The sequence below is a fragment of the Motilimonas eburnea genome (genome assembly GCF_021295345.1).
Taxonomy (GTDB): domain Bacteria; phylum Pseudomonadota; class Gammaproteobacteria; order Enterobacterales; family CBDFNC01; genus Motilimonas; species Motilimonas eburnea.
In genome coordinates, this window is sequence record NZ_JAIMJB010000027.1 from 1 (window position 1) to 49,888 (window position 49,888).

At 47.1% G+C, this 49,888-nt stretch carries 35 protein-coding genes, 2 tRNA genes, 2 pseudogenes and 1 riboswitch; of the genes and pseudogenes, 18 read left to right on the top strand and 21 right to left on the bottom strand.

The features are described from left to right. Window positions 1-461: 461 nt before the first annotated feature. The 6 genes from thiH to thiC all read right to left on the bottom strand — a co-directional run bounded on the left by thiH (window position 462) and on the right by thiC (window position 6,882). Window positions 462-1,577 carry a 2-iminoacetate synthase ThiH gene (gene thiH / locus K6Y21_RS19195; RefSeq protein ID WP_233073516.1) on the bottom strand — a complete coding sequence of 372 codons (1,116 nt, stop codon included), beginning with the start codon at window positions 1,575-1,577 and terminating at the stop codon, window positions 462-464. Continuing rightward, complete coding sequence (locus K6Y21_RS19200) at window positions 1,574-2,341, bottom strand: thiazole synthase (RefSeq protein ID WP_233073517.1); 768 nt, start codon at window positions 2,339-2,341, stop codon at window positions 1,574-1,576. The genes thiH and K6Y21_RS19200 overlap by 4 nt, the downstream gene beginning before the upstream one ends. Before the next feature lie 2 nt (window positions 2,342-2,343). Then, on the bottom strand, window positions 2,344-2,553 hold the full coding sequence (thiS, locus tag K6Y21_RS19205; protein WP_233073518.1) for a sulfur carrier protein ThiS: 210 nt from the start codon (window positions 2,551-2,553) through the stop codon (window positions 2,344-2,346). 24 nt (window positions 2,554-2,577) lie between these two features. Further along, window positions 2,578-3,333, bottom strand: a complete 756-nt coding sequence (locus K6Y21_RS19210; RefSeq protein ID WP_233073554.1) for a HesA/MoeB/ThiF family protein — start codon at window positions 3,331-3,333, stop codon at window positions 2,578-2,580. 3 nt (window positions 3,334-3,336) lie between these two features. Then, a complete protein-coding gene (thiE, locus tag K6Y21_RS19215; RefSeq protein ID WP_233073519.1) occupies window positions 3,337-4,854 on the bottom strand; it encodes a thiamine phosphate synthase in 1,518 nt (505 codons plus the stop codon). Window positions 4,855-4,953: 99 nt separating this feature from the next. Continuing rightward, entirely contained in the window at window positions 4,954-6,882 is a 1,929-nt protein-coding gene (gene thiC, locus K6Y21_RS19220; RefSeq protein WP_233073520.1) for a phosphomethylpyrimidine synthase ThiC, read from the bottom strand. An 85-nt stretch (window positions 6,883-6,967) separates the two neighbouring features. Beyond that, window positions 6,968-7,081: riboswitch (TPP riboswitch) on the bottom strand. Between the two features lie 156 nt (window positions 7,082-7,237). On the opposite strand from thiC, the gene K6Y21_RS19225 reads away from it, so the two are divergent. Next, window positions 7,238-7,450: a DUF1289 domain-containing protein gene (locus K6Y21_RS19225; RefSeq protein WP_233073521.1), complete on the top strand. Its 213-nt coding sequence runs from the start codon at window positions 7,238-7,240 to the stop codon at window positions 7,448-7,450. Here K6Y21_RS19225 and K6Y21_RS19230 read toward each other — a convergent pair. Together K6Y21_RS19230 and K6Y21_RS19235 are read right to left on the bottom strand one after the other, a co-directional pair. Then, window positions 7,400-9,082 carry an ATP-binding protein gene (locus tag K6Y21_RS19230; protein WP_233073522.1) on the bottom strand — a complete coding sequence of 561 codons (1,683 nt, stop codon included), beginning with the start codon at window positions 9,080-9,082 and terminating at the stop codon, window positions 7,400-7,402. The two genes, K6Y21_RS19225 and K6Y21_RS19230, sit on opposite strands and share 51 nt — an antisense overlap. Window positions 9,083-9,185: 103 nt before the next feature. Next, window positions 9,186-10,097, bottom strand: a complete 912-nt coding sequence (locus tag K6Y21_RS19235; RefSeq protein ID WP_233073523.1) for a 1,4-dihydroxy-2-naphthoate polyprenyltransferase — start codon at window positions 10,095-10,097, stop codon at window positions 9,186-9,188. A gap of 179 nt (window positions 10,098-10,276) precedes the next feature. On the opposite strand from K6Y21_RS19235, the gene K6Y21_RS19240 reads away from it, so the two are divergent. The 9 genes from K6Y21_RS19240 (at window position 10,277) to K6Y21_RS19280 (ending at window position 21,171) form a co-directional block, all read left to right on the top strand. Next, on the top strand, window positions 10,277-11,563 hold the full coding sequence (locus K6Y21_RS19240; protein WP_233073524.1) for an isochorismate synthase: 1,287 nt from the start codon (window positions 10,277-10,279) through the stop codon (window positions 11,561-11,563). Between the two features lie 45 nt (window positions 11,564-11,608). Next, complete coding sequence (gene menD, locus K6Y21_RS19245) at window positions 11,609-13,339, top strand: 2-succinyl-5-enolpyruvyl-6-hydroxy-3-cyclohexene-1-carboxylic-acid synthase (RefSeq protein WP_233073525.1); 1,731 nt, start codon at window positions 11,609-11,611, stop codon at window positions 13,337-13,339. After that, complete coding sequence (gene menH, locus K6Y21_RS19250) at window positions 13,329-14,150, top strand: 2-succinyl-6-hydroxy-2,4-cyclohexadiene-1-carboxylate synthase (protein WP_233073526.1); 822 nt, start codon at window positions 13,329-13,331, stop codon at window positions 14,148-14,150. The genes menD and menH overlap by 11 nt, the downstream gene beginning before the upstream one ends. A 130-nt stretch (window positions 14,151-14,280) precedes the next feature. Then, window positions 14,281-15,123, top strand: a complete 843-nt coding sequence (gene menB, locus K6Y21_RS19255; protein WP_233073527.1) for a 1,4-dihydroxy-2-naphthoyl-CoA synthase — start codon at window positions 14,281-14,283, stop codon at window positions 15,121-15,123. A 14-nt stretch (window positions 15,124-15,137) separates the two neighbouring features. Further along, on the top strand, window positions 15,138-16,079 hold the full coding sequence (gene menC / locus K6Y21_RS19260; protein WP_233073528.1) for an o-succinylbenzoate synthase: 942 nt from the start codon (window positions 15,138-15,140) through the stop codon (window positions 16,077-16,079). Next, window positions 16,076-17,515, top strand: a complete 1,440-nt coding sequence (locus K6Y21_RS19265; protein WP_233073529.1) for an AMP-binding protein — start codon at window positions 16,076-16,078, stop codon at window positions 17,513-17,515. The genes menC and K6Y21_RS19265 overlap by 4 nt, the downstream gene beginning before the upstream one ends. A 363-nt stretch (window positions 17,516-17,878) precedes the next feature. Beyond that, entirely contained in the window at window positions 17,879-18,235 is a 357-nt protein-coding gene (locus K6Y21_RS19270; RefSeq protein WP_233073530.1) for a hypothetical protein, read from the top strand. A 220-nt stretch (window positions 18,236-18,455) separates the two neighbouring features. Beyond that, complete coding sequence (locus tag K6Y21_RS19275) at window positions 18,456-20,588, top strand: LruC domain-containing protein (protein ID WP_233073531.1); 2,133 nt, start codon at window positions 18,456-18,458, stop codon at window positions 20,586-20,588. A 37-nt stretch (window positions 20,589-20,625) separates the two neighbouring features. Further along, a complete protein-coding gene (locus tag K6Y21_RS19280; protein ID WP_233073532.1) occupies window positions 20,626-21,171 on the top strand; it encodes a hypothetical protein in 546 nt (181 codons plus the stop codon). A 1,763-nt stretch (window positions 21,172-22,934) separates the two neighbouring features. Here K6Y21_RS19280 and K6Y21_RS19285 read toward each other — a convergent pair. Both K6Y21_RS19285 and K6Y21_RS19290 read right to left on the bottom strand, forming a co-directional pair. Continuing rightward, window positions 22,935-23,849, bottom strand: coding sequence for a metallophosphoesterase (locus K6Y21_RS19285; RefSeq protein ID WP_233073533.1), 915 nt, complete (start codon window positions 23,847-23,849; stop codon window positions 22,935-22,937). A gap of 90 nt (window positions 23,850-23,939) precedes the next feature. Then, window positions 23,940-24,248: a DUF2076 domain-containing protein gene (locus tag K6Y21_RS19290; protein WP_233073534.1), complete on the bottom strand. Its 309-nt coding sequence runs from the start codon at window positions 24,246-24,248 to the stop codon at window positions 23,940-23,942. Between the two features lie 375 nt (window positions 24,249-24,623). Here K6Y21_RS19290 and K6Y21_RS19295 point away from each other — a divergent pair, with 375 nt between their 5' ends. The 3 genes and pseudogenes from K6Y21_RS19295 (at window position 24,624) to K6Y21_RS19300 (ending at window position 26,641) form a co-directional block, all read left to right on the top strand. Further along, the gene (locus K6Y21_RS19295) at window positions 24,624-25,451 is read left to right on the top strand and encodes an HDOD domain-containing protein (RefSeq protein ID WP_233073535.1); all 828 of its coding nucleotides are present in this window, start codon (window positions 24,624-24,626) and stop codon (window positions 25,449-25,451) included. Window positions 25,452-25,525: 74 nt separating this feature from the next. Further along, window positions 25,526-25,693: pseudogene (locus K6Y21_RS21505) on the top strand (hypothetical protein); the annotation flags it as partial. A gap of 120 nt (window positions 25,694-25,813) precedes the next feature. Continuing rightward, window positions 25,814-26,641: an HDOD domain-containing protein gene (locus K6Y21_RS19300; RefSeq protein WP_233073536.1), complete on the top strand. Its 828-nt coding sequence runs from the start codon at window positions 25,814-25,816 to the stop codon at window positions 26,639-26,641. A 66-nt stretch (window positions 26,642-26,707) separates the two neighbouring features. Here K6Y21_RS19300 and K6Y21_RS19305 read toward each other — a convergent pair whose 3' ends face one another. Then, on the bottom strand, window positions 26,708-29,095 hold the full coding sequence (locus K6Y21_RS19305) for a sensor domain-containing protein (RefSeq protein ID WP_233073537.1): 2,388 nt from the start codon (window positions 29,093-29,095) through the stop codon (window positions 26,708-26,710). 342 nt (window positions 29,096-29,437) lie between these two features. On the opposite strand from K6Y21_RS19305, the gene K6Y21_RS19310 reads away from it, so the two are divergent. Both K6Y21_RS19310 and K6Y21_RS19315 read left to right on the top strand, forming a co-directional pair. Beyond that, window positions 29,438-31,654 (top strand): bifunctional diguanylate cyclase/phosphodiesterase, encoded by a 2,217-nt coding sequence (locus K6Y21_RS19310; RefSeq protein WP_233073538.1) that lies wholly within the window; start codon window positions 29,438-29,440, stop codon window positions 31,652-31,654. 80 nt (window positions 31,655-31,734) lie between these two features. Then, window positions 31,735-33,264, top strand: a complete 1,530-nt coding sequence (locus tag K6Y21_RS19315) for a sensor histidine kinase (RefSeq protein ID WP_233073539.1) — start codon at window positions 31,735-31,737, stop codon at window positions 33,262-33,264. Between the two features lie 337 nt (window positions 33,265-33,601). Here K6Y21_RS19315 and K6Y21_RS19320 read toward each other — a convergent pair whose 3' ends face one another. The 7 genes from K6Y21_RS19320 to K6Y21_RS19350 all read right to left on the bottom strand — a co-directional run bounded on the left by K6Y21_RS19320 (window position 33,602) and on the right by K6Y21_RS19350 (window position 43,340). Next, on the bottom strand, window positions 33,602-36,712 hold the full coding sequence (locus tag K6Y21_RS19320; protein WP_233073541.1) for an efflux RND transporter permease subunit: 3,111 nt from the start codon (window positions 36,710-36,712) through the stop codon (window positions 33,602-33,604). Beyond that, window positions 36,712-37,920 (bottom strand): efflux RND transporter periplasmic adaptor subunit, encoded by a 1,209-nt coding sequence (locus K6Y21_RS19325; RefSeq protein WP_233073542.1) that lies wholly within the window; start codon window positions 37,918-37,920, stop codon window positions 36,712-36,714. Before K6Y21_RS19325 ends, K6Y21_RS19320 begins: the two co-directional genes overlap by 1 nt. After that, on the bottom strand, window positions 37,917-39,368 hold the full coding sequence (locus K6Y21_RS19330; protein ID WP_233073544.1) for an efflux transporter outer membrane subunit: 1,452 nt from the start codon (window positions 39,366-39,368) through the stop codon (window positions 37,917-37,919). Before K6Y21_RS19330 ends, K6Y21_RS19325 begins: the two co-directional genes overlap by 4 nt. Before the next feature lie 164 nt (window positions 39,369-39,532). Continuing rightward, window positions 39,533-39,608 (bottom strand) — tRNA-His (locus K6Y21_RS19335). Window positions 39,609-39,636: 28 nt separating this feature from the next. Beyond that, window positions 39,637-39,713: transfer RNA gene (locus K6Y21_RS19340), tRNA-Arg, on the bottom strand. Window positions 39,714-39,897: 184 nt separating this feature from the next. Continuing rightward, window positions 39,898-41,043: a hypothetical protein gene (locus K6Y21_RS19345; protein WP_233073545.1), complete on the bottom strand. Its 1,146-nt coding sequence runs from the start codon at window positions 41,041-41,043 to the stop codon at window positions 39,898-39,900. 194 nt (window positions 41,044-41,237) lie between these two features. Next, a complete protein-coding gene (locus K6Y21_RS19350) occupies window positions 41,238-43,340 on the bottom strand; it encodes a YjbH domain-containing protein (RefSeq protein WP_233073547.1) in 2,103 nt (700 codons plus the stop codon). A gap of 788 nt (window positions 43,341-44,128) precedes the next feature. On the opposite strand from K6Y21_RS19350, the gene mntA reads away from it, so the two are divergent. Next, on the top strand, window positions 44,129-44,536 hold the full coding sequence (gene mntA / locus K6Y21_RS19355) for a type VII toxin-antitoxin system MntA family adenylyltransferase antitoxin (protein WP_233073549.1): 408 nt from the start codon (window positions 44,129-44,131) through the stop codon (window positions 44,534-44,536). After that, window positions 44,502-44,960, top strand: a complete 459-nt coding sequence (gene hepT / locus K6Y21_RS19360) for a type VII toxin-antitoxin system HepT family RNase toxin (protein ID WP_233073550.1) — start codon at window positions 44,502-44,504, stop codon at window positions 44,958-44,960. The genes mntA and hepT overlap by 35 nt, the downstream gene beginning before the upstream one ends. Window positions 44,961-45,532: 572 nt before the next feature. Here hepT and K6Y21_RS19365 read toward each other — a convergent pair. From K6Y21_RS19365 to wecA (K6Y21_RS19375), 3 genes are all read right to left on the bottom strand, one after another. After that, a complete protein-coding gene (locus tag K6Y21_RS19365) occupies window positions 45,533-46,699 on the bottom strand; it encodes a nucleotide sugar dehydrogenase (RefSeq protein ID WP_233073551.1) in 1,167 nt (388 codons plus the stop codon). Window positions 46,700-46,896: 197 nt separating this feature from the next. Then, on the bottom strand, window positions 46,897-47,979 hold the full coding sequence (gene wecA / locus K6Y21_RS19370) for a UDP-N-acetylglucosamine--undecaprenyl-phosphate N-acetylglucosaminephosphotransferase (protein WP_233073552.1): 1,083 nt from the start codon (window positions 47,977-47,979) through the stop codon (window positions 46,897-46,899). A 172-nt stretch (window positions 47,980-48,151) separates the two neighbouring features. Further along, on the bottom strand, window positions 48,152-49,222 hold the full coding sequence (gene wecA / locus K6Y21_RS19375; RefSeq protein ID WP_233073553.1) for a UDP-N-acetylglucosamine--undecaprenyl-phosphate N-acetylglucosaminephosphotransferase: 1,071 nt from the start codon (window positions 49,220-49,222) through the stop codon (window positions 48,152-48,154). 322 nt (window positions 49,223-49,544) lie between these two features. Between wecA (K6Y21_RS19375) and K6Y21_RS19380 the strand changes: the two are divergent. After that, window positions 49,545-49,888 (top strand): annotated as a pseudogene (locus tag K6Y21_RS19380) (IS4 family transposase); the annotation flags it as partial.

Consider the following 49,888-nt stretch of genomic DNA (forward strand, 5'->3'; position numbering starts at 1 on the left):
GGCGATTCGTTACCATTGCGTTGTTAGCCGTGGCTTTCAACATGAGTATTCACACAGATTGCATGATTAGATTGTTAAAGAACGTTGACTCAGTGGCTTTCGCTTCACCTCGTCAGGGCTGCGCATTTTACGCTAGCCGCTTTGAAAGTCAATCGTTAATTTTAACAAATTTTCGATTTTTCTTTCTGGCGTTCAAACTGAGGTTTGAGGCCAACTGATGTGGCTTCAAGCCTTGCTCCGTAAGAGCCGCTGCGCCGTGTCAGTGGATGCGCATTATAGGGAGATTCGATTTCGGCGCAAGGCTTTTTTGTAAGAAATCTGCAATTAAATTTACAGCACAAGTTACCATCAAGTTATCCACAAAATTCCCCCAGAGTTATTGATAAAAGCCACCTTGTTTACAATAAGAAAGGCCTTATCTAAATGCTTAGATAAGGCCTTTATGACTCACATGAAACTAATTATTGGCTTAAGCTTGGATCCCAATCTTTCCAAACCACTTCATAACCACGGGATTTCACCATCTGCGCAACCACATCTGGTGCTCTGTCATCTGATATTTCAAATTGCTCTAATGCTTTTTCTGACGTATCGGCATAACCGCCGGGTTGCGTACTTGAGCCTGCGCTCATAGTGGTGATGCCCAACGGAATAACATGGTTGCGAAAATGTTCCGACTCACGCGTTGATAATGACAACTCAACCTCAGGGCTAAATAAACGATAAGCACAGATCAATTGCACCAACTGTTTATCTGTCATGATCGACTTTGGCTGAAAGCCCCCTTCGCATGGGCGAAGACGTGGAAATGAGATGGTATAGCGAGTTTGCCAATACTTTTTCTCTAAGTAAGCCAAATGAGAGGCGACAAAGAAACAATCGGTACGCCATTCTTCTAGACCAATTAGACTACCTATCCCTATCTTATGTACGCCAGCGCGACCCAATCTATCAGCCGTGTCTAATCGATACCAAAAATCCGACTTCTTGCCTTTTAGGTGATGCTCTGCATAAGTCACCGTATTATAGGTTTCCTGATAAACCAACACCGCATCTAAACCTAGTTCGATAAGCGCTTCGTATTCATCTTGGTCAAGGGGCTGCACTTCAATCGTAATATGAGAGAAGTATTGTCTGATCAATGGAAAGGCTTGGCGAAAGTATTCCATACCTACTTTTTTTTCTGACTCACCCGTCACCAACAAAATATGGTCAAAGCCCATTCTTTTGATGGCTTTGAGTTCAGCTTCCAGCTGCTCCATATCTAATGTGGTACGACGGATCTTATTACCCATTGAAAAACCACAATAGGTGCAGATGTTGCTACACATATTAGAAAGGTATAAAGGAATGTAAAATTGCACCGTTTTACCAAAGCGCTGCTGAGTCAGCGCCATGGATTTTTGTGCCATTTGCTCAAGGTAAGGCTCGGCCGCCGGTGAGATCAAAGCCTTAAAGTCTTCAATACTCAAACGCGACTTAGTTAGCGCTCGTTCAACATCCTTGGCCGTCTTACTGTAGATAGAAAGACGTACATCATCCCAATTAAGGGCTTTTAGCTGCTCGGCGAAGCTCATGCTCCCTCCAAGAAGGCCGTTAAAGGACTCGATGCCACCGCTTGCTGAACTTGACCTGCCAATCCAGCTTCGTAAGCCATACGGCCCGATGCCACCGCCATGGCAAAAGCGCGGCTCATGGCAACGGGATCGCCTGCAACCGCAATCGCCGTATTAACCAATACCGCATCAGCGCCCAGCTCCATGGCCAACGCGGCATGACTTGGACTGCCGATCCCAGCATCGACGACGACCGGCACATTAGCTTGCTCTATGATGATTTCCAAAAAGTCCTGCGTGCGTATGCCTTTATTAGAGCCAATTGGCGCACCTAAGGGCATCACTGCTGCACAGCCCACTTCTTCAAGGCGTTTACACAATACCGGATCGGCGTGCACATAAGGCAGCACCACAAACCCCTCGCGCGCGAGCTCTTCTGCTGCTGTTAGGGTTTCAATGGGATCGGGCAATAGGTATTTAGGATCAGGATGAATTTCAAGTTTCACCCAATTAGTTTGCAGTGCTTCTCTGGCAAGTTTAGCCGCAAATACCGCTTCCTTAGCAGTACGGGCGCCCGAGGTATTTGGCAGTAAGTTCATGCCATTGGCGATGAGCGGCGCCAAAATATCATCATCACGATTTTGCATATCAACGCGTTTTAGCGCCATGGTCACCAGTTGTGAACCCGATGCCGCCAGCGCATCCACCATGCTTTTCTTGTCTGAAAATTTGCCCGTGCCGGTGAATAAGCGCGAACTAAACGTTTTATCCGCTATGGTTAACATGATTAGCCTCCTGCTATGGCTTGAAACAAGGCGATATCATCGCCGTCCTGTAACACATGATCAGGCCATTCGCTTCGACTGATAATGTTTTGGTTAATGGCTAACGCCATCCCTTGCTCCGCATGGCCTAATGCTGCTAACAAGTCGATGACTTTCGTCGCTTTTGCAACCTGCTGCGATTGGCCATTGATGACGATGGTAATTTCTTTCATATAGTAAATTTGGCTCTAACTAGATCACTTGGAATACGGCTGGCAGACTGGGCAGTCTGGGTCACGCTTAATTGCAAAGCTCTGCCAATTTAAAGACAAGCCATCAAACAGCTTAAGCTGATTTTTGATGCCACTTGGCAGTCCCACGATATATTTAATGGCTTCTAAGGCTTGCAATGACCCTATGGTGCCAACTACCGGTCCGAGCACGCCTGAATTGCTACAATTTAGGGCTTGCTCCTCGGTAGATGGAAATAAGCAGTGGTAACACGCACTATCTGGTTGGCTAAAATCAAACATCATCAGCTGGCCTTCAAGTCGTATGCCCGCGCCCACAATCAAAGGCGTCTTAGTTTGGCAACAGACTTGGCTGATCAAATGCCGACTCGCCAAATTATCGGTGCAATCCAAGACGATATCGGCTAAACCAATCTCCATTGCCAGTTGGCTTTGCGCCATCTTTTTGTTGATCACGCGAATGCGAATGTGATCATTAAGTGCCAGTAGACGCGATTTTGCTGCATCGACCTTAGCTTGACCTACTTGCTCACTGTCATAACAAATTTGCCGCTGCAAATTAGTTACATCTAACTGGTCAAAGTCCGCCAACACCAGCGAGCCGACACCCGCAGCCGCTAGATACATAGACGCCGGCGCGCCTAAGCCGCCCATGCCCATGATCAAAACCTTAGCTTGTTTGAGTTTTAGCTGGCCCGCTTCACCGACGTTCTCCAGTAACAAATGACGGCTATATCTGAGGGTTTCGGCATCGTTAAGCATCAATTAAGACTCCATCACCGCATTAAAGGCGTCAACCACGGCTTTGGGATCATCCGCCAAAGTGATCGCCGTGACCACAGCTATGCTGCCAACGCCCGTTTGCCACACCATAGGCGCTCGCTCTAGATTAATACCACCAATAGCTACGGTTGGAATGTCGTTCATTAAGGCTGCGTATTTTTCTAACCGAATCAAACCTTGCGGCCGCGACGGCATATCTTTGGTTTGAGTTGGGAAAATATGGCCCAATGCGATATAGCTAGGCTGTAATTTTTTCGCCCGTAGCATTTCATAATAGCCATGGGTACTTAAACCTAGCCTTAAACCCGCGCGACTGATTTGCGGTAACACCGCATCATTAAGATCTTCTTGGCCAAGATGGACGCCATAAGCGCCATGCTTAATCGCCAATTGCCAATAATCATTGATAAACATGCGGGCGTTGTATTGTTTGCCCAAGGCAATGGCGGCAATCACATCCGCTTCCACCTCGTCGTCGCTTTTATCTTTGATTCTCAGTTGCAGGGTTTTTACGCCCATCTCGAGTAAACGTTGGCACCAGTCGACCGAGTCCACCACGGGATAAAGTCCGAGCTTGTCGGTATCACAGCGCGCAAAGCCTTGGCCTTCGGCCAACTCACCTTGCAGATTTAGCAATCGCCCTAGTTCAGAGCCTGGCAAGATAACCTCAGGGAAATCCACCGGATCCGTTGGCCAACCTAAATGAGCCACAGGGCCAGGACCTTTACCTTTACTTGAAGCCGCTTTTAAGCCTTGATTTAAGTAAGCCTTGGCAACCACTAAGGCATCTTCAATCGGGTAATCGAGCGCTAATACTGTGGCAATCGCAGACGATAAACTGCAACCAGTACCGTGACTATGAGGACTGTCGATGCGCAACGTGCCAAGCACAATTTCGCGTTCACCATCGGTCCAGAAGTCCATACAGACATCGTCCACCAGCTCCAAATGGCCGCCTTTGATCAAGATGCTGCCACAGCCTTTATCCAGCAACACCTTGGCACTGCGGCGAATATCGTGACTAGAAGTAATGATCACTTGCGTCAGCACCTCTAGCTCATCGGCGTTAGGCGTGAGTAGGTCGATATAAGGTAAAAGGGTATCTAAAACAGCTTGTTGCAAACCTGCTTGTGCCATATTAGCACCGCTTGAGGCCACCGCGATGGGATCATAAATAACATACGGCTTATGGGGTAACTTAGCGAAAAATTTCGCTAATAACTCCACTTGGCTCACCGTGGACAGCAAGCCTACCTTGATCACGTCGGCCGGCATATCATCGGCAAGGGAATCCAGCTGGCTAAGAAACATCTCATCCGATACCGGCTCCACCAGCCTGACCGCCACCGAATTTTGCGCGGTGACCGCACTAATGACACAGCAACCATAACCACCAAGGGCATTGATGGTATGTAAATCTGCTTGGATCCCTGCACCACCGCCTGAGTCACTGCCCGCTATGGTCCAAACAATCGGAGTACTACTTGAGTTTTTGCTCATCTCTTGCCCCTAAGCCCGTTCACATTGCACCAAATTAATTATGTTAGCCTGCCATATTAGTGGCAGGCTAACACTAAGGTTTCGATTAAAATCAAAGAATTAAACTTGAGGCTGATAAATCTCAGCGCCTTTTTCTTTAAACTCTTCTGATTTTTGCTTCATCCCTTCTTCCGGCGATACGGTTACAACTTCATCAAGTAGTTTAACCTGAATTTCACCCGCCTCTAGTTTGGCTGCGTAATCACGTACATCTTGGGTGATCTTCATTGAGCAGAACTTAGGACCACACATAGAGCAGAAATGAGCAATTTTGCCTGACTCTTGTGGTAAGGTTTCGTCGTGGAACGCACGTGCCGTGTCAGGATCTAAACCTAGGTTAAATTGATCTTCCCAGCGAAATTCAAAACGCGCTTTCGATAAGGCATTGTCGCGGATTTGAGCCCCCGGATGACCTTTAGCCAAATCGGCCGCGTGAGCCGCTAGCTTGTACGTCACCAGACCGGTTTTCACGTCATCTTTATTCGGTAAGCCTAAGTGCTCTTTTGGCGTGACGTAACACAACATGGCACAGCCGTACCAGCCGATTTGCGCAGCGCCTATGCCTGACGTGATGTGGTCATAACCCGGTGCGATATCCGTGGTCAGTGGACCTAAGGTGTAAAATGGCGCTTCATGACATTTCTCAAGCTGCTCATCCATGTTCTCTTTGATCATCTGCATCGGCACGTGACCCGGGCCTTCGATCATCACCTGAACATCGTATTCCCAAGCAATCTTGGTCAGCTCGCCTAAGGTTTTTAGCTCTGAGAATTGCGCTTCGTCATTGGCATCAGCTACCGAACCTGGACGCAAACCGTCACCTAGGGATAACGCCACATCATATTGGGCACAAATTTCACAAATTTCACGGAAATGCTCATAGGCAAAGTTCTCTTTGTGATAAGTCAAACACCATTTGGCCATGATAGAGCCGCCGCGCGATACAATACCCGTTAAACGGTTTGCCGTCATAGGGACATAACGCAGTAGCACACCCGCGTGAATGGTAAAGTAATCCACCCCTTGCTCGGCTTGTTCAATCAAGGTATCACGGAAAATTTGCCAGTTTAGATCTTCGGCAACGCCGTTTACCTTCTCAAGGGCTTGGTAAATTGGCACGGTACCGATTGGCACAGGTGAGTTACGTAAGATCCACTCACGGGTTTCATGAATATAACGGCCAGTAGACAAATCCATCACCGTATCGCCGCCCCAACGGGTAGACCAAACTAGCTTTTCAACTTCTTCTTCGATTGAAGAGGAAACCGACGAGTTACCTATATTAGAGTTAACCTTCACCAAGAAGTTACGCCCGATGATCATCGGCTCGGTTTCTGGGTGGTTAATGTTACATGGAATGATCGCGCGACCTTCCGCCACTTCTTTACGCACAAACTCTGGCGTGATGTTTTCCGGTAAATTTGCGCCGAAGTTTTGGCCCGGATGTTGGAACTTTAAACGCTCACTGCGAATGCGCTCACGGCCCATGTTTTCACGGATCGCGATGTATTCCATTTCTGGGGTAATAATACCTTGGCGGGCATAATGCATTTGGGTCACGTTTTTGCCCGGCTTAGCACGGCGAGGCTTAGGTAAATGCTCAAAACGAATATGGTCTAAACCTTCATCGGCCATACGTTGTTGGCTAAATTGCGACGTCAAGCCTTCTAGCTCTTCCGTGTCATCACGGTCTAACACCCATTGCTTACGCAACTTAGGTAAGCCTTTGTGCACATCAATTGCAACATTAGGATCTGTATATGGGCCAGACGCATCATACACAGGGATCGGCTCGTTAGGCTCAAACTGCGGATTATCTTCGGTGCCACCGATAAAAGTATCCGCCTGATGAATTTGGCGCATCGCCACTTTAACGCCCGGTAATTTACCTTCGATAAAGATTTTTTCAGAGTTAGGGAATGACTCGTTACCGAGGTTTTGAATGTATTCTTGAGCCGCTTTACGCGCGTCTCTTCTGCTAATAGCCATAAGCAATTTTCACCTTGATTCCAGTTAAGTGTGACGAATTGCTTGCCGAGAGGTGGAGGTATAAACCTATATAGATCTGTTTTTAAAAAGGTTTAGCCTTGTTCCCTTCGTAGGTCTTAACCCAATCAGGTTCCACGGATCCTGCAACTGCAGTCTCAGCCTTAGAGAAAACGTCTCTTTGGCACTCCGACAAGAGCGCTAAGTATAATCAAGAGAACGCAGAAACAAAAGCAGGAAATGGACAAATAAACATCACGCCTAGACCCAAATCATCTCGCTTGGCGGCAGGAAAAGGGTGAGCTTAGCAGGTTAATAAGCTAAAATATTCATCATAATGGCAAGTAGGAGAAAGCATATGACTCATCTTGACGTCCCCTCACCCTGCGTGCGAAATTGCTGTTTAGATGAACAAGACATTTGCATGGGATGCCATCGCAGCCTAGATGAAATCATTGCTTGGCACGATAGCTCGTATGCACAAAAGCAAGCAATCATCACTCAAGCCAAACAGCGCGCATCAAAGGTTAGGCAAGTAGATATGAAACTCAAGCCCCCCTTCACTGGGTAATGAAGCATTAATCTGGCCAGACATTTTCTGCGATACGAGGTTATATACTTGGTTTAACCCAAGTCCGGCCCCCTGCTGACGCGCCTTAGTGAAAAATGGCTCAAAGATATGCTTGAGCTCCTCATCAGAAACCCCTTTTCCTGAATCTTTATAATGAATGATAATGCCATCTTGGTGAGGCTGTGCCGAAATATTGATATCCATAGGCTGATCATCCACAAATCCATGCTGTAAGGAATTAAGCAGCAGATTGACGATGACCTGCACCAATGCCCCGGAAAAAGAGCGCACCGTGAGATCTTGTGGAATGCGGTTGTGTACGGTTAATGGTTTATTCTTGATCTCGTGATGATAGCTCAGCAGTATATTTTTTATGACATCATGGGGGATCAACACGGCTAAACTATCCGATATTTGGTCCACCGCTAATGCCTTAAAGCTTTTGACCAAGTTGGCAGCTCGCTCCAAATTACTCTGAATTAACTCTACACTTTCCAAGCTCGTGTCTGCCACATGTTGCAGCGCCGATTTCTTGATCGCCCCGGTGGCCATCATATCGCTTAGTTGCTTACTCATCTCTGCCAATAGCGATGAAGCGGTGATCGAAATACCCAAAGGCGTATTGATTTCATGTGCCACCCCAGATACCAAGCCCCCTAACGACGCGATTTTTTCTGCTTCTATCAGTTTTTCCTGAGTATCAACCAACTGCTTGATCTTCTGCTCTAATTCCAAGGTGCGCTTTTTTACCATCAACTCAAGCTCTTCATTCATTTTTTTGAGCTTAAACTCGGCGCGTTTTTTGATAATGACATGGCTGAGCATTGAGCCCAGCAAACCAAAAATCTCTCTGATATGAGGCGTCAGCGCTCTATGGTGTAACAGATTATCTGCGGCAATAAACCCAATAGGTTTTTCATTATCCCAAAGCGTCACCATGGCTTGCCAGCCCTTGCCGACCACCTTGTTGTAATGCACCAAATCTTGGTCTTGGAATACGGTGACATAATCGCGCCGAGTAATGGCCTCTAACACGATGGGTGAATGACTTAATGGCTTACTGAACCCGCGCTCATCCACCACATTACCGAACTCATCTGTGCCAAATGTGCCCACTTGATTAGAGCCTTCCAATAACAGCAAGCCCATGCGCTCTATCTCGAGCTTTTCTAAAGAAAGTTCAACACTGCGCCGGTATAGAGAGTCCATGTCCGGACTATTACTTAACTCGACCGATATTTTGTGTAGGTTCTTCAACAACTCTTTGAATCGGGCGCTAGATTGTTCCGTGCCAAATACCGATTTAGTTGCCGCAACAGAATGAGACTCATCGCGAATAACGTATAACACGCAGTCGGATTCAGGGTGAACGTAGCGCTCGAGTATCACGAGAAAGGTGATATTGTCTTGGTTTTTAGCTTGGCGATAAGCAGCAGGTACATCACTGACATCAACATTAATCAGCTCTTCAAAAGCCATCTGCACTATCTGATCGGGCGCATAGCCAAACATATTACACATGGCCTGATTGGCCTTGATAACTTTATTGTTACGATCGCAAATAATCATACCATCGGTACTTTTACGATAATGCTGCTCTAATAAGTTAAACAAAACATGTTCTGAGATCACAGACGCCCCGACGTTACTTCCCTAACTAAATGAAGATTAGTCTATTTTTTCAAGGTCTGCATAAAATGACCGCGCCATCGGAAGCGAACTCAACAGCAAACAACTAGCTCCCTAACACCCAACCTAAAGCCAGTAAGCAGCAATAGAGAAAACTGGCCATCGCCGTCATTTTAAGGGCTTGATTTAGGCACTCTCCCTCCTCGGTTTGTTGCAGCGTCAGCGAGGCTCGCAGCAACAAAGGCAATGCCAACAAAAATCCATAATGAAACGGACTGAAGTCCAAGGTGGACTGATAAACAAGCGAGCTCACCACGGCCAAGGTCAGTAATCCCCATTGATAGCGGCGCGCGCCAGTTCGCCCTAAACGAAGCGCCAATGTTTTCTTGCCCGCTTTGCGGTCGGTGACGATGTCTCGGGTATTATTGATATTGAGGACACTGGTCGCCAGCGCACCACAGCTTATAGCAGGAAGAAATATCAACCAATTCAAACTAAGTTGATACAGGTAAAAGCTGCCCATGACCCCCAATAGGCCAAAAAATAGAAAAACCGCCAGATCCCCTAAGCCCATGTAACCATAAGGATGCTTACCCATGGTATAGGTGATTGCTGCGACAATAGATAACGCCCCTAAGCCAATAAAGCTCAGCCACTGCCAAATATCATCAAAAACATAATGTAATAGGCCTAAACCGGACAAAATGGCCAGCAAGGTCGTCAGACCAATGGCTATTCGCATCTGCAATGGGGTCACTAAGCCCGCTTGTGTGACTCGCAAAGGCCCAATACGCTCAGCATCATCCGCGCCAGTCAAGGCATCGCCGTAATCATTGGCTAAATTAGAAATAATTTGCAGCAAGATAGCCGTCAACAAACATAAAATAAGTATGACAGCATCAAACACTTGATACTGATATGCCAAACCCGCAGCGGTCACAATCGAGCCACAAGCCAGAGGCAAAGTTCGCGGCCGAATGGCAGGCAGCCAAACCTGATACCAAGATTGTTGTTGCATTAAATTCCCTTCCCCTGCGATGACGAAGGCTGCATTTTCCCTAAGATTCGGTTAAATTAGCAAGCACTTATACCAAATTCAGCTGCAACACTTGATTGCTAAACGTTCCATGATGACCCAAACCTAGGTAGCAATCCGGCGCTGTATAGCTTGAGAAGATCTTCTTTTGTGAAAATTTGATGCTCGCTTTTGACACACTAAAACACACACTCACCACCTTGCGCGCGAATGATGAAGGCTATATCAGCATTCATATGACATTGCCGCCCATGTCTTTATTGGCATGGCTAAAGGCTCAGCACCAGTTTCCACAGATCTATTTTGGCGATAAAGATCATCAAGGTGAAGTCGCTTGCCTAGGTTGTGCTTGGCAAACCAACACACCACACGTGCCAACGCACCTTGCTAAAGCCAGACTATACGGTGGCATAGGGTTTGCCGATGCGAGTCAATGGCCCGACTTTCCTCATTGTCAGTTTATGATGCCGCGGCTTGAGATACGTCGTCAGGGCAAAATTCTTAAGCTTGTTTGCAACCTCTACTGGGCAGAATCGGACTTTGCGACAGAAATTAGCAAAACCCTTGAACTGCTGGCCAACCTAACCGAGCCGACAGAATTAAACTTTAGCCCCAGCAAACCATTGGCGCGACAAGATTTACCCAATCAACACGATTGGCAAAAATTAGTACAACAGATAACCAACCCCAGTTTTCAGCAACATACTGCTAAAGTCGTGTTATCACGCCAAACCAAACTCACCCTAGCCAATGAGATTGACCATCATGGCTTGCTGGATCAATGGCGAGCCCTGAACCCAAATTGTTTTAGCTTTCTGATTTCGTGGTCACCTCAGGTGCACTTCTTGGGCTGTACACCCGAACGCCTGTACTTACGCACTGGCGCTCGATTAACGACGGAGTCCCTTGCAGGCACCATGCCACGAGGTGCAAACCAAGATGATGATCAGCAAAACAGTGAAGCATTACTGAATCTGCGAAAATTTAAACGCGAGAATCAATTAGTATTAGATGACATCATGGCGCACCTTCAACAGGTTAGCTATGATATCGGATTAGATAGCATAGGCGTATTAAAGCTCAATCAAGTTCAACACTTAAAGCAGCGCATCCATGCTTACTTGAAACCAGAGGCCAGTGATCACGCGCTACTCTCTACCCTGCATCCCACCCCTGCGGTCGGGGGCACACCGCGTGATAATGCGTTGCAATTTATTCACCAACACGAGCCTTATCAACGCGGTTGGTATGCTGGCGCTGTCGGCGTGTTAAGCCAACAACAAAGCCAATTTGCGGTGGCCATCCGCAGCGCCTTAGTGCGCAGCCATGAAGTGTGCTTGTTTGCGGGAGCGGGGATCGTCAAGGGATCGCTACCTTCCCATGAATGGCAAGAATTAGAACACAAAATAGCAACGCCGCTGCAACTTTTAACAGGCAATGCACCCTAGCCCCACTAAACTTATCGAGCGAAAGCTAACCATGGAAAACCGCCTATGAAAACGACACCGGCCAGCAACATCAGCCTATTATGGGGCCAACTCATCATTGAAAGCTTAGTGCGCTGCGGCGTCACTCACTTTTTTGTTGCGCCAGGTTCACGTTCCACTCCCCTTACCCTCGCCGCCCATGAGCATCCAGAGGTCAGCTTTCACACGCACTTTGATGAGCGGGGATTGGGTTACTTTGCCCTGGGTGCCGCCAAAGCCTTGACCGCACCTGTGGCCGTGATCACGACTTCTGGCACCGCTGTTGCAAACCTTTATCCCGCGATTATTGAAGCGAAATTAACCCAAGTTCCATTGATTATCTTGACGGCGGATCGCCCCGAAGAGCTCCATCAATGCGGCGCGAATCAGGCCATCGACCAAGTAGGCATTTTCGCTAACCACACGGTATGGCGAGTCGATTTAGCCACCGCCAGCACCCAGATCCCAGCAAATTATGTCCTCACCCATATCGAACAAGGCCTATTTGCACAGCAACAACAGAGTGGGCCCATACATATTAACTGTAAATTTCGTGAACCTTTTTACGCCAAACAATTAAGCCAAGATTTACGTCACTATCTCGCATCAGTCCACCCTTGGCTAACCAGCCAATCGCCTTATTTGCAAAAACGCGCGGGCCAAACTAACACGCCCCCCTTGCCTGACTGGAATGAGGTACAGCAACAACGGGGGCTTATTGTCGTAGGCAGGTTAACGCAAATAGAACAAGCCCAAGAGATTGCCGCATTTGCTCAAGCCTTGGGCTGGCCATTGTTGATGGATATTCAATCCAGCGGCAAAGGCCATCCTTGGTCGCTCAATTATTACGATCAATTATTGCATCACGCTGATTTTGTAGAACAGTTAAATCAAGCCGAGGTGATATTACAGTTTGGGGATCGCTTGGTCTCTAAACGTTTGTTACATTATCTAAGCCAAACCCGAGCACGCTTAATCCAGGTTCAAACTCACCAAGAGGCAACCAGCCCTAACCACACTATGGGGCAGTATTATTGCGCCGACATTGCCACCTGGCTAGCCGTGCACCCGGTAACACACCACCATCCTTGGGGCGAATGGCTCTACCAGGCTGACCAAGCCATGGCACAATTTATGGAGCAAGGTGCATCACAACAGGGATATGAATTATCCGAAGTTTCCGTTAGCCAATGCTTAACGCGCTTAGCGCCCGACAACAGCACCTTGTTTATTGGCAATAGCTTACCCGTGCGCTTAATGGATATGTTTGCTCAAGCCAATTCAAAACAACAACGGGTCTTTACCAACCGAGGTGCCAGTGGTATCGATGGCATATTGGCCAGTGCGATAGGTGTCGCGTTGATCCTAGAGCATCGTCCGACAACCTTATTAGTTGGCGATACCTCTCTGCTGCATGACCTCAACTCCTTAGCCCTATCATCACAATTAACATCAGCTCTGGTCGTGATTGTATTAAATAATGATGGCGGCAGTATTTTTAACTTATTACCCGTACCAGAAGAGAGCGATGTCGTCGCCCAATGTTATCAACTGCCCCACGGGCTGCATTTTACTGCCGCAGCGAAGCTGTTTGGTCTAACCTATTTACGGCCAAGCAGCCAACAAGAGTTTGAACTCGATTATGCCTCCGCATTGGTTGAGCCAGGTATCACCCTGATTGAAGTGTGTGTCCCCGCAACGCAAAGCAGCGACATGATCCAAGCCTTAGCCGGGCAGGTTAAGCAACTTGAGCTCTAAGGCGACCTTGATAGGCAACCCCATTCCCTTATCGCTACATTGCCATTACCATTTAGAGGGCAATGGCACTCCTTGGGTATTCATTCATGGCTTACTGGGTAACCGCCATGATTGGCAACATGTGTTAAGGTCACTCCCCCCTGAGTGTAACTGGTTATGCTTAGATCTGCCCGGACACGGTGGCAGCGACAAGTTGACACTGACTGAGGGCAAAGGGTTTACCCATACCGCCGATCTGATCGCCTCTTGCCTCAATCAATTAGGCATAACTCAGTGCCATTTGATTGGCTATTCACTCGGTGGTCGCATAGCGATGTTTTTTGCAAAACAATACCCACAATACATCGCCTCTTTAGTGCTTGAGTCCGCTCACCCAGGTTTAGTCAGTGAAGCTGAAAAAGCCGCTCGTTTGAGCCACGACCAAGCATGGGCACAGCGCTTTAGCCACCAGCCCCTCCACCAAGTCTTAACGAGCTGGTATCAACAAGCGGTATTTCGTGATTTAACCCAGCAGCAACAGAATCGGTTATGCCAATTAAGACAGAGCAACCAAGGCTCAGCGATAGCCAATATGCTCGATGCAACCTCATTGGGGCGCCAGCCTAATCTCACTCCCAGCCTACAAGCAACCCCTGCTCCCATCCACTACTTAGTGGCCGATAGTGATACTAAGTTCAGTACTATCGCAAGGCAGTTAGCCCAGCAAGTTCCGAATCTGAAATTACACCGTTTTACTGAGGCGGGTCATAATATTCATTGGGCTAAGCCGCTAGAATATAGTCAAATCTTACAACAATTGTTAAGCAAATAAGGCGATATCAACCTTTGTCTCCCATAGTAGGGAAAAAGGCCCTAGCCAAAAAATCGATTTACAATAAAATATCAATAAACGTGTTAGCTAAATCATTAAGCTAACTTAGCTTTTGCATTCAAGGTTTATAATGACTATCTCAACAATTCAATCCGCGCTCGACTGGCAAGCTTGTGATAATGGCTATCAAGATATTCTCTATCATAAAGCCGAAGGTATCGCCAAAATTACCATTAACCGCCCTCAGGTACGCAATGCTTTTCGCCCATTGACCGTCAAAGAAATGATCCACGCGCTGGCAGATGCGCGTTATGACGATCAAGTCGGGGTGATTATTCTCACAGGGCAAGGCGATCTCGCCTTTTGTTCAGGAGGCGATCAAAAAGTCCGCGGTGATTCCGGATACCAAGATGACTCTGGGGTACATCATTTAAATGTACTTGACTTTCAACGCCAAATTCGTACCTGTCCGAAACCGGTTGTGGCCATGGTGGCCGGTTATGCTGTCGGCGGTGGCCACGTTCTTCACATGATGGCCGATTTAACCATTGCCGCAGAAAATGCTCAGTTTGGCCAAACCGGCCCCAAAGTAGGCTCGTTTGATGGCGGTTGGGGGGCCAGTTATATGGCCCGTATCGTAGGTCAAAAGAAGGCCCGTGAAATTTGGTTTTTATGCCGTATGTATGATGCACAAGGAGCATTAGACATGGGGTTGGTGAATACCGTGGTGCCCCTCGAAAAACTCGAACTTGAAACGGTTCAGTGGTGTAAAGAAATGCTGCAAAATAGCCCCATGGCCCTACGCTGCTTAAAAGCGGCACTGAATGCCGACTGCGATGGTCAAGCAGGCCTTCAGGAGCTGGCTGGTAATGCGACCATGCTGTTTTACATGACCGAAGAGGGTCAAGAAGGACGCAACGCATTTAATGAGAAGCGCCCACCTGATTTTGCCAAGTTTGGCCGTAACCCCTAGTTTCATAGCGAAAGATGATCCTGCGTCAGGTTGAGATCTATCGCGGTTCATTGGCACTAAAACAGCCAATGAACTTTGCGGGGCTCACGCTCGCACAACGCGAGCTAGCTTATGTTTGCGCCTTCAACACCCAGTTAAAGCGACCCGTGCGCGCAGAGCTTGCGCCTTTGCCAGGCTTTAGTCAGGAAACATTAGACCAAGCCATTGACGAGCTCGTCCAAGCCGCCCAAGGCAATACCCAAGCACTTGTTTCACCCAGCGCGGCATTTACCTGGGATTGCCTACTACACGGCATTACTGCGTTGCCCGTGCCTACCGATATTCCACTGTTACAGGGCCAAGGGACGCAATTGATCCAAGACTACCGCGAGTTAAATTGCCCGGATCAGATAAAACTCAAGGTGGCACGATGGCAGCCCTCGATTGAGCTTCACACTATCAATCAACTTATCGCATTAAACCCTAACTTAAGATGTCGCCTCGACGCGAATCAAGGCTGGAGCCTCGCCCAAGCTCAGCATTTCTGCCATCAGCTCCCACCTTCACACATAGAGTACATAGAAGAGCCATGTAAACACCTTGCCGATGCCATTGCGGCATTAGCGCCAACCGGTATTAAACTGGCTTTGGATGAGCAATTGCAACAGCCCCAATGGCCAGAGCCAGAGATGCGCCATCCAAGTATTCATGCCTTGATCATCAAGCCGAGTTTAGTGGGCAGCTTTAGTCGCATTAAAGCCTTGCTCAATCTAGCTAAACAACATCAGCAACGTGTGATCATCAGCAGTGCTTTTGAAAGCCCATATGGCCTTGGACTGCTCTCACAATTAGCCAAAATGTGGACTCCCAACGAAGTACCTGGGTTAGATACCGTTAAATATTTTACTGGGCAAGCGCTAGGGCAACACTGGCCATCTTGGCCATCACTTAAAGTAACTCAGGAGGGCAGTCGATGACGTCAGCTGTACCGACTCAGCTACCTTGCCCTGTCAAAGCACAACTCCCCAACCGGGCCAGTGCTATTGCTATCTATCGCCATGGACCCGCAACGCCACTCAGTTATGCTGAACTGGATCAAGCCATATCCGCATTAAACTTACCCCAAATTCCCTCAGGTGAAGTACTGGCTGTTATCCTCGATGAACCACTATCATTAATTATTTGGCTACTCGCCTGTCTGCGCCAAGGCATTATTTTTTGCCCCATCGATCCACGCTTAACCGAACCAGAGATCCAGCAGCGCTGTCGTCATGCAGGGATAAAATATTATGTGAGTGCAAACAAATACAAAGTTGCAGGGTTAACAAAGGTTTCTCCAAGAGTCACACCCGAGGCCATACCCGAGGCCAAACCCGAGGCCATACCTGAGCAGCCAAAGCCCGGTATCGCCACCGAGCCGCCCCTTCACTTTGATCTTAATCAGCCGGCCACCTTAGTATTCACTTCGGGCAGCAGCGGTTCAGCTAAAGCCGCACAGCACAGTTTGGGCAATCACTATTACAGTGCGCTGGGCTCTCAGCTCTTGATTCCATTTACCTCAAATGACTGCTGGCTGTTGAGCTTGCCCCTTTATCATATCGGCGGCATCGCCTTAGTGTTTCGCGCCTTGTTTGCAGGGGGCAGCATTGCCCTTGGCAGTAGAGCAACTCAACACGACCTAGCGTGCTTTCCTGTCACCCATGCCTCATTGGTTCCTACTCAGGTTTATCGTTTATTACAACATGCCAACGATCTGGGGGGGTTATCCTTGCGTTATTTACTCGTGGGGGGCGCAGCATTAACAAATACCTTATGCCAACAGCTCGCTGAGCAACCCTTTACCTCTTTCGCAAGTTATGGCTTAACCGAGATGAGCTCGCAGGTCGCCACGGTAAAAATTACTCCGCATACGGTACAACCTTTATCGTATGAAATTTTACCCTACCGCCAAGTAAACATAGAGCAGCAAGGGATCATGCTCAGTGGTCCTTGTTTATTTATGGGTTACCGCCAGCATGGCCGACTCATTGCACCGCCGTTACCCTTTAATAGTCAAGATAGCGGTCGGATCACAGGCCAAACACTGCAAGTCACAGGGCGATTAGACAATATGTTTATTGCCGGCGGCGAAAATGTGCAACCAGAGCAAGTGGAACAAGCCCTTGCTAACTTTGCCATGGTTAAACAAGCGATTGTCGTGCCCATTGATGATCCCGAATTTGGCCAAGTTGCGGTGGCCTATATTGATTGGCAAGCCAACGCCGCGCCAACGCGTTTAGCCCAACTGTGCCGGGAGCAACTTCCGCCATGGCAAAGGCCTAAGCACTTTTTAGCTTGGCCCCAGTGGCCAGGGTTAAAACCGAATCGAAAAGCCTTAGCACATCAGGCTGAACAAATTTTAACCAAGCGATAAAATTGAAAAAATTCTTTGCGTTCTATCACGTTTTACCTGCCACTCGTCTGACCAATACGCCAATTGTCACACGCAATTTGCGCTTTATTTTATCTCAGCTATAAATAAACCCGTCTCTTGCAAAATCAAAGACTAGTCAAACAAACATCTAGTTGCAGATACTGCCCGAGCCAAATGGCACACCACTAAAGAAGCTTAATCAAAATACAAAATTATAAGCCAGGTGTCGTCATTCTGACATAAATCTTCTATAGCCTACTTCGCTATCAGATGGGTCGAATCTTAAAACCAAATTATGTCCGCAACCCCAAGGGTTGCAGGATGAAAGGCTTAAATAAAATTCGATATATTTTTGGAGATACAATGAACGACATTCATAAGTTAGAGATTTTACCAGGTAGCCAAGCTTTAGCCTCTGTTGCTGCGTTTCAAAACCTTAGCTCTGATTTAGATGATTACCGTATGCAGTTAATGGATTTACATCAGACCATGATTAAATCAGGTTTCACTATCCCCGTTGACGCTGCGGAATGGGTTCGCGAAAGAGGATGTGATTACCTGCAAAACCCAAAACTATTTGAAAACGCGCCGCTCACCTATGTGTGCACCTTATTGTGCGAGTTGTTCAAATCAAAAAGCATTGACGATATTAGCAAAACCATTGCGCCAGCAACCCTAAACACCCTGTTAGCGCGTTTAAACAGTTTCAAACTACACTAAAACAGATATATCTACACCCATTCTTGGCCGATATTTATCGGCCTTTTTTTTGTCTGTATTTTCTTTTTCCCTATCGGCCTAACCATCCCCAGTTTGCATGTCAAAATGCAAAAAGCGTCGGTCACTGCCTCTCCAAAAAAGAACAAAAACCAAATAAAACAACTGATTAAAAATTGGAACAATACTTGATGTAATCCCCCTACTAGTTAGGAGGTGATATATGAAAACAACGAAAAAACGTCTTTCACTGCTATGTTTATTAGCCACTGGCGCTTTTATTTCAACGGCATCCGTCGCATCAGAGCCCTTCGCTACCTGTCCAAGTAAGGCTTACTTATTCCAAGGTAACCCTGTCACGGTTTATGGTGTCAATCTTGTTTCTGGCTCAAACAGCATTTTACAAGACAATACGGGCATGGCTGGCAATATCAACGGCCTGGGGTTTAATGACAACGATAGATACATTTATGGCTTTAATACCACCCTGTTTCAAGTCGTGCGGCTAGACCAAGATTTTCAAGCCACGCCTTTAAATGTTTCAGGTCTGCCACAAAACAAAACCTTTTTTGTCGGTGATGTATTCAATGATACTTATTATCTGTATCGCAAAGGTACCGGCTTTTATCGCATTGATTTATCACCATTAAAGGACGATCCTGCGAGCCCCTTAGTTGCGGAGCTGATTAATGAGAGCGCCAAACTTAACTTAACTGATTTTGCCTTCCATCCAAAAACCAATCAGTTATACGGGGTAGATAACCAAACGGGGATACTTTACCAACTTGATCCCAGTAACGGTAATACCACCCAAATCGGTGACACCCAAGAGCTAGGTACCTTTGGTGCCATGTATTTTGACGTCAACGGCTTTTTATATTTATCGCGCAACCAAGATGGCCTGATTTACCGTGTTGATTTATCGACAGAGCAAAAAATCGCATCTGGACAAGTGAAGGCCGTCAAGTTTGCTGATGGCCCAAGCTCTAACCAAAATGATGGGGCTCGCTGCGCCAATGCGCCCATCATCGACGAAGATACCCCCGCCAATATTGACTTTGGTGATGCGCCAGCCAGCTATGGGACCAATTTAGCCGATAACGGCGCCCGCCACGAATTAGACCAGCTGACTTGGCTCGGGCTTGATCGCCCTGATGGCGAATATGACGGCCCAACGGGTGCCCTTTCTGATGATGAAACAAACCTTGCAGATGAAGATGGCGTTGGCTTTGTTACCGCCCTTGAACCTGGACTAGACAGTGTGATTAACGTGCAAGCCTCAACCTCAGCTTACCTATCCGCTTGGTTTGATTGGAATCAAGATGGTGATTTTGCCGATGCGGGAGAGCAAGGTATACAGGACTACCCTGTCAATGCCGGTCAAAACCCAATCGTGCTTTCGGTACCAGTGGATGCAACAACAGGCAATACGTGGAGCCGGTTTCGGATCAGCCAACAAAGCGGACTCAATTTCGATGGCGGCGCCAAATCGGGAGAAGTGGAAGATCACGCCATCACTATCACCCCAAGTAATGCTTACCTACGCCATTTCCCTAGCGAAAATGGTTGGGTCACACTGGCCTTTGAAGATAATTGGCCTCAAATAGCCGACTACGACATGAACGATGTCGTGATGCGCTATCGCATCACCGAAGTCATTGCCGACAACCACATTGCTAAGGTGATCGTAGCAGGGCAACTACAAGCACTCGGCGCCAGTTACCCAAGTGGCTTTGCCGTTCGGCTGCCTAACGTCTTGGCTGCCAATATCGCCACCAACAAGCTTCGCATGCAGCATCGCAACCGCATTATCGAGCAAAGTCCAATCGAAGCAGATATGCTTGAAGCCAGCTTTATTATCAGTCCGAACCTCAATGATGAAGTGCCAACCGGCTGCGCTTACTATCGTTCACAAATAGATTGTCGACAAGCCTTGGATTTTGATTTCTCACTGAATATCAGTTTCCAACAACCCATCCCTTTATCCGAAATGCCAGCAGTGCCTTACGATCCCTTTATTTTTGCAACACCGGGACGATATCACGGCGATGGTTTTGATACCCATCCAGGGCGAGGATTAGAAATACATTTACCCGACCAAGCTCCAACTGAAAAATTCAACCGTGATTACTACCAAATGTATGACGATACCAGCGATCCCCAAACAGACCGTTACTTTAAAACCAACAACAATCTGCCATGGGCGTTAATGATATTTGATAGCTGGCAGTGGCCTAAGGAGCGAGCGGATTTACTCGACGCCTACCCACAATTTAGGGATTTCACTGAATCCGGTGGGCAACAAAGCCTAGATTGGTTTAAGCCTTCCCATGCTGAACAAGACCATCTTTATTAAGCATAAGCAGCAATCAACTGAATAAGAGGACACAAGTATGAAAACGATACCGCTACCCCATCTTCCATTAAGTTTGCTGTTAATCCTTGCGCTTACCGCTTGCGGAGGCGGAAGTGGCGGCGGCAGCGATGAAGCCACTCAATCCACGTTACCAACGGTGACACCCACGGTAACACCTACAGTGACGCCAACGCCACCCGTCACACCCGCTCCAAGTCCTGGGACCACTAGCGCACCAGCGCAAAGCGGGCAAACGACGCAAGATCTTATCGCGCCCGCTGATTTCAATTTCGCCCCCGACCAACAGGTCACCCTAAAAGTTGAACTTAATGAACTTATCGGGCAAAGAGCGTATTTTTCGCTATATCAAGACTATCACCAACATCAAGATGGAAGCTTGAGCCCTCACTATGGTAGTCGAATTGTGGCTACCGACATATCGCAGGGTAAACTCAATACTCAGTTATCATTAACCAAAGACCAAGGCAGTTACCTAGCCGAAATATGGTTTTACGATGGCCGAGCTCCCCTACAACAAGTTCTTCAGGTCGAACAAAGTCAGCTTATTTGGCCTTCGCCATAGGGACCAAACAAGGGCTCCCGAACTTAATAAGCAACGGAGCCTTATCTCTAAACCTTATCAAGATCACATTTTTCACCCTTCAGTCGTCATTAAAATGTCATGACAAACGGTAAAAATAAGCGACCAGTCGACAAAATAGCGCGATAAATGGTTAGCCAACCTAAAGCACAGGTTTGCTTTGTGAGACATTTGCCATAGCGAGCGTGAGCATAAAACCTTTTTAACCTAAGACAAGCTTGTTTTATAGCATCACGAAAAGCCCTCACTATTATTAAAAATAATTAGAATACATAAACTTAGATATATACTAAAATTTCCCCATATAGGATTACCCCTATATTTTACGTTTTCGGCTATTCCGCCATGGCCAAAAATCCTTATATTTAATCCCGCAAGGAAGCAAAGAGACACGAACAGGATGTTTGGTCTCAATGTCAGATAGGATGTCTGGCAATCAGGAAGATAAAAGGAACACTGCAGGAAGCAGTCAGGGACACCTCCAGGACGGAGACAGAAAACAAATCAGGATGGTTTGTTAGGCTAGGATGGCCAACTAAAGGACAACTCACAGGATGTGAGAAACGGAAAAAAACCTAGGGATTAGGTATACAGTCAGGGAGCGCAGGGAGCACCATACATCAAGGAACTCGATGTTTTGACTACAAGGGGCGATATCTTCGGATATCGCCCCGTTTTTTTATTCATGCCCATTTCATTTATCTTAAGCGCCATCCTGTTTGTACTTGCGGTTTTTTTGCTCTCTATATCTACTACCCTAACCCTACCTTGATACAAAGAAACCACATCGATTGAATATCAATTTGTCATTGTTTTGTCATGATAAATCAGCAAAATGCCGGCATGAATAAACCTATTTACCGATAAATGGGTATCGCTCTAATTCAACCATCTCCCCTTTGTGAGATATTAGCCATTCCTCTTGTACGCAATCTGCATTTTATCTATCAGAATAATTTGTTGTTTATTGCTAAAAAAGCCTAGCAAAAAAAATTATACACATTAATTTCAACACCTTAAGAATAGCCGCATGATTAGCGTATAGGATTTCCCCTATTTTTTATTTTTTCCTTAATCCCCCTAAAGCTAAAAACAGGTATATTTAATCCCGCAAGGAAGCAAAGAGACACGAACAGGATGTTTGGTCTCAATGTCAGATAGGATGTCTGGCAATCAGGAAGATAAAAGGAACACTGCAGGAAGCAGTCAGGGACACCTCCAGGACGGAGACAGAAAACAAATCAGGATGGTTTGTTAGGCTAGGATGGCCAACTAAAGGACAACTCACAGGATGTGAGAAACGGAAAAAAGCCTAGGGATTAGGTATAAAGTCAGGGAGCGCAGGGAGCACCATACATCAAGGAACTCGATGTTTTGACTATAAGGGGCGATATCTTCGGATATCGCCCCGTTTTTTTCTGCTAATAAGTACTGCTCTGAATTCAACAAGCGTAAACCTAACGAAAATCTGCCGATCTGAATGCAAACGACTCAGCCGACCTGAATGCAAAAAAGAAGTGCCTTTTTTTGCTTTGATTCCCCATTCTGGCCTCAAAGCTCCCATCAACGACTCAGCCGACCTGAATGTAAATAAGAGAGCCTTGTTTGGTTTTGATTCCCCACTCTGGCCTCAAGGATCCCATCAACGATTCAGCCTGACGAAAATCAGCCGACCTGAATGCAAAAAAAGAGAGCCTTGTTTGGCTTTGATTCCCAATTCTAGTCTCAAGGGTCCCATCAACGACTCAGCCGACCTGAATAAAATTAGCCTTGTTTGGCTTTGCTTCAAATGACCAACGATAGGCTGTCAGCTTATTATCACCACTGTAATCCGTACAAATGACCTTGTCAGATTGAGGGCTCGGCTTGCCCCTGAGCCAATAATGGCCATTGAAAACCAGCCCATCACGACCAAATCCCGTTAAGGGATCACTGATAGGTAAAGTGGGAATATGTTGCTCTTGATCATGGGGAACGAGGGCCAGCTCTCGATAATGCAATGGCTCCGTTAACCACCACTTAGCACGGATATCATTGCGTTGGTGGCCATGTTTATCATTGAAAACATAACCCGCAGGCAGTGTCACTTCTGGGCCTTTTAGCAGTTGCTCAATAGCTTGATACTGCCAGCTATCACGTTGACATGCTTCAAGCCAAACTTGCTCAGGCAGACTGTTATCTGAAGCCAAGATTGGTCTTAATTGAGCAATCAGAGGTTCAGACCACGCCGCATGGATGAATGCTGCCCCCTCTAGCTCGATAAATAAGGGCAGGCCTTTAAACCAGCTAATCGCCGCTTGATAGGCTTGAGGGTGATCAGCAAACTCAGCTAAAAATGCCTTATGCTGGACACGATTTTTATTACTGTGTGGACGTAAAAAGCGACTGTGATCATTGGGATCCGGCGTTGCGAAAGCCACGGCATTAAACTCGTGATTACCCAAGATAACTTGAGCAGAACCTCGTGCGACCATTGCTTGGATAATATCTAATGTAGCGCGTTGCAAAGGGCCATAATCGATGATGTCACCGATAAAGATGGCTTGACGCTCAGAATGAACAAATCCCCCAGATCGGCGACGATAACCCAACTGCTCAAGTAAAGTAACCAACAAATCAGCTCGGCCGTGAACATCGCCAATGACATCGTACCCTTGCAATTGCTTACTCCCAAATCCTATTTGCTGTGACTGATATGAGTCAGCTGCTGCGTGCGCTCACATACTAATAAGGTGTTTCGTGCACGAGTATTATTGATCATTTTTACTGGACGATGCGACCTGATTACTCATCAATTTACGCTCCAACCACGTTAGCCAACCCGATGATACAGTAGACGTCACCTGCGCTAGCTGCTGCAATTCCACGTTTTGCTGACGCGTTCGCCTTAACTCATCCTGTAAAGCCAAATTATGCTGCACCAAATGATAAAGCGCATGGGGTTTGTGCGCGAACAAATGCTGAACTAATTGTGCCGTTTCAAGGTCAACGTCCATTTGGCGTTCATGACGCACCCTATCAGCCAAAGCAATAATGGCACTTGCCTGATCAATCGACATAAGCGTCACCTGAACCAAGTAAATTAGTACCGAAAAGATCCATTTTGTAATGAGGATATATATGAATAACAGATAAGATCATGGCTACTCCTAAAAGTGACGGCAACCATGCCAATAAGGACTCCTGTCAACCAACAAAACAGCACGCTAACAATGCGAGATTCACCATCGCTGCCGCAAAGAACAAAATGAGCGAAACTGAAGTTAACTTAATATAGCTTAATTGATGAAAACCGATTATTTAGATTGTTTTTTGCTGATATGTGCACATTATGCTGAATTAGTGAAACAGATCAAGCTACCAGTCATGGTCTATGCTAATCCCATGCTGCTATCATTTAGGTATATTTTCGATTCAAAGCAGGAAACCACACAATGCAATTAGAAGAAGTTTTCTCCAAACTAAAACAACTCCCAGTCGTTCCCGCTTTATTAGCTGAGCTGATGGAGAGCTTTGGAGATGACAACGCCCGCATTGATATTCTCGCAAAGAAAATCGCCATGGATCAATCCCTGAGCGCCAAGGTCATCAAAATGGCCAACTCGGCCGCTTATCGCCGTGGCAAAGAAGTCACTTCAATAGAGCAAGCGGTTATCCGCCTCGGCTTTAATACCATGCGCAGTATCGTTATTGCTTCTGGTATCAGCAGCGCGTTTCCCGCTACACCTGGCTTTGATAAGAACAAATTTTGGGCCGATACGTTCCGTGTCGCCACCATCGCCAAAGAGCTCGCTAAGCACACTAAGGTTGAGCCTGAAACTGCCTTTACCTGTGCCATGATGCACAACATAGGTGAGATTTTACTGCAGTCTAGCTTGCCGGAAGAAATGGCCTTAGTGGCCATGTCCATTGAAAAAGGCGCCAGCCGCATTGAAGCAGAGCGCGAAGTATTGGGCTTTGACTATAGCCAAGTGGGTGTTGAGCTGGCCAAACGCTGGAACTTCTCAACCACTTTTATTAATGCCATTGAACATCAATTGGATCCACTGTCATATGAAAATGTATCGTCGGAAGCGATCCTGATCCGCCTTGCGGTGTTTGTCAACTTTGCTTGGAATGCTGGCGTGCCCGCACAAGCGATTGTCGGCCGCTTTCCAAAAGCCTTGGCCGACTACTTAGAGATAAACCCTGAATCACTCGCTGGTCAGCTAGATGATTTACAACATCAAGGTAACGAGCTCGCCATGTCCCTAGGGCATTAATCTGACATTTAAGGCGTTGGCAAAATCCGCTAACGCCAGCCACATAAAACCTAAGTAGCTATAACGAGTATTTTTTCCTTCACGACCCGGGGATTGACCATCCAAATGAGGCCATTACCTCAGCTTATATGCCCATCAGCCAATCAGAGCTGAGCCCACTGGTTAGATACGGCAAGCAAAAGCAAACCTCTTACTTAGTCGTCAAGCCTGCCAAGACAAACAATCAGCTTGACGAGATGTGATTTTGTTCGCAAAAGCTTGCTAGGCTTAAGAAAAAGCAACACTCATAGCTACCAAAACCTGCAAACTGATTAACAATTAAAAGATTGTCACTTACCCCCTACTTTGTATTAGAGGCCTACATGGACATTCAAACACTTTTCAGTCAATTAGATAAGCTGCCGACCATCCCCAAAGTCGTGCAAGAGCTTATTCAAACCTTTAATAATGACGATGCGGATATCGTTGGTGTTGCCAAAAAAATCGCTTTAGATCCCGTGATCAGTGCCAAAGTATTACGTTTAGTCAACTCGGCGCATTTTAGTCGCGGCAAAGAGGTCACGAGCATAGAAGATGCGGTGATCCGCTTAGGTTTCAATACCGTGCGTACCTTAGTCATGGCCTCAGGTATTTCATCTTCATTCAAACACTTTGACAGCTTTGACCAAAATGCCTTTTGGGGAGATACCTTCCGCGTCGCCAGCATTGCCAAATCCTTAGCCAAGCAAACCAGTCAACCAGCCGATACCGCCTTTACCTGCGCCATGTTACATAATCTAGGTGAATTAATAATTTTAATTGCCGACAGCCCAGAAAATGAAGCCGCTATTGCAGCAAAAGTTGACCAAGGCTTAACCCGGGAAGAAGCCGAGCAACAAGTGCTCGGTTTTAACTATGCTAAGGTTGGCGCTGAGCTAGCAAAACGCTGGAAGTTCTCCGAACATTTTGTCCACGCCATTGAGGACCAATTAACACCATTAGAAGCAGCGTCTTTTAACTACGAAGCGGGTTTTATCTATATGGCCAGTTTCTTTAACCATGCTTGGCAACAGGATTGGAGTGAAGAAGACATTGTAGAGCATTACAACAAGGCCTTGGCAATTCGCCTTGAGCTCACCCTAAGCGATATTCTCAATGCCAAAGAAGCCATCTTAGAAGAAAGCAAAGCCCTGACGGATTTGCTTGATTAAAACCATAAAAGAGGGCTTGCCGGCCCTCTGGTTACGACCCATTAGACGCAAAACGCTTTACTTGCGCTAAGCCGGCTTAGTTTGAAAGCCCGCTAACCAAGTCTCAAAGTCGGCTGCGGTTTCTGGCGGGCTCACAAAGTAACCCTGCATCCAATCACAGCCTAGTTTACGCAATAAATCATAGTGAGGCTGGGTTTCAACCCCTTCAGCCACAATGGTTAAGCCTAATTTATTGGCTAATTGAATACTGCTTTCGGCCAGCAACAAGTCGACTTCAGAGGATTCGATGTCCTTAATAAATACCCGCTCAAGCTTAATGATGTTTAAAGGGAATTTTTTCAAGTAATGCAACGACGCATATCCACGGCCGTAGTCATCCAATGCCAATAGCAAGCCTTGCTGCTGTAACCGGGTAAATTGAGCGATAATTTCGTTGCTGCTGTTGATGATAAACTGCTCGGTCACTTCCAAAATCAATTGTTCAGGACGAATCGCGTATTGCTCCAATAAGCCTTGCAGAAAATGAAAAAAGCCCAAATCTTTTAACTGCAAATGGGCAATATTGAGCGCCAGGCGCCCCACCTCCAAGCCTTGTTGCTGCCACTGGTGATATTGCTCGATGGCTTGTTGGCACATCCATTCGTTCAGTGGGTGCAACATGTTAGCGTCTTCAACTTGCTCTAAAAAGTCTATTGCACCGAGCAAGCCGCGCTCCGGATGGCGCCAACGAATCAACGCCTCGGTGGCGATTAACTGCTGTGATGACATGGCTAAAATGGGCTGGAACGCTAACTCAAACTCTTGTTGTTTTAACCCTCGGCGTAATTCATTTTCAAAATTAAGCTTTAACTTGGCATGAGATTCCAACTCAGCACTGTAACGCAAAAACCGAGAGTGTTGCTGCGCCTTGGCTTGATTCATCGCCATGTAGGCTTTATCAACCAGATCCGCAGCGGTGAGCGCATCGGTATAAGCTTGAGCAATGCCAATATGGCAACTTAAAAATAGGTTTTTATTATCAACCACGAACACTTGCGCAATTCTGTCGAGTAGCTGCAAGCAGATATTGGTTTGCTGACTGATGCTTTCAGGCGAAGTCAACATAATCGCAAACTCGGCGCCACCAAATCGAGCACAAACATCGTTTGGCTGCACACTGGCTAGCAAACGCAACGCGATATCCCTGAGCAGCTGATCGCCCACCGAGTGACCATAGCGGTCATTGGTTGCTTTAAAGCTATCAAATTCAATAAATAACAACACACAAGCTTGCTGCTCTGACATGGCTTTTTCAAGGTGCAACTCAAAACGTTGTCGGTTCGCGATGCCGGTTAACGAATCGAAGTTCGCTTGACGCCAAATTCGCTCTTCACTGCGCTTTTTGTGGGTTAAATCCGAAAACAGCGACACATACTTAGTCACCCTATCTCGCTCACCATCTCTGACCGCGGCGACCGACAGCCAGCCAGGAAAGTCACTGCCATCTTTACGCTGACCCCATACCTCACCGCGCCATACGCCGTCACGGTTTAGCTCTCGCCACATTTTGCGCCGCAATGCGGGATCATTTTTAGCCGAATTGAGCAATAACCCGGTACGCCCAACCACTTCGGTTTTTTGATAACCCGTGATCTGACAAAAAGCTTGGTTAACCGACACAATACGTTGCTTATCGTCTTCAATTAAAATCGCCTCAGCGGCATTATCAAATACCTTACTGGCCAACGCCCTGGCTTGTTCAGCCAACACGCGCTCGGTAATGTCTCTGGCATCAAGCACCACACCGCTGATATCACCGCGCTGCTCGGTAAAGGGCGTGTAAGTAATTTCTAAACAGCGCCGCCCCTTGATATTCGATACCCAAAATTGATGGGTACAGATCGACCCTTTAAGGCTTAACTGTAAACGCGGCAGGATGTGATCTTGAAAAACACGCTCATCAAACACCTTGGCGATGGTCATCCCAGCAATAAATTCACCAATATTAAAAAAGCGTGAAAAACTGGGGTTCACTAATTCCAAGCCCAACTCTTGATTGACGTAAGCCACCAAGTCCGATGACGAAGCCACAATGCGTTTATAAAGGGCTGATTGTGCTAGCTCATCGCTCAAATTTGGCATGAAAATACCTTCAATCAGAACACTCGGACCCGATTCAACAAAGCGACATTGGCATTGAATCGACTTATTCCCGCCGTCACAAACAAGATCAAAACAGCTATCGAGCACCGCTTTTGAGCGCACTTGATTCCAAAAGCTGACCCAAGCAATGCTGCTTGCCAATGAAGGGATGGCCCGCTCGATATGAGCTATCGCACCTAGCTCCTGCTCAGCCGTTTGGTTTTGATAGACAATATTACCCTTTTGATCGAGCAATATGACCAAACTCTGAGCATATTGATGCTGCAGTTGGGCAATCAAATCCAGCGGCAGGTTGGTTGGGACATCAGTCATGGGTCGCATCCTAGCAACAAGGGGTTAACAAAGGCCTACACTCTACCAAAAAGTCAAAAAAATGCCTTCATATGAATGATAAACACCCAGAGAGATCACAAAACAACAGGGCGATTGCCTTGGTTTACTCCTTCGCCCATTGTTGAAAAAATCGATGACACAGAAAAAACAAATTAAAAAGTAAATTAATAATGAAATCATGAATGGCCATTTTTCTAGCCAGTCCACATAACCCCATGCTTTTGCTTTACCTGGTACGCAACTTAATGTTAACAAGTAATCCTAGGCCCTATTCTCCAATGCCTGTCCTATACTTACTGGTGTTGATTTTAAGGATATCAAATGACACATACGCGGCTTGATACGCGCAAAGTTCTATTTCGTCACCCACCTTACTTATACGCTTTCATCAGCGTGATTGTTTGCGCATTATTGAGCTATGTGACGATAGATGCCTTGCATCAGGCTTGGAAAAAAGAACAAACCGCCACCCTTAGCCTGATTGCTGAGCAACAGGCTGAGTTACTCTCACAATCGATAAACCAAGGCCTGAACAGTGCGGTATTGCTCGGCAAACACGTTGAATATAGTCAAGGGCAATTAACCCACTTTGAGCAACACGCGCACTATCTGCAGCAGCAAAACAAGGCTATCTCAAGCTTACAACTCGCCCCCATTGGTATCATTAGCCATGTTTACCCGCTGGCAGGCAATGAAGCCGTCATCGGCCATAACATTTTGCAACACGATCAGCGCAAGCAAGAAGCGCAGCAAGCGATTTTAAAGCAGCAAATGACAGTGGCTGGGCCATTTAATTTGATCCAAGGCGGCCTTGGTATCATTGGGCGTTACCCGGTATTTATCGAGCAACAGGGCGAATCCGTCTTTTGGGGATTTGCTTCCGTGGTATTAGCTGTCGAACCTTTACTCAACGGTAATAACTTAACCGCATTAGACAACCACCATATTCAATTTCAACTTCATACTTATCGCTTAGTCGGCGAGCCGCACCAGCAAGTATTGGGCGCAGCGCAGCTCAATGGCGACATCACCGCTAGCGCGAGTTTAAGCCTGAATGACAACCATTGGCAGCTTACCCTGTCCCAAGCCCTGCCCGAGCAACAAGGCTTACTGATAAAAATGGGGTTAGTGGCCTTCCTACTCACAGGGGTGTTGACCAGTTTTGTTTACAAACAAACCAATGCCCCTTACCGCATGGCCGAAAATGTCGCCAACCAAACCCAGCAGCTGTCTCGGTTAGCCTATTACGACAACTTAACAGGCCTAAAGAATCGCTCTTTCTTACAACTTGAACTCGGTAAAGCCTTGGCAAATCTGGACCGCCATAATCAACATAACCAAGATCATCAAATCGCGGCACTGGTGTACCTAGGGGTCGATGACTTCAAGCGCCTCAACGACGCCTTTGGCAACAAGGTCGGCGACGAATTATTACTCGAAACCACCGCTCGCCTAAAACAAGTCTGTAACGAAGCGCACGTGATAACGCGTGCTGGGGGAGATGAGTTCGCCATCATCTTACCGCCGCAGTCGAGCATCAAGGCCATCGAATTATGGCTGCAGCAGTTATTACAAACCCTAGGCCAGCCTATGGCCGTCGATCACCACCAGCTCCAGTTTAGCATCTCAGCTGGAGTGGCTTTGCTGCCCCAAGATGGTGATCGCGCCGAAGTTCTGATACAGCATGCCAACCTCGCCATGACCCAAGCTAAACAAAAGGGTAAACGCCGTTTCATGTTTTACAATGCCAGTATGGAAGCCTTGGTCAAATCCAATATTTCTGTTGAGCTAGAATTAAACCAAGCCCTAGAGCGAGATGAATTAGTGCTGTTTTATCAACCCATAGTGGAACTGAGTAGTGCCAACCCGGTGGGCTTTGAAGCCCTGATCCGCTGGCAGCACCCTAGTAAAGGCTTGATCTTTCCCGATGCGTTTATCCCCGTTGCCGAGCAAAGCCACTTAATCACAGAAATTGGCTACTGGGTGTTAGAGGCTGCGTGTAAAGCCCTGCCACAATTTCCACCCCATGTGTACATTTCAATCAACGTTTCCGCTCGCCAATTTATGGATCCGCAGTTATCCATGCGGATGAAACAAATTATTCATCAATATCAAACTAACCCTAATCGCATCACCTTAGAAATTACCGAAACCCTATTAATTGAGAACATAGAGCAAGTCGTCAGTTCATTAAAGTCATTACGTGATTTTGGTCTCGGCATTTCAGTCGATGATTTTGGCACCGGCCACTCATCCCTTAGTAAGTTAAAGGTCATGCCCATTAATACCCTCAAGGTAGATCGCGCCTTTATTATGGATTTGCCCGATAACAAAGAAGATAAAGAGCTGACCGAAGCGATCTTGCTGATGGCGCAAAAGCTATCACTCAAGGTGGTTGCAGAGGGGGTAGAAACCGCAGAACAACAAGCGTTTTTACTCGAACATAAATGTAATTTTGGCCAAGGCTACTACTTCAGTAAGCCTGTGCCACTGGCACAAGCCCTAGCCTATACCGAGCAGCGTTTGATAAAAAAATAACCCCGAACTAACAACATTAGATCAGCAAAGCCATGGTTATCACCTAAACTAGAAATATTAAGAATATTGAAAGGTTTGCAATGGCTCGCTTAATCACCTATTCCGATGATGCATCCAATGAGCTGCTAGATAATACCGAACAGTCGAAGGCATTCTATCATCAGCTGTTCTTGCTCCATGAAATATCCATTACCTTATCTCAAGCACCTAGCCTAGATGACCTATACCGCCTTGCCGTAACCGCTTGTGTTAAGCAACTCAACATAGATCGTATGGGCATTTTAATGATAGATAAAGCGCGCGATTGGATGTACGGCACCTGGGGAACCGATGATTTTGGCCACATACGCAGTGAAGCCGATTATGCCTCTCCCATTCAAGACGAAGTAAAATCGGTAATTAGAGAAATGTCGACGCGAGGCAAAGTATGTGTCTGGCACGACCAAGAACTCTATGAATTTACCGAAACTCCAGGCGAAGTCACCACTGTGGGTAAAGGCTGGAATGCCGCCATCGCGATTTGGGATAAAGACGAAGTCATCGGCTGGATAGCTTGTGATAACTTACTCAATCATGAGCCTTTTCAAACCTATCAAAGTCATATTTTACGCTTATTCGGCTCACTGCTAGGGGAGTTTATCAAGCTCAAACAAACCGAGGAATCCCTTTATTTGCTCAATGAACAGCTCGAGCAACGCATCAAGGATCGCACCAAAGAACTCACCATCGCCCAACAAGCCTTAGAGCAAGCCAATGCTGACTTAGAGCGTCAAGTGGAACAGCGGACCGCCTCATTAAATGAAAAAACGCTGCGCTTAGAGGCCACCTTAACCGATCTCACCAACACCCAAAAAGAGCTGATGGAAGCAGAAAAACACAAGGCCTTGAATCATCTCGTTATTGGTATGGCCCACGAGCTCAACACCCCACTGGGGATCATCAAAACCGCAGCCACCTTACAACCTGAGCTGCTGCAAGCTCTGGCAGACGATCTGGCTCAAGGTAAGATATCTAAATCGCGATTAACTGAGCTGATCAACACCGGGCTAGAGGGGTATGACATTATCAATACCAACATCGCCAAAATGGCAGAGCTCGTCACCCAGTTCAAGCGCCTTTCTGTGGTCAGCACCAATACCGGCACAATCGAAGAATTGCAGCTAAATGAATGGTTAGAGCAAGCGGCTAAACTGGCCATGTCCCATTATCGAAAACCTCAGCAAGCTCGGTTACTGATTCAAGTGACGCCAGATAAAGCCAGTATTAACACCGATGCATGGATGCTGGCGCAAGTTATCGAAGACTTGATCCTCAACTCCCTTGAGCACGGATTACGCAACACCCCAGATGACAAAATTTCGATATATTGCACCATGATCAACGATCAATGTGAGCTGAGAGTCGAAGATAACGGCCGCGGTATTGCCGAAGAGTTGGCCCCCAATATTTACGATCCTTTTTTCACTAGCGCCCGCGGCGAAGGGCGTAAAGGCTTAGGCTTGAATTTAGTGTACAACTTAGTTACCCAAGGCCTCAAAGGCGAAATAAGCCAATACCGGCCAACCACTGGCGGCTGCGGTTTTCGGTTGCTGATTCCCCATCTCAACTGAAGCCTCAACTACCATCTCTCCGCTAAACCTTACCCACCCCCTTTTCAGGTGAAATAAGCCAATACCGAGCAACCGCACAACAGGCGGCTGCGGTTTCCGGTTGCTGATTCCCCATCTCAACAGAAGCCTCAACTATCAACTCTCTGCTAAACCTTACCCACCCCTTTTTCAGGCGAAATAAGCCAATACCGATCAAGCGCACAACAGGCGGCTGCGGTTTTCGGTTGCTGATTCCCCATCTCAACTAAAATATCACCTCTCACCTCTCACCTCTCAACCAACACCTCAACCGGGGCATAACACAAACCAGACAAGCCTAGTGATTAAGAGTCTCGCTTTAATGCCAAACCGTACGCCACCCCTTTTTCATATCTTCTAATAGTAAGTAATTAACGGGCACCAGCAACAAGGTGATCAGGGTGGCAAAGATAATCCCAAAGCCCAACGACACGGCCATGGGAATCAAAAATTGGGCCTGGGTAGACTGATCAAAAATAAGCGGCATTAAGCCCGCAAAGGTGGTGATAGACGTTAAAATAACCGCACGAAAACGCGCTACACCGGCACGGCGCACCGCAGTTTGCAAGGCAATCCCTTTCGCGCGCTGACGGTTGATGTAATCCACTAGCACTAAAGAATCATTCACCACAACCCCTGTCAGCGCTAACATGCCCATCATCGACATAATGGTCAAAGGCATGCCCATCAACCAATGGCCAATGATGGCTCCCAAGGCACCAAAGGGGATCACCGACATCACCACAAAGGGCTGAGAATAAGATTTAAACGGAATAGCCAGTAAGGCATAAATGGCAAACATCACAAACACCAAGCCAAAAGCAAGGCTGGTAAACGATTCGCTTTGCTCTTTGGCCTCTCCTTCTAGGCTGTAACGTAAACCTGTGTGTTGTTCGGTTAGCTCAGCCAAGAACGAAGCGAGATCCCGTTTGATTGCTTCAATATCCGCGGTTTCTTTATTCACATCCGCCATGATATTAATCACTCGCTGGCGATCCTTACGCGTGATCGTCGCCGGGCTTTGCAAGGTTGCCACCGTCGCCACTTCATTAAACGGCACAGCAATGCCCGATTGCGTGCGGATCAGCATATTACGTAAATGATAGAGCGACTGGCGCTCAGCCAAGGGATAGCGTACAAACACCTTAACGTCATCACGCCCACGCTGGATGCGCTGCACCTGATCGCCATAAAAACCTTGGCGCACTTGCTTAGCTAAATCATTCAAGGTTAGCCCAAGGGCTTGAGCTTCGGGTTTGATATTCAGTTGCAGCTCGGTTTTCCCCTTAGCTAAACTGTCTTCAATATCAAATACCCCAGGATATAAGGCCAACTGCTGCTTTAGCTGGGCACTCGCGCTATTTAAGGTGGCATAATCACGCGCACTGAGCTGCACATCAAGGGGGGCGCCACCACGGCCAATTTCGGCCCGAAACGACACACTTTCTGCTCCTGCTATCGGGCCAATCAAGGCACGCCACTCTTTCACTAACTGATTGGTTGAAACATCTACCGTACGGGTCTCTGGTGGCTCAAGCTCAAACATCACTCTGCCTTTGGCCGCATCGCCACTGCCGGCCCCACCGCTCGATCCCGTCGTCGCAAACACATCTAAAATAACGCTCTTACCCGTGCTAGGGTCACGATATTTATCTTGCAACTCAGTCACCGCATCGAGCATCTTTTCGACATAAAAATCCGTGGTCGCAAAGGCCGTACCTGCTGGCATCACAAGCGTCGCGCGAGCCGTTTCCGAAGGCACCCGAGGGAAAAAGACAAACCGAGTCCAGCCGCTGGCCACCATGGTAAAGATCACGATAGCCACTGCCAGCGCCGAAGCAAAAGCCAGATAGCGCCGCCTTAGCACAGCGGCGAGTAACGGGCGATAAAAGCGTAATATAAAGCGCTCAAAACCGTCGGCAAAACGGCTTTGCCACTGACTAAAACGGCTCGGTTTACTTGAGTGAAGGCGAATATGCTTTAAATGAGCCGGTAAAATCAGCTTTGATTCAACCAAAGAAAAGAGCAAAACTGGGATCACCACCATGGGAATCTGGGCAAATATTTGCCCGCGAGCGCCTTCGATTAAGGCAAGCGGGGCAAAGGCGGCAATGGTGGTCAAAATACCAAAGGTCACTGGCACGGAAACTTCCTGCGTGCCAACAATTGCCGCCTGCAGTGGACTGGCGCCGCGCTGCTGATGCGCATAGACATTTTCACCGGTGACAATGGCATCATCCACCAAGATCCCCAGCACCATAATAAATGCAAATAAAGAGATAACATTGAGGGTGATGCCAAGCATAGGCATCACCAACAAGCCGCCCATAAAGCTCACCGGGATCCCCATGGTGACCCAAAACGCAATGGAAGGCCGTAAAAACAACGCCAATAAGATAATAACGAGAATACAACCTTGCACGGCGCTGTCGGTTAAAGTTTTCAAACGCGCCTTAACCACCTTAGAGCCGTCACGCCAATAATCTATACTAACCCCAACGGGCAAAGTCGGCCGAACCTGCTCGATATAGGCTTTCACCTTATCGGCAACCTCAATGGCGCTTTGTTGTCCCACCCGATACACTTCAATAATCACCGCAGGCTTGCCATTAAAGCGAGCCTGTATCGGGGTTTCTTCAAAACCATCACGTATGGTGGCAATGTCCCTGAGCAATAAGCGACTGCCATCGGCTGAGGTTCGCACGACGATATTGCCAAAATCACGCCCTTGATAAGCTTGCCCTTTACTGCGCAGTAAAATCTCGCCGCCTAAGGTTTTAATGCTGCCACCCGATAAATCAAGGGAGCCTTGTTGAACCGCGCTGCTCACTTCGGCCATGGTTAGCTTGTATTCGCGCAAGGTCTGCTCCGACACTTCAATGGAAATTTCATAAGGCCGAACCGATTCCAAGCTGACATGGGAAATACCAGCCAACCCTTGTATGTCATCGCGCACTCGCTCACCCAGCAGCTTTAATTCTCGCTCAGTGAGCTCACCCGATACCGTCACACTGATCACTTCGCGTTGATGAATGGTTTGGCTGATCACCGGTCGCTCTGCGTTGGTCGGTAAGGTGTTAAGGGCATCAATGCGATTTTTTATTTCATCCTTGACTCGATAAGTGTCGTAGCCTGCCGCAATTTCTACCGAGACTCGGGCAGCCCCCTCTGCTGAGTTTGAGGTGATTTCTTTAATCCCTTCTATATCGAGAATGGCCTCTTCAATGGGGATGGCTAAACTTTCTTCTGCTTCTGCCGGAGTCGCGCCGGGCAAGGCAACATTAACGCTCACTAAATCCAGTTCAAACGAGGGGAACACTTCTAGCGGAATACGCTGAGTAAGCGCTTGCAAACCAAGCAATATAATCAGCACCATCATCAGGTTAGCGGCAACATGGTTATGAGTAAACCAACGGATCACACCATGCATTAGTCTTGCTCCTGCGCCACATTGGCGAGCTTAGCCCGTGTGCCAGACACAATATTCCCCAGCGGTGTGGTGACCAGTTGCTCCCCAACGTTGAGCCCGCCATCCACGATAAACGCATCATTACTGGCCCACACCACATCCACGGTTTTACGCTTGAGTAGCCCCTCTTCAAATACGATCACTTGATTGCCTTGATACACCGCATCACGAGGAACCACAAATACATCGGTCAATACTTGCCCGGTAATATTGGCATCCACAAACTGGCCTATTTTCAATGGGGGTTTATCTTGGTTTTGCTGACCATAGGGATCATCAATGCGTGCGATGGCGTAGAGTTGGCGGCTGTTACTGTCAAGGGCACCTTCGGTTCGTTCAATTTCTCCCTGCCAGCTAAACGTTTGCCGCCCCAGCTGAGCACTGATGGTGACAGCAGGGCGATGAACCGAGGCGGTTTGTTGGCGGTAGCGCTCAGGTAAGTGAATCAAGGCTTGTTGCTGTTGGTTTAGGGGTAAACGCACCTCAACGTAATCCACCGCATAAATATTGGCCAGACTGGCCCCGGCGCCCACAAACTGACCCAAGTCTGCTTGTTTGGTTAATAATCGGCCCGCATAAGGCGCGCGGATCTTGGTTCGCTCTAAATCAAGTTTAGCTTGGGCCAGTTTTGCCCGTGCGGAGACCACATTGGCCTGCGCTGCCGCCAATTGCGGCTTACGCAATACCAGCTCAGTGGCCTTACCTTTACCTAAACGCTGCCAATCTCGCTTGGCTTGTTCGGCACGGGCACGCTCTTCCACTAAGGCTAGCTTGGCTTGAGTCAGTGCCGCTTGGGCAATTTGTTCTGCAGCAACATAATCACGATCATCTATCTCGACCAATACTTCGCCCTGCTCAAAAAAGCCACCCACAACAAAATTAGGACTCAGTTGGGTGATGGAGCCTGCCACCTGGCTCACCAATGGCCCCTGGCTGCGAGGCTGGATAGTGCCAAAACTGCGCAGCTCAACGGTGTAAGTTTGTGGCAATAAAGGCAACACAGCCACATTCACCACTGGCGCCTTCGCCGCCGGGCGCGTGGTTGCCTGAGGACGGTTAACCGACAAATACCAAGCAATGCACACGGCTACCGCCAATACTAAAACAGGCAATATCACACGAAGAATAGAGGCCCATAGTGGGCGCTGGCGTCGAGAGTTAGCTGTCACTGAATGGCCTCATCTGTTGGTATATTAAGTGCGGCAGAAGGAGATATCAGCGTGGCGGGATCGCCCCCTAACGCCAACAGTATATCGATACGGTTTTGCAAACGCTGATTACGGATCTTTATCTGACTGGTTTGGCTATCAAATGACCGTCGCTGTGCCTCCAATACGGTGACGTAATTCACCAAACCGCTTTGGTATTGCTCAAACGCAAGGTTTTCCGCCAGTAAGGAGTTGGTTGCAGCAATACTGACCTTATCCAGTTGCTCCACCAGCGCCATCTCTTTTGTTAGCCCCGACTCCACCTCGGCAAAAGCATTCAATACCACTTGTTGTAGATTTGCGGCAGCCCCTAGCGCTAAGGCTTGCTGCTGTTGTTGTCTGGCCTCCAACAACCCGGCATTAAACAAAGGGGTAGTAAGATTAGCAAACAGGTTCCACAGTAAGCTGTCAGCCTGCAATAAATCCGCCAACTCAGGCGAGCTCGTGCCCACCGATGAGGTGAGACGCAAACTAGGGAACTTTTCTTTGTAAGCCACTGAAATTTTGGCGTTGGCCGCACTCAAGGCATCTTGCGCCCCTTGAATATCTGGGCGACGTTGTAAAATTTGCGAAGGTAAGCCCGCCGGTAAACTGTCTAGATTTAAACTCAGCTCCCCATCGGCACGTAGCGACCCCGCTGGGTAACGCCCTAGGCTAAGTTCGAGCGCACGGCTCGCCTGCGCCACCTCATCTTGTTTTGCTGCCTCGCTGCTCTGGGCGCCGGCCACATCTGCGCGCGCCAAAAACACATCCAGAGAGTTGCTTAAGCCAGCTTGGTAGCTCTCTTCTATGATCACTAAATTATTCTGCAAATTCACGCGACGTTGGTGGATCAGCTCAAATTGGCGCTGCGCACTAAGCAGGTTAAACCATTGCTTTGCAATCCTGGCCGTTAGGGTTAATTGTTGCTGGCGCAGCCCATTAAGTTGCTGGCTAGCGTCCAGCATGGCCGCCCGACTGGCATCTTCAAGCTTGCCCCAAATATCGAGCTCCCAACTGGCGTCAATGCCTAGCTGCAAGTTGTCGTTAATGGATAAACCGTTATCTTGGCGTCGCCCCGAAAAATAGGCACTGATTTGGGGCCAAGCTTGAGCTTGTTGTTGTTTCAGTAGCGCCAAACTGGCATCTAACTGAGCTTGGGCTTTGATTAACTCAGGGTTGGCCTTTAAGCCTTGATGCACTAAGTGCTCTAAGGCAGGTAATGCACTTAACTGCGGCATAAATCGTTCGGCCACTTGCGCGTTTAAATGGTTGGCGGTCCACGAAGTGGCAACTGGGGTAGTCAGCTCCGCCTGCTGGGGAGGCTGCAACGAAGGCGCTAATGTACACCCCGATAACAGCAAAGCGGCGAGAACAAGGCATGGGCTCGAGCGATAACTCAAATAGCGACGAAAGCAGGTCAACGTCATCCTGACATCATATTAAATAAACACTGACTTAATAATACTGGTTAATTGACTATTTGGTTTACAGTTTTACAAATCTTTACCCAAGATTCGATGTATGAGTACGCTGATAAAAAGCGCAGTTTAGGTCGTCAGCAATAGCAATGTGAAGATAAATCGAGGAGAGATGGGGCGAATGACGGGGATTGAACCCGCGACAACCGGAATCACAATCCGGGGCTCTACCAACTGAGCTACATCCGCCGCTGTTTGCATGAAGCAATGTCTAACGTGGCGCACCCGACAGGAGTCGAACCTGTGGCCTTTGCCTCCGGAGGGCAACGCTCTATCCAGCTGAGCTACGGGTGCAAATGTTAGGGTTTGAAGTCTAAGGGCTTGCGCAGATTGAGTCCAGTATTTTTTATCCGTTCGCGCTTAATCGGCTATTATCTGGGCAATGAGCTTTGTGCTAGGGATGAACTCGAGTATCAAGGCTCAATGTTAAAAAAGGCCCCGAAGGGCCTAATTGTTAAAGGGGGAGACATAGCTAATATTATGCGCCTGTACCACCGCCGTTGCTACCACCACCTGAGCCTGAAGGATCTGGGGTGGGCGTCGGTTCGTTAGTCGGCTCAGTTGAGGGTTCTGTTGTAGGCTCTGAGCTTGGTTCCATGGAAGGCTCAGTCGAGGGCTCCGAACTTGGCTCCGAACTTGGCTCCATAGATGGCTCAGTTGAGGGCTCAATCGAGGGCTCTGAACTTGGTTCCATTGATGGCTCAGTCGAGGGCTCTATTGAGGGCTCTGAACTTGGCTCCATTGATGGCTCAGTCGAGGGCTCAGTCGAGGGCTCAACAGGCTCTAAAGTTGGTACCGTTTCTTCATTTTCACGCTCTGGCTGCTGCGCTGCACCTTCGCGCTCTGGATCGGCAATAGGAGCAGGCGATGCCCCCACACTGACCGAGTTGCCATTAAAGCTAACATCCATCACCCAGTTATCCAGCTCTTCGACATTTGCGCCATCCGCCAACAGTTTAACAATTTGCTGTTCGGCTTGTTTTGCCACCGCACTGGCTTGTTGTACCAAGGTATTAATTTGGGCAACACTGGCTGAGTTGGCGGCTGCTGTTTTTGGCAGTGTTTGGAATAGTGCGTTGGCAATCAACAACGCTTTTGAGTTTTTAGTCTCACCTTCGGTAATATCACTGAGTAAAGTTTCAGCGGTAATGCCTTCGTCGGTTAAGCCAAGATCTTCTAATAGCGCTTGTGCAGCCGCATTAAGATCTAAATTCGGATCAGCCTTCATTTTAAGGTTAATTAATGTGGTAAATGGCGACACGACTGCCACGCCTTTCGGAGAAGTTAAGTACAGCTCAGTAATACGCACATCTGGCGTTCTTTTATCATGGGTAAATTTAGTGTCATCTTCGGGGTCAATCCAAGCATTTGAAACCAACTCACAATCAGCCGCCTCAAAGCCCGTAATTGTCGCTTTACCGTTTTCACCGGTGTAAAAAGGACCTTGTTCAAAAAACTCGTCTTCACCACATTTACCGTATACTTCGGCATTAATCAGTTTGTCGTCATTGATCGCTGCATTATAGTTTGCTTCACTGGTTGTCGTATCGCTGCTACTGCTACCACAGCCTACTAAGATAAGTGAGCTTACACCGACCACCATTGCAATAGTTGTTAATTTCATAGTTCCCTCTGAACAAAGAGTGTTGTCATAAAAATGTGTAACACGGCCGTGCCACTGAATCACTCCAACTACTTGATTATTCAACCACTAATGACAAATAAATCAAAAGAGTTACCTAACTATAGTTAATCCTCTGCCACTCACTGATATTTTTTTTACCTATTTGGTAGAGTGAGAGCTTAGTCACGACTTTATTACTCCTGGGCAACGAACTGCCAATAAGCAGATTTTAGCCGAGTGGCATTGGTTTCCACATACACCGCAGACAAGCGATCCCGGTTGTCATAAACGCGCGCTAGATTGTGCTGCAACCCCGTTGGGGTAGCTAAACTGCCATTAAGACAATTACATTTATCATTGCCCACCATGGTGCGGTAATTCAGCGACCATTCATCGATTCCTCGCACTTGCAGCCAAGTCGGGGTCATGTCTTTTTGCAAGGTAATGGGCACAGAAAATGTCATACCAGCAAATTGCTCATCGGTATTTTGATAAGTTAGCGAGACGCTGGTGTCACCAAACCAATGTTTGGATGACAAGGTAAACCCTTTATCACCATACCAATAACGTCCTCCCCCCACCTCAAGCGCCCAATCCCAACGAGCTAAGTGATAGCGATAATTAACCAATGCGGGTTTGGCCTTAAAGTGGGTTTTATCATGCTCAAAATACCCCAGTTCAGCAGAAAATCGATGCGCCCCCTGAGGAGACTGCCAGCGAGTTTCATTCATTGCGCCAACAAAATGCGAACGAACCAAACCAGCACTAAATTGGGTTAATGTATTTTGCGGCAGTAAAAAGCCTTGATGAAAGAGAGCGCGATCCACTCGGTTTTTATGGCGCGACTGAGCAAAGTACTCCCCATCATCAAAGTCATCGGAGTGAGTAATCGGCAATAAGTGTCTTACATCAATGGACGCCCCTTGCCATAACTGCATTTGCACATTACTCGATAGCGCAAGGGAATAGTCCAACACACCCATTTCAGTCCCTAAAAACGAGTAATAGCTAGGTGCAAAGATCAAACGTAACTTATATGCAGAGTCATTAAGCTGTGTTTGCTGCCAAGCCACCTTATCAAACTCTGCATTAAGACTGGCTTGATTGACCGTGAGCGGGGCAGCCTTGGTCGTTTGATCGGCTTGCTGCTGTAGAAAGGCTAAATACTGCTTAGTCTGGCCGCTCACTTGCAGCACAGGGATCTTTTGATTCAACACAAAAACAGTAAAGTCGCCATGGTGATGATCCGTAATTAACCCCAGCACCACACCGAGTCCATCTAACTCATTCCAATTAAAGACATTATTTTCATAGGCAAGGTGCAATACCTCTCCCTCTAAGCTTAGACTTATATTTTCAAACCCTTGGGATGCGAGCTCAGCAAGCAAGGTCGCCAGCAGTTGCTCATTCCCCCCTTGCCAATCTTGTTGTTGCTGAGCACTGGTCGGTGTCACATTGGCTTGCTGCAGCTGGGTCGTCGCTCGCTCATCACGCCATGGCTCCACTCCCCGCGCTTGGTAGCGGTCGGCACGATTAGGGCCAGCCAATGGCATGGTTAACCCTAAGCCTAACCATTGGTTGTCTCGATTATGGGTATCTGATGAGGAATAAGCCTGCCAAGTGACATTGGCTTGCCAACCATAGGGTAGCCACTGTTGAGGTGCGAACAATTTAGCCCCAACGTTGCCTCCCGTACCATCGTAATCAGCCACCAATTGCAACCAATCAAAAGCTTGGTATTCCACCCCACCGAACACGCCATCTAAATAATCGCGTCCCATTTGATTTCGCTCTGAGCCTTTGCCAAAACCGACACTCAAACGAAAATCATAAAGCGATTTCGACACCACGCCATAAGCATTTTGATGAACTGTAGCCCAACTTACACCGCCGTAATCTTGAAAGCCCACAGCCAAGCTAAACCAGTCCTCGGGAATAAAGTAACTAAATTCATACTTAGCCGAAAACGATAAATCACTGGAGTGGCCTCGATTCCAACCGGTTTCACCGTTAAACTTTTTAAAGGTGTTTTGCACTGAAATTTCAAGGTGGGGCAACAAGCCCACACCAAGCAGCAAGGTTTTGTGGGCTCCTTTGGTGTATGACGTGCTGTGATCGATATGCTCTTCAATATGATAATTTAAACTTAAATCTGCAAAATCCAACACCTCGGCATGCGGGGTGCGTAACACACCAGAAAACCCCGTTTGCGCCATGGATACAGTAACAGGCTCAGCCACAGCCAATCCAGAGCATGCCAGTAATACTCCAGCCCCAACAAAACGGTAAATGGGCATATCTCTTCCTTAATTAATAACTTGCCTACAGCAAAAACATAAAACTAATGTCAATATAGTCAGCAATTAAGGCAACGCAGAAGAAACCAAAGAAATGAGTGTATAGAATTGAATATTTGTGAATAAAATCAATATTATCAGATGATAATGTATAAGAGGTGAGCAGAGCAGGCGAGCCCAGTGGGAGCCGCTATCCTGTGGGAGCCGCAGTCATGCGGCGATAATCAATCGCACCATCACTGGTGCTCCCACAACAACTATAAACTTGTGCAGCTAAGCCCAGTGGAAGCCTCATCCCAGTGGTAGCCACAACCCTGTGGGAGCCGCAGTCATGCGACGATAATCATCAACATTCAATCGCACCATCACTGGTGCTCCCACAGCAGCTATAAACTTGTGCAGTTTAGTCCTGTGGTGGCCACAACCCTGTGGGAGCCGCAGTCATGCGGCGATAATCATCAGCATTCTATCGCACCATCACTTATGCTCCCACAGCAACTATAAACTTGTGCAGCTAAGTCCAGTGGAAACTACAGCCTTGTGGGAGCCGCAGTCATGCGACGATAATCATCAGCATTCAATCGCACCATCATTGGTGCTCCCACAACAAATTTAAGCTTGTGCAGTTAAACCTTGTGGAAGCCCCAACCCTGTGGAAGCCGCAGTAATGCGCGATAAAAGCAATACCTACAGCTCAATGGCTCAGCAAAAAGTCCAGATGACTCGAACTAAAAATAGTGCCATAGTATTTGCTATCAGATACTAAAAGCTTAAGGTTAGACTTTGTAATGGCGCTAAAATCTTTACTAGCCGATCCTGTTATCAACGCCGTCGCGACACTCGCAGCCAGCCATTCCGACGTCGCCGTATTATGGCTATATGGTTCAAGGGCAACCAATCGTGCTCATGCTCAAAGTGATTATGATCTTGCCATCGCATTTAACAACTTCAAATTATCTCATTTCGATAAATACATCAGGCCCAATGAACTCGCCTTGCAATGGAGTGAACAGCTAGGGCTTCCCTCTGATAAACTAAGTATTGTTGACATTAATCAGGTGCCCATTTATTTAGCTTATAGCATCGTGGATAGCGGCACGATTATCTACCAAGAAGACTCGTCTAGGGCCTACCACGAACAGGATAGGATTTACTCTATGTATGAATACCAAAAAAGAGTGGCTAGCTATGATTAATCTAGGGCTTCAACTGTACTTGAGCGAGGCCAAAAAACATAAATTACGATACCAGCAAGAACTGGATGAACTAAGGGAAGACCACCTTAAACAAGGGCTTAAAAGCAGAGATTACCGCGCTGCAGAGCGTTTACTGCAGGTCTATACAGAGCTTTGCATCGGCCTGGCTAAACATTGGCTCAAAGCTCAACAAGGCCAAAGTAGTGGTGAGGCTTATCAAACGTTTCAGCTACTAGCAGAACAAGGCAACATCACCACCGACGAGTTAGGTAAGTGGCGAAGAATCATAGGGATGAGAAATGGCTTAGTTCATGACTACCTCAACGTCGATCCACTCATCGTGACGGGCATTATTGAGCATAAGCACTACCAAGATTTAAGTGACTTTGCCGATAAGGCCATCACTGCATTGTTAGCCCAGTAATAACACAACCTTTAGATTAGCTTGTGGTGGAAGTCACAGCAGCCCTGTGGGAGCCGCAGTCATGCGGCGATAATCATCAACATTCAATCGCACCATCACTGGTGCTCCCACAACAACTATAAACTTGTCCAGCTAAGTCCAGTGGTAGCCTCACCCCTGTGGGACCCGCAGTCATACGGCAATAATCATCAACATTCAATCGCACCATCACTGGTGCTCCCACTACATATTTAAACTTGTACAGCATAGTCCAGTGGTAGTCACAACCCTGTGGGAGCCGCAGTCATGCGGCGATAATCATCAACATTCAATCGCACCATCACTGGTGCTCCCACAGCAGCTATAAACTTGTGCAGTTTAGTCCTGTGGTGGCCACAACCCTGTGGGAGCCGCAGTCATGCGGCGATAATTATCAGCATTCTATCGCACCATCACTTATGCTCCCACAGCAACTATAAACTTGTGCAGCTAAGTCCAGTGGAAACTACAACCCTGTGGGAGCCGCAGTCATGCGACGATAATCATCATCATTCAATCGCACCATCACTGTTGCTCCCACAACAAATATAAAATCAATCGGACCCAAACAAATCGCGGGTATAAACCTTATCGGCAACATCAGCGAGGTCTTCCACCATGCGATTAGAAACAATCACATCACAATCGGCTTTGAATTGGGCTAAGTTGCGATACACCTTGGAATGGAAAAATTCTTCTTCTTTTAGCACAGGCTCATAAACAACGACCTCGATACCCTTGGCCTTGATACGTTTCATAATGCCTTGAATACTCGATGCGCGAAAGTTATCCGACCCCGCCTTCATGATCAAACGATAAACCCCAACGCGCTGCGGCTGACGCTTGATAATCGAGTCGGCAATAAAGTCTTTACGCGTCGTATTCGAATCCACAATCGCACCAATAATGCTATTCGGCACATCGGCGTAATTCGCGCGCAGCTGCTTAGTATCTTTTGGTAAACAGTAACCACCATAGCCAAAGGAAGGATTGTTATAATGCGAGCCAATTCGAGGATCTAATCCCACCCCTTGAATGATTTGACGTGTATCTAAACCGTGAGTTTCTGCATAAGTATCTAACTCATTAAAATACGCCACGCGCATCGCTAAATAGGTATTTGAAAATAGCTTAACCGCTTCCGCTTCGGTGGAATCGGTAAACAGCACATCAATATGCTCTTTTTTCGCGCCTTCAACCAACAAATCAGCAAATACCTTAGCACGCTCACTGCGCTCACCGACAATGATCCGCGAAGGATATAAGTTGTCATATAAAGCCTTACCTTCACGCAAAAACTCGGGGGAAAAGATCAGATTGTCACAACCTAGCTCCTGTGTAATACGAGTGGTATAACCCACCGGCACCGTTGATTTGATCACCATCACGGCATCGGGATTAATCGCCATCACATCTTTAATCACGGCCTCTACCGAGGCTGTATTAAAGTAATTCGTCTCAGTGTCATAATCCGTTGGCGTGGCAATCACCACAAACTGCGCATCCGTATAAGCCGCTTGCTTATCCAAGGTGGCAGTAAAATTAAGCGCTTTATTAGCTAAAAAATCAGAAACTTCAGCGTCAACAATCGGCGACTGGCGATCGTTCAACATAACTACTTTCTCTTCGATGATATCGACCGCCACCACCTCATGGTGCTGCGCAAGAAGCATGGCATTAGACAAACCAACATAGCCTGTGCCCGCAATAGCAATTTTCATAGTGTTTCTCGATTAGCAAAAATAACAACAGAATATCATAAAACCGGTCAGCCACATCGACAAGCTTTGATTTTATTTCTACGGTTGGCTTGATGATGAGAGGGCTCGTAGATCAGAAAGGCGCATGCGCGAAGCATCGCAAGCTCTGTAATCACATAGCCAATTCTAGTAGGCAGCAGGGGGTTAAACAAAGAAGTTCAAACGCTTGCCTGTTTAGCTTTACGACGCTGAACGACCTTGTATCGACGCACTTGCCGTACTATCTTCCAAATATTCGCCAACACCAAATTGTAAACAGCAAAGATAATCATAAAAGACGTAAACATAAGCCACTCTGGGGTATCAAACATCTCACCTAAGATCCCCGCTCCCGCCATAATGATTGCAGCCAAACTAATGAAGATAAGGGTGTGTAAACGACTGTAACCAGCACGTTGAAAAATATGATGCAAATGGTCTCGATCTGGCTTAAACGGCGACAGCCCCTTCTTCATTCTGCGATACATGATCGCAGCCATGTCCATAAGGGGGATCGCGATAATATATAGCGCGGTCACAGGTGAAAAAATATCGCGGCTCGATTCAGCGCCTAGCACTAGTAACCACACAATAGTTAAGCCAATTAACATGCTGCCCGCATCACCCATAAATACTTTAGTAAAAGCGGAAAACGGCAAACTAAGGTTAAACAATAAATAACCAGAAATAGCGGCAACGAACAACAAGGGCAACATAAACCAAGGGCTGCCCGCCATATAAAACAACAAGGCTAACGACGCAAAAGCAACAATGCTCAACACCCCAGCTAGGCCATCAATCCCATCCACCATATTGAACGCATTAATACAGCCAATAACAGCAATGATAGTTACAAAAGCACCCACGATACCCAACTTAAATTCAAAGAAATACAGGATGCCACCAAAGGAAGTAAGATAAGCCTCAGCACCGAAAACCAAGATAGAAGCAATCAATACTTGTGCCACCAACCTGACTCGAACTGATAGGTCGTATCTATCATCTAACACACCTAAAAACAGAACCAAGGCGGTAGAAATTAGATAGAGGTTGAACACCTGCCCTAAATTGATAACAAAGCTAGAAACAAGCAGCACTCCGAGATAGATGGAAACGCCGCCGATAAGTGGTACTGAGCCAACATGATGTTTACGGTTGTTAGGTAAATCGACTAGGCCCACTTTATGGGCAAGGGGATGAAGGGTTTTAATACTAAAGCAAGTCAGTGCAAACACGGTTAAGCAGGCAAGCAATAAATACATGGGGTTTCACCATCAATTTTTAATCAAGGTAAATATAGCAAAACTAAACAAAAATGAGAGCAGATTGAAAAGAAAATGTGATGAGAACAATACAAGTTGGGAGAAAAACTATAGCGGGATGAAGAAGCCATTAGCACAGCAAATAGCAAGGCTAACTAATGGCTTATAGCACTTATACTGGACGAGTAAATTTGAAGTGTTTATGGAGAAACGCCGTTATCCGCCAAATATGGCTAATCACAGCAAAGTACACCCCAAAAGTGGCTAAAAAGGCAACAAACATCAAGGATTCATTTACTTGATTATAATCAGACCAAACACCTATGCCTGCCATCACACTGGCTAGACCGCATATCACCAACAAAGACATTTCTCGAGATAAGCCTAAACGCTGACAAATATGGTGCAGATGCTCACGATCAGGTTTAAAAGGGGAATGTCCCTTGCGGATTCGGCGGATCATAATGCATACCATGTCCATCAAAGGCAGCGCAATCAACCAAAGGGCGGTAACAGGGCGAATCGCCGATTTTACATCACCTTGGCTGGCCTCAATCAGCAACCAAATCACAGTAAAGCCAATAAACATGCTTCCTGCATCCCCCATAAACACCTTAAATCGCTTGCCAAGGGGAAATCCCATGTTCAGCAAAATATAGGGAATTAAAGCAGCAACCAATAAAGCACAATATACAGCTAAATCAGCATTACCATAACAATAAAACATAAAGCCAAGGGCACCGAAGGTGACCGATGCCAAGCCGCCCAATAAGCCATCAATACCATCGACCATATTAAAGGCATTAATGGCACCAATGACCCCAAATATAGTCACTAAATAACTCAGAAATAGCGGTAGCTGGATCACCTCACTGCCCATCAAGTAGCCTAAATTATCTAAGCTACGCTGGCCAATCATTATCATTGCCAACGAAATCCCTGCCTGCACCACTAAACGGATCTTAAAGCTAATATCGTAATAGTCATCAAGCGCACCGAGCACGATCAAAACCGTCGCGCAACTTAAATACAAAACAATATAAGGACTCAGGGGAGAAAACAGTAACAAGGTGAGTAACAAAGCCACGTAAATCGAGATCCCGCCAATTAATGGGATCTGCCCTGTATGATGTTTACGCTCATTGGGTTTATCAACCAAGCCAACCCGTTTCGCGACCTTTCTAAAGATAAATAAACTGATGAATGAAGCAAAAAAAACAAAAGATAAGCTCAATAACAACATGGCATCTCTACATCTGAATTAGGAGGCGAGGGTATTATCCACAAAAACGCTGGAAAAGATATGATCTTGAGTAATCTATGTGATGAGACAAACAGCCACCTGATACCAAAGCACCGTCCAACATACGTCACCCAATAACCTAATCCCAGCAGCTATTTTCTATGGAATACCCGCCAACTTACTTGTATGATCCCTAGCACTAAAACTGGACACCTCACTCTAGCGAATCCCCACAAAATATCTTTCGCTATCAAATATATAGAAACGCATCTCGTTGTGTGATCTAATTAATTTCGCCAAAAACAAACCAGATTACAACGAGATGCGTGAACTTAATATCATACACCAACAGCTACAAAATCAATGCCCTTTCATTCACAAAAAGCGACTTAATTCCCTCATTGATTCCACCCATGCATTGCTTCAAGGTGACCGTCTCACCCTTACTCAACTTGGTCGCTTCATGGCCGGTAATACATCCGCAAAGCATGCCAATAAGCGTTTTGATAGGTTGCTTGGTAATGCACTGTTGCACCGCGAGCGCATCGATATTTATCGCTGGCATGCGCAGCTAACTTGCAGTCTCAACCCCTTTCCATTTGTCCTTATCGACTGGGCTGACGTGCGTGAACAGCTGCGAATGATGACATTGCGCGCATCCATTGC

Coding starts and splice junctions, on each gene's coding strand:
- thiH (WP_233073516.1), bottom strand. CDS start 1,577: ATGAGCTTCGCCGAGCAGCTAAAAGCCCTTAATTGGGATGATGTACGT.
- K6Y21_RS19200 (WP_233073517.1), bottom strand. CDS start 2,341: ATGTTAACCATAGCGGATAAAACGTTTAGTTCGCGCTTATTCACCGGC.
- thiS (WP_233073518.1), bottom strand. CDS start 2,553: ATGAAAGAAATTACCATCGTCATCAATGGCCAATCGCAGCAGGTTGCA.
- K6Y21_RS19210 (WP_233073554.1), bottom strand. CDS start 3,333: ATGCTTAACGATGCCGAAACCCTCAGATATAGCCGTCATTTGTTACTG.
- thiE (WP_233073519.1), bottom strand. CDS start 4,854: ATGAGCAAAAACTCAAGTAGTACTCCGATTGTTTGGACCATAGCGGGC.
- thiC (WP_233073520.1), bottom strand. CDS start 6,882: ATGGCTATTAGCAGAAGAGACGCGCGTAAAGCGGCTCAAGAATACATT.
- K6Y21_RS19225 (WP_233073521.1), top strand. CDS start 7,238: ATGACTCATCTTGACGTCCCCTCACCCTGCGTGCGAAATTGCTGTTTA.
- K6Y21_RS19235 (WP_233073523.1), bottom strand. CDS start 10,097: ATGCAACAACAATCTTGGTATCAGGTTTGGCTGCCTGCCATTCGGCCG.
- K6Y21_RS19240 (WP_233073524.1), top strand. CDS start 10,277: ATGCTCGCTTTTGACACACTAAAACACACACTCACCACCTTGCGCGCG.
- menD (WP_233073525.1), top strand. CDS start 11,609: ATGAAAACGACACCGGCCAGCAACATCAGCCTATTATGGGGCCAACTC.
- menB (WP_233073527.1), top strand. CDS start 14,281: ATGACTATCTCAACAATTCAATCCGCGCTCGACTGGCAAGCTTGTGAT.
- menC (WP_233073528.1), top strand. CDS start 15,138: ATGATCCTGCGTCAGGTTGAGATCTATCGCGGTTCATTGGCACTAAAA.
- K6Y21_RS19265 (WP_233073529.1), top strand. CDS start 16,076: ATGACGTCAGCTGTACCGACTCAGCTACCTTGCCCTGTCAAAGCACAA.
- K6Y21_RS19270 (WP_233073530.1), top strand. CDS start 17,879: ATGAACGACATTCATAAGTTAGAGATTTTACCAGGTAGCCAAGCTTTA.
- K6Y21_RS19275 (WP_233073531.1), top strand. CDS start 18,456: ATGAAAACAACGAAAAAACGTCTTTCACTGCTATGTTTATTAGCCACT.
- K6Y21_RS19280 (WP_233073532.1), top strand. CDS start 20,626: ATGAAAACGATACCGCTACCCCATCTTCCATTAAGTTTGCTGTTAATC.
- K6Y21_RS19290 (WP_233073534.1), bottom strand. CDS start 24,248: ATGTCGATTGATCAGGCAAGTGCCATTATTGCTTTGGCTGATAGGGTG.
- K6Y21_RS19295 (WP_233073535.1), top strand. CDS start 24,624: ATGCAATTAGAAGAAGTTTTCTCCAAACTAAAACAACTCCCAGTCGTT.
- K6Y21_RS19300 (WP_233073536.1), top strand. CDS start 25,814: ATGGACATTCAAACACTTTTCAGTCAATTAGATAAGCTGCCGACCATC.
- K6Y21_RS19305 (WP_233073537.1), bottom strand. CDS start 29,095: ATGACTGATGTCCCAACCAACCTGCCGCTGGATTTGATTGCCCAACTG.
- K6Y21_RS19310 (WP_233073538.1), top strand. CDS start 29,438: ATGACACATACGCGGCTTGATACGCGCAAAGTTCTATTTCGTCACCCA.
- K6Y21_RS19315 (WP_233073539.1), top strand. CDS start 31,735: ATGGCTCGCTTAATCACCTATTCCGATGATGCATCCAATGAGCTGCTA.
- K6Y21_RS19320 (WP_233073541.1), bottom strand. CDS start 36,712: ATGCATGGTGTGATCCGTTGGTTTACTCATAACCATGTTGCCGCTAAC.
- K6Y21_RS19330 (WP_233073544.1), bottom strand. CDS start 39,368: ATGACGTTGACCTGCTTTCGTCGCTATTTGAGTTATCGCTCGAGCCCA.
- K6Y21_RS19345 (WP_233073545.1), bottom strand. CDS start 41,043: ATGAAATTAACAACTATTGCAATGGTGGTCGGTGTAAGCTCACTTATC.
- K6Y21_RS19350 (WP_233073547.1), bottom strand. CDS start 43,340: ATGCCCATTTACCGTTTTGTTGGGGCTGGAGTATTACTGGCATGCTCT.
- mntA (WP_233073549.1), top strand. CDS start 44,129: ATGGCGCTAAAATCTTTACTAGCCGATCCTGTTATCAACGCCGTCGCG.
- hepT (WP_233073550.1), top strand. CDS start 44,502: ATGAATACCAAAAAAGAGTGGCTAGCTATGATTAATCTAGGGCTTCAA.
- K6Y21_RS19365 (WP_233073551.1), bottom strand. CDS start 46,699: ATGAAAATTGCTATTGCGGGCACAGGCTATGTTGGTTTGTCTAATGCC.
- wecA (WP_233073552.1), bottom strand. CDS start 47,979: ATGTATTTATTGCTTGCCTGCTTAACCGTGTTTGCACTGACTTGCTTT.
- wecA (WP_233073553.1), bottom strand. CDS start 49,222: ATGTTGTTATTGAGCTTATCTTTTGTTTTTTTTGCTTCATTCATCAGT.